Raw genomic sequence first — 54,673 nt, forward strand, 5'->3', positions numbered from 1 at the left:
ACGACGTCAAGGTCACCAAGGACATGCTCGATCTCGCCAGGCACATCGTCGAACAGAAAGCCGGCAACTTCGAGCYGGACAAGTTCGAGGACCAGTACGAAACCGCCCTGGTCGATCTCATCAACCAGAAGCGGGCCGGCAAGCCGATCGTGCCGAAGGATCGGCCCAAAGGCGAGAACGTCGTCGATTTGATGGACGCACTGCGCAAGAGCGTCGGCGGCGCCGCGGCCGAGACTAAGGCTCCTAAGAAGCCAGCCAAGAAAGCCAAGAAGGCGGCGGCCGGCCAGAAGGAGATGCTGATGCCCATCGCCGGCAAGAAGCCGGCGAAAGAAGCCGCCGCGAAGAAACCGGCAGCGGGGGCGCGGCGGAAGTCGGCGTGAAGTACCCGGTGACCCCGGACGGACGGTACTTCGTCGTCCGCGGCCGGCTTTGGCGGTTGGCCAACCCGGGCCTTGAAGAGGCGGAGCGATCGAAGCTGACGAAGCGGCTGATGGCGGCCAGGCGCGCGGTGCGGGATGCGAAGGCGGACGGGGATGCGGAGGCCGAAGCGGCGGCCCATCGCGCCGTGGACGATGCCAAGAGAGCGCTCGGCGAGCGAGGCCCGGTCTGGTGGGACGATGGTTCTCCCGACGTCAACCGCCACATGGCAAAGAACACGATCTACGTCGACTGGTATGCGAAGACAGGGCGGTCCCGCCCCGGAGGATCCTGAATGCCAAAAGCCGCCATCTTCGACGTCGACGGGACTCTTCTAGACTCGGTCGATCTCCACGCTCTCGCCTGGCACGAAGCCATGGTGGAGTTCGGTCACGACGTCAGCTTCGAGCAGGCGAGGAGCCAGATCGGCAAAGGCGGCGACAAGCTGATTCCGCACTTCCTCACGGCCGACGCTCAGCGCGACCACGGCAGCGAGATGGAGGAATGGCGCGGCAAGCGCTTCAAGAGCGAATACCTGCCGCTGGTGCGTCCCTTCTCCGCGGTCCCCAACCTGCTGAGGCGCGTACGCGATGCAGGGCTCCGCATCGCCGTCGCGTCCTCCGCCAAGAAGGATGAGCTCGCGAAGTACCTCGATATCGCYGGCATCGCAGACTTGGTCGACGTCACGACCAGTTCGGACGACGTGAAGGAATCCAAGCCGGCCCCCGACATCTTCGAGGTCGCTCTGGGCAAGCTCGAAATCGGAGGCGGAGACGCCGTTGCGATCGGCGACACCCCCTACGATGCCGAGGCGGCGGGCAAGGCCGGCATCCGGACGATCGGCGTGCTCTGCGGCGGGTTTACCGAAGCATCGCTGCGGCAGGCCGGATGCACCAAAGTCCGCCCCGGGCCGGCAACGCTGCTGGCCTGCTTCGCGGGTTCGCTCCTCGCAAAATAGACGCCCATGCCGCGAAAGCTGAAGACCTACCAGACCTCGCTCGGGTTCTACGATCTCGCGATCGCGGCGCCATCGATGAAGTTCGCGCTGGAAGCGTGGGGCGCCGGCAGCAACCTTTTCCATCAGGGACACGCGAAGGAGACCGACGAACCGGACGTCGTCGCCGCCACCATGGCGAAACCGGGCGTGGTGCTGAAGCGGCCGGCCGGATCGAGTGGACCGTTCGCCGAACATGCCGACCTGCCGGACCTGGAAGAAGGAGCCAAGCCGAAAAAGAGCCGCCGGCCGGAGCCGAAGCGACGAGCGGCTCCCAAGACCAGCGTCGAGGATTCGCGCAAGGCGGCCGCGCAGTTCGAGCGGGAGCAGCAGCGGCGCGATGCCGAGCGCCGCAGGGAAGAGGCGGTTCGGGAGAAGGAGCGGGCCAAGCGCGAGAAGGCGATCGCGAAAACGCAGGCGGCGCTGGACGCGGCGCAGCGTGAGCACGACGAACGGTCGGAAAATCTGGAAGCGGAGCGGCGCGACGTCGAGAAGCGCATCGAGGCCGAGGAGGCGCGATGGGAAGGCGAGCGGGAGAAGCTCAGGGACGCCCTGCACCGCGCCCGGGAATAGGCCGGCAACATCCGGTTAACCGTCTCGAATCCTCGGTCGAAATTTTTGCGTTGGCCCCTTGAAACTATTTGCGAGATTCGTAATTTTTCCGGCGTCGCCATGCGGCGATCGGGATGCCGTCAGGGTCCCGCAACTTGAGACGGGCACCGGTCGTGTCCGGTGCCGCCCAACCATTTTGCTCCTTGGAGGATCTGGCTATGCGCACTGTAGATTTTTCGCCCCTGTTCCGGTCGGCCATCGGCTTCGACCGCCTTTTCGACCTCGCGGAAGCCGCCCAGCGCGTGGGCGAGGAAAGCTATCCCCCCTACAACATCGAACGCCTCGACCAGAACCGCTTCCAGATTTCCGTCGCGCTCGCCGGCTTCAGGCCGGAAGAGGTCGATCTGACCGTCGAGCAGAACGTGCTGACGCTGGAGAGCCGCAAAAGCGACAAGGAAGAGCGGACCTTCCTGCATCGGGGCATCTCGGCCCGCAACTTCAAGCGCCAATTCACCCTAGCCGACCACGTCGAGGTCAAGGGCGCCAGCTTCGAGAACGGCCTGCTCGTCATCGACCTGCAGCGGGAGATTCCCGAGGCCAAGAAGCCGCGCCGCATCGCCATCGGCGGGGCAACCCCCAGCAACGTCACGCAGATCGAATCCAGGGCGGCCTGACCGGACACAGCTGCCAAGGATTGGATCGCCGGCCGCGCGGAAACTCCGCGCGGCTTCCCTCAACTCGTCTTCGAATGGAGCAAGCCATGCGGCCGACGACCGCTTTCGACGACAACATCATCGATCTCGACGCCGTCCTGCATCCCGGTACGGTATTCGAACATCCGCGAGACGTGGTCTCGCATCCCGCCCTCAGCCTATCCGAGAAGCGCGCCATCCTGGCGTCTTGGGCCTCTGACGCATCCGCCATCGCGTCCTGCCCTTCGCTGCGGGCGCCGGAAGGGCTGAAGGCGCCGGTGACGATCGACGAGATCCTGGAGGCGCTTTGCGCGCTGGACGGTGGTCCTCGCAATCCTCCGGGTGGCAAGCCGATGCGAATGCGATCCGTCGAGCGAGCCGCCGCCTAAAAAAATCGACGATTGCAGGCACCGAAATCGGCTGCACCGCCGCATCCTCGGTGCCTTGCTATCAGCGGCTCGACGGGCGAACGGGACCGGCTACAAGGCGATAGGTCGGCACCCACGCGGAATTCCAGGTCTCCATGGTGTCGCCGCACACCGAACACTCGAAGCTGTTCACCTCCCGGACTGCGGCCATCCCCCTCGGTCCTGCGATAGACCGCTCCGCATTTGCAGTGCCTGTGCTGGTCGGACATGTGGTCAGCCTATGCTTTCCGGCCTGCCTTGTGATGAAGTCGCTCGCAACTCGCTACGCGCGGGGCAGATCGATCTTGAACGTCGTGCCGCTTCCTTCCTTGGAGTCGACGGTGATGTCCCCGCCGTGGGCCTCCACGATCAGCTTCGCGATGTATAGGCCCAATCCGAGATGCGAGTGTTCGTCCATGTCCTGGACGTTGCCGCGCATCCAACTCTGAAAAATGGTCTTCTGGCTTTTCGCGGGGATCGGATCCCCGAAATTGTGGACGCTCACGCGCAGCGCGTCGGGATCGTCGCCGGAAATGGTCACCGTCACCGGACCGGACCCGTCGCTGTACTGGATCGCGTTGCCCATCAGGTTCGAAATGACCTGCCCCATTCGCGCCGCATCGAACATGCCGGTCGGATCGCCGTCGTGCGTGACCGTGAGAGGTTGTGCTTCGTGTATCGTTCGCATTTCTTCGGCGAGTGACCGACACAGCGCCGCCAGATCAGCCGGCGTTTTCTTGATGGGGATTTCAGTTCCGAAAGACGAACGGGTCAGATCGAAAAGATCGTCGAGAATGCGGGCAGCCCGGTCCGTCGTCCGGACTAGTTCCGAGACCATTTTCACGTGGTGAGGATCGGAGGACGTCTTCGTTCTCTCCATCCACTGCGCGGCCATGGAGGCGGCGCCGATCGGGTTCCGAAGATCATGGCCGAGAATCCCCAGAAACAGGTTCCTGGAGTTGGTGATGGTCTTCGTATAGTGCGCCACCGACTCCGTGACGGCCTGATCGATCGCTTCGTTGAACCGGGTCAGGTCCTCCAGATCGGTGCTGGCGAGGGTCTTGTTGTACGCCACCCACTGTTTGACGACGCTGGCTCGCAAGGCGCGATATTCCGCGACCATCTGATCGATGTCGAAGCCGTCGGCCAGACGCAAAGCCGCGTGGATTTCGGCGGCGCTGTTGCGTAGCGCTCCATCGCCGCTCTCGATGCCGTGCGATTTATCTACTTGCTCGGAGGATGTCTGCGGAGATTCCAGATCCGCGGCGACGAACCCCAGAATATCGACGATATGGTCCTTGAGGGCGAGCTTCGACATTCCGTCGCTCGCCGGCGTGCGCGTCTTCGCGAACGCGATCCATTCTTCGATGATGGCGGGCTGGTTCTGCCGAATGAAATCGGCCAAACGCTGATGTCGATCTTCGTTGCTCGAAGCGTTCACGCGGGGGTCGCCTTGATGTTTGAGTGTCCACCCACTCTAGCCAACTACCCGGTCTTGCGGCAACGGAACTTCCTTAAGTCGTCGCGCCCGTGAGGCGGTAGACGTCACCGGCTCTAAGGTTGAGCCGGCGGAACGTTTGCCACTGCTCGTCCGTCAATTCTTGTGCGGCCAACTCGGCTGTCCATCCCTCCGGCACGGCAGCCAGCACCAGGGTCAAGGCTTGGGAAGGTTTTGCCAAGGCGAGCCACAGTTGGGCGACGCACCGCCCGTCAAGGGATCGTCCGGCGACACTTCCACGATGGTAAACGAATTTCCGAAAGACTCGGCCATGCAGAACAACCTTGCATCGAGCCGCCGGTTTCAAGGCGGCCACTGCCGCGGGCCAGGCAAGGTCGCGGCCGATGCTCACCAACGTTTGCGCTTCCGCAGACGCCGGCAGGAGGCCGAAATACTAACGGGAGAAAAGCGGCGACGGAACCTATACCGGTGGATTCAGGTTCGCGGCGGCGGAACGGTTTCTCATCGCGGTCGTTGGCTATCTGATCCCCAGCCCAGAGGGTCTGACGGTCACCCGGCAACAGCCCCGATGATTGTGAAAGTTCGGCTCGTCGGGGAGATCCATGGATATTCGGAAAAGAAACAACGTGCACGTCACCGGTCAAGGTGATCGGCCGATGGTCTTCGCCCATGGTTTCGGCTGCGACCAGAATATGTGGCGCTTCGTGGCGCCCGAGTTCGAACAAGACTTCAATGTCGTGCTTTTCGACCAGGTCGGCGCCGGAGGTTCCGACCTATCGGCCTACGATAAGACCAAGTATTCGAGCTTGCACGGCTACGCCGACGACCTGGTCGAGATCGGACGGGATCTGGGTCTGAAACACGCGGTTTTCGTCGGTCATTCGGTCAGCGCCATGATCGGGCTTCTGGCCAGTTTGAAGGCTCCGGAGCTTTTCGGGCGGATGGTCTTGGTGGGCCCGTCCCCCAGATACATCGACGATGGCGAATACGTCGGTGGCTTCACCGAAAAGCAGATAGCGGAGCTGCTCGAGTTCCTGGAAGACAATCACATGGGCTGGTCCGCCGCCATGGCGCCTTCGATCATGGGCAACGCCGACCGTCCAGAACTCGGCGATGAATTGACGAACAGCTTCTGCCGCACCGACCCGGAAATCGCAAAGGCATTCGCGCGCGTGACCTTCACCTCCGATAACAGGAAGGACCTCTCGAAGGTTACGATCCCGACCCTCATTCTCCAGTGCAGCGAGGACATCATCGCGTCGGAAGCGGTAGGCGAATTCGTCAGAAGCCAGATCCCGGGAAGCGAGATCGTCTTTCTCAGAGCCACGGGACACTGTCCGAACCTGAGCGCGCCGGCGGAGGTCGTCTCGGCCATCAGGGCCTATGTCTGAATTCCGCCCCACCGACGAGTACAAGGATCTGTTCGAAAACGCCCCGTGCGGCTATCTCACGATGGGGCCTGACGGGCGCGTCTCGAAAGTCAATTCGACCCTGACGACGTGGACGGGTCTTGGAGCCGGCGTTTTCATCGGGCGGCGGCTCCACCAATTCCTCAACATGGCGGGTCGGATCTACTACGAAACGCACATCGCGCCGCTGCTGCGGATGCAGCGGTTCTTCAACGAATTCGCTCTGGATTTCGAGACCGTGGCCGGCGATCGGCTACCGGTGATCGCGAACGCCGTCGAACGCCGCGATGCCGATGGTGGGTTGTTGTTTACCGCGGTCGTGGTCATCAAGGCCACCGATCGCAGGCGGTACGAACGCGAATTGGTGGAATCGAGGTCGCAGCTGCAGAAGGGTCTCGCCACCGAGCGCGAGACCGCCGAACTGCGCGAGCAGTTCATCGCCGTGCTGGGACATGACCTGCGCAACCCGCTCGCGGCTATCAGCGCCGGTGCACGGATCCTGCAGCGCTCGGGCGCGCTGCAGGAGCACAAGCACCTCCGCGTTCTCGACATGATCAACACCACCGTCACTCGCATGTCAGACTTGATCGACGACGTGCTGGATTTCGCGCGTGGACGTCTCGGCAGCGGTATCGTGCTGAATCGCGACGCGACACAGCCGTTGGAGCCGATCCTCGAGCAGGTCGTCGACGAACTGCGCACTTCATCCCCGGACCGCATCATCGAGACGAGCTTCGCCATCACGGTGCCGGTGGATTGCGACCGCGCGCGCGTGGGGCAGCTCCTGTCCAATCTGGTCGGCAACGCGCTCACCCATGGAGCGCGTGATCGGCCCGTTCGCGTGGGAGCGGACACCGAAGACGGGGAATTGAAGCTGTGGGTGGCCAATGCCGGCGAGCCCATTGCTGCGGCTGCGATGGAACGGCTGTTCGAACCGTTCTTTCGCGGCGACGTCCGCGATAGCCGACAGGGTCTTGGACTAGGGCTGCACATCGCCTCGCAGATCGCGCAGGCCCACGGCGGGCGGATCGACGTGACGTCCACGACGGAAGAGACGCGGTTCGTCTTCAGGATGCCATTGACCCGGCTTGCGCCATGACGAAACGGCGTCAAAACCCACGACGGCCAACGCGTGCAGAACGCCCCGTTGTTCGATCGCTTGTCGGAAACGGAGGTCCGTTTTGACGCATCGTCAAAGTCCCGCGATCTTGATCGTCGAGGACGAATTCCTGATTCGGGAAGACGCCGCCGAGAGCATTGCGGAGGCCGGCTTCGAAGTCATCCAGGCGGGCAACGCCGACGAGGCCATTGCGGTCCTCGAGGCCCGCTCCGATATCCACGTCGTCTTTACCGATATCCAGATGCCTGGTTCGATGGACGGCTTGAAGCTCGCCCGCTTCGTTCGGGACCGTTGGCCGCCGATTAAGATCCTGGCCACCTCCGGCTTCGTGAAGGTTGGTCCCGGCGATCTGCCCGCCGGGGGCATGTTCCTGCCTAAGCCCTATCGGGGCGCCGATATGGTCGCGACGCTGCGCAAGCTGACCGGCTTCGGCTGATTTCCTAATACCGCAGCTAACGGCCGGCGGCTCCAGCAATTCGGAGCCGAACCTTTTCGGCGGACGGCGGCGTCTCCCGCGGGCATCCACGCCCGGTCCACGATCGGCGCCAACTCACTTCGAGCGAGGCATGACAGCTGGCCTGGCCGACATCGCCACGCTTCACGGATTGCGGCAGCACCGTCCCTTACGGGGAACCTAGCCTCGATTTCGGGCTTTTTCCCACATCCGCGGCGACCCTTAGCAGGACTCGCGGTTGCCGCCATTTGCGCCTGGAAACCATGAGTGGAGTCCTACACCTTGACTGACAAACGCCCTGCCACCGGCCTCGGCGCTCCTGAAAACACAACGGCGCCGGTATCATCCCCCGACTATCAGGCCGTGTTCGACGCGTCGCCTACGCCCCTGCTGGTGATCGCCCCGCCGGACTGGACCATCGTGGCGGCGAACGAAGCGAGGCTCAAGGCGACGGACACGACACGCGAGCAAAACCTGGGGCGGAAGCTTTTCGACGTCTTTCCGGACGATCCCAACCAACCCGAAGCGGACGGCGTCCGCAACCTCACTCGATCGCTGGAACGCGTGCTTGCCACCAAGAAGACCGACGTGATGCCGTTGCAGCGCTACGCCTTGAGTGACGCCACCGGCGTTTTCGTTGAGAGATGGTGGAATCCAATCAACACTCCTGTTTTCGGTGCTGATGGGGAGGTGGCGCTTGTCATCCACAGGGTCGAGGAAGTGACCGATCTGGTTCGCTTGCAGGGCGAGATGGCCGCCAATGACAGGGTGGCCCAACAACAGCAGGCCATTATCGATCAGCTTCGAAACACCGAAGCCGCGCTGCGGGCAAGCGAAACGCAGCTTCGCTCGTTGAACGCCGAACTCGAGCTTCAGGTTCTCGAGCGTTCGCACGTGCGCGGCCAAACATGGCGGCTCAGTCCGGAACTGCTGGGCGTAGCCGACCTTCATGGCGTTTTCACAAGCACGAATCCGGCCTGGAGCCGGACGCTCGGGTGGAGTGAAGGAGAGATCGGGCAACTCCCTTTCTTGGAGCTGGTCCACCCGGACGATCGCGAGGCGACGGCTTCCGCTCTGGAGACTTTAAGGCGGGGCGATGCTGTGCTTCGCATGGAGAACCGCTGCAGGACAAAGACGGGGGGATACTGCTGGATTTCGTGGATCGCCGTTCCCGAAGGCGATCAGATTTACTGCAGTGGCCGAGACGTGTCGGCATCTAAGGAACAACAGGCCCAACTTGCCGAGGCGCAGGAGGTGCTGCGCCAAAGCCAGAAGCTCGACGCCATGGGCCAACTGACTGGCGGAGTGGCGCACGATTTCAACAACCTGCTGACCCCGATCATCGGCGGCCTCGATATGCTGGTACGGCGGGAGGTGGGTAGCGACAGGGAGCGCCGTCTGATCCAAGGAGCGCTGCAGTCGGCGGAGCGGGCGAAGACCTTGGTTCAGCGGCTGCTGGCGTTTGCGCGGCGACAGCCTCTCCAGCCCACGGCCATCGACGTGAGGCGTCTTGTGAACGGCATGGCTGGCCTCATCGCCAGTACGTCGGGCCCGCGCATCGCGTTGCGGCTGGCGCTGTCGGATGATCTTCCGCCCGCCCTTGCCGATCTGAACCAACTTGAGATGGCGCTGCTCAACTTGGCCGTCAACGCGCGGGACGCCATGCCCGAAGGCGGGACCTTGACCATTTCGGCGGCCCGCGAGTCGGTGCGTCCAGGTCACCGCTCGAAGCTGCGTCAGGGCCACTACGTGCGGCTCTCCGTCGAGGATACCGGAAGCGGCATGGACGAGGCGACGCTTGCGCGCGCCATCGAACCGTTCTTTTCGACGAAGGGCATCGGAAAAGGCACGGGCCTCGGGCTTTCCATGGTGCACGGACTTGCGCTGCAACTGGATGGCGGGCTCACGATCACAAGTCGATTGGGCGAGGGGACGGTCGTGGACCTCTGGTTTCCCATCAGCTCCGTCATGGCCGGCGAGCAAGCCGGGTCTGTCCGCGGAGCCGCCGGTCGGGCAGGGTTGGGGACGGCGATGTTGGTCGACGACGAGGAGATGGTCCGCTTGAGTACCGCGGATATGCTGATGGATCTTGGCTACGACGTGGTTGAAGCATCCTCCGGCGAAGAGGCCCTCCGACTGATCGATGACGGACTTCGGCCGGATCTCGTCGTGACCGATCATCTCATGCCCGGCATCACGGGTGTTGAATTGGCCAAAGCTTTGCGCGCTCGCCGACCAAGCCTTCCATTGCTGATCATATCCGGCTACGCCGAGGAGGACGGGATGGACCCATCGTTTGCCCGATTGACGAAGCCATTTCGAAATTCGGAACTGACCGCAAGGCTCGCAGAGATGCCGGACTTTCTCGCGAGCAACGAGGGTAAGTAGCTTGCGGCTCCTTGAACGTGATCAGTTGAGCGTCGCCAACCGACCGCGGAGCTAACGGGAGAACGAATCGTTCACTGGTCGAAGAGTAGCCTCCGAACCAGCTTCCACGGGCCGCCGAGTAATTCCCAGACCAGCAGACCCGTGAGCGAACCGGGACGCGGCTCGAAGCCGTGTTCAAACGTTCGATGCAGCTGCCGCGCGGCGTCTGCGGTCGCCTTGTTCTGAATCGTGACATGCGGCCGCCAGGCCTGGCTGTCCTGCCGCGAGAATTCGCCGCCCATCCCGCCACATGCTGCGGCCCTCAACCGGTCGAGCTCTGGAGACCGGATCCGGACGGCAACACCAAAGCCCAGCAGGACGGGCTCCTCGAACAGGGGTACGGGGGCGGCGGAAAGCTCGATGGCGTCCAGGCGCCCTGTCTGCGCCGACGACAGACGGTGAAACAGCGTCAGGGGAGCCGGCAGCAGGTTCCGCTCCGGAGGAAAGTGTTCGCGACGGAGCCCGTCCAGCCAGGCGAAACTGGCGGCCTCCAACTCGGCTGTCAGGATGAACGTCCGATCCATGCGTAACCTGGTATCGCGATCGGTGCTGTTACAGCAATTTCCGTCCGGACATTCCGGGCACGTGTCGCCGACCGAATCGAGGACCTCGCGGACTTCCGCCACCGTCCGCCACGAAGGCCAGCCGGTGGACGTGACGTGCCAAATCGAAAGCGTGCTCCAGCGCGTGCGGATCGGCATGCTGCTCGTCGAACGGTGGCGGGGCGGCCCGGAGAGCGAAGCTCGACAAGCTCCGCTCTCCGGATCTTCCTTATCTGCCTTCCGGAGCCCAGGTGGTGCTGGCTCGATCAACTTGAAGCCCGGGGCGCCTTTCAGATCGTCCTTGGTTTCGTCCAAGGTCAACCTCTTCGCGGTCTTTACCGCCGTGAACGGCACGATCACGTCCTTTTCGCCTGCCCCCAGGAAGCCGCCGACGCCGATGACGAGGCCGATCTTGCCCGACTTGTCGACGAGAACGTCGTCGATGTCGCCGATCTTGCTCTCCTTCGGGTCGTAGACGGCCTGTTTATAGTAGTTCGTCACGGTCCAGCTTTCCGCCCGTGCCGCGGTCAGCACGGTCGTCGCCGCGAACGGCGGTGGTCGCCACGGTTGCCGCCAGCAGCGAGCCGATTGCGAACGATTTGTTCATGTCATGCTCCATGTGGGTTTGGCTGCATCCAACGGGATAAAAGTGGCAATTGGTTCCCCGCGCGGAACGAGGCCATGTGCTTCGCGGTTGAGGGCCCGGAGGGCACATGAGCCTTAAGCAACGCATCGAAAATCTGGGCGCCTACAAATCCTTGTTTCTGTTGGCGGTGCCGACGGCGACGGTCGAGCCCTTGAAACTGGTAGCGGTCGCCGTCGCTGGAAAGGGACACTGGGTCGCGGGGACGACCATGATCGCGTGCTGCTATCTGCTGAGCCTGGTCGTCGTCGAGCGTCTGTTCGGTATCGTCAAACCGAAGCTGTTGACCATTCCCTGGTTTGCCAGGCTCTGGAGAGCCGTTCTGTCCATACGAACATGGGCTGCCGCCTCGTTCCGTCGCTTGCGCGAAAGAGCGGGTTGACCCGCTTCGTCAATGCAGGTCGATCTCCACGGCGATCCGAACGAGGTCCGAATGATTTTTGGCGCCGAGCTTAGTCTTGAGGGTCGAGGTCGTGTTGGCAACCGTCTTGTAAGAGACGCCGAGTTCAGATGCCACTTCGGCGATCCGGTCGCCCCGACCCAGGAGCCTCAGGATCTCGAGTTCGCGCGCGCTCATCTGCGTTAGGGGGCTGGCCTTGACCGCCGCGTCGGCGAAGGTCGTGGCTTCGGCCAATCTGGGCGAGACGAAGCGTTCGCCCGCTGCGACCTTCCTGATCGCCTTCGCGAGGAGCCGCGGGTCGTCGCTCTTGGAGACATACCCCTGAATGCCCATTTCGACCGCGCGCATCACGAACGCCGGATCGTCGCTCACGCTTAGGATGACGATCTTGGCCGCCGGATCATCCCTGCGGATGCGCCGCGTCAACTCGAAGCCGGTGAGGTCGGGAAGCCTTACGTCCACGACCGTGACGTCGGGATGGTTGTATAGGTACGCCCGGTGGCCCGCCTTCGCGTCGGATGCCTCCAGGATCTCGATGGAGGGGTCCGACGTGAACAAGGCCCGGCAGCCGGTCACGACAACCGGATGGTCGTCGACGATCAGTACCCGCATGACGATCTGGTCCTCATTCGCACGTCGTTGCCTCCTCCAGTTGTGGAGAACGTCGCGAGCGCTGTATTGGTTTCGAAATAACCGAGCGTCGGTCGGACTGAGGAGCACGAAGTGCACAAGATGTGGAATGGTCTTTCCTTCCGGCAGAGGTTGTTGCTGCCGATCGCTCTGATGATCCTGAGCGCGCTGGTGTCCGGAGCGGTTGCGCTTCTCGTCTTCTCTCCCGATCAATTCGAGTACGAAAATGAACAGGAGTCCGGGTCTGCGCGCGCCGTAGCGAGAGCCCTCAATGGAGCTTTGGAAGCCTCGCGCAATCCGGAGCAGACGCTGGCCGCATTCGGCAAGGGGCTCGGGAATGCCGAGGCGATCCGATACCTTCCCGCTGGAACACGTGAGCCGGTGCCACCGTTGCGCGGGAAGGCAAGCAACGTGCCCGCTTGGTTCGTTTCCAACCTCACGATCCCCGACCTGGCGAAGAGCTATCCAGTCAACGTCGGCCCTGCACGCGCCGGCGACATCGCCTTTGTTCCGGACCTCTCCGCCGACATCTGGGAAAAGTGGATGGGCTTCGTCGCCATCCTGTCGACGGGCTCGTTGCCGATGCTCCTGGCCGCGTTCGGCGCTCACCTGATCGCCGGCAGGGCTATCGTTCCGATGGAACGTCTGGGTGCCGGCCTCGTCCGGCTGCGCGAGGGGGACTACGACACGGTTATCCCGCTCGTCGGCCCTCCTGAAGTCCGGAGATTCTGCCAGGAAGCGAATCGGCTTGCCGGGACCTTAAAGGACCTTAGTCGGGACAACCGTGACCTGCTGCGACGGCTCGTCTCGCTGCAGGACGACGAACGCCGTCGCTTGGCGCGCGAACTTCACGACGAGATGGGCCCGCTTCTGTTTGCCATCCGCGCTAACGCTGCCGCGATCTCTGACGAGGCGGGAGGCCTCAGCAGGCCCGTACAAGGCATCGTCGGCGCAGCAGAAGCCCTGCAGCAGGCCAACAAGCGGATTCTGCAGGGATTGAGCCCGCTCTATCTGGCAGAACTCGGGCTCCGCGAAAGTCTGGAGGCCCTATTGCGCGACGTCGGAAAGCAGGCCCCCGGCCTCCGCATCCGCTCACAGATCGAAGATCACCTTGACGCTCTCGACGATCTACTGTCGCAGACGGTGTATCGCGTGGTTCAGGAAGGGGTCACCAACGTGCTCCGCCATGCCGACGCGTCGACGATGGAGGTAGCGGCGAGAATCGAGGGCGATAAAGTGCTGATTGAAATCGCGGATGATGGGCGCAGAACGCCATATATCAAGTTAGGTCGCGGACTGACCGGCATGTCCGAACGCGTGCGTGCGCTCCACGGCAATCTCCAGTTGGCGCGCGAAGACGAGCGCACCATCGTGCGCTGCAGCCTCCCGATCCCTCACGACGCAGACGTTCGAGGGACCTAAACGGGAGCAGAACCGTCGGTTCATCGACCATTCAAGTCGCGCGGCCTAATCAGACCCCGCCACCGGGGACAACTGAAAGGTGGACCATGTCGGGAACTGACTTCGATCCCATCGCAATCGTGATCGATTGGTTGGACGCATGCCGCGAGCGCCGTCTCGAGGACTTGCTTGCGCTGTATGCAGATCAGGCGACGCTCGATTGCTGCACTGGAGAACGATTCGTCGGGCGGCTTGGTCTGCGTCGCTACTGGGCGGCCAAGCTGCGCGGCGCAACGTCGACTTCATTCGTGCTCGACGACGTCTATCCGGAGCAGGACTGCATTTGGCTCGACTATCGCGATTACGACGGTGCCGTTGTGAGCACGAAATTCTGGTTCGATGCTGCCGGCGGCATCGTCAGGACGCTCTGCACACCGATAGTACAGGACGGCCCAAGCTCCCAGGTGGCTTGACCATCGAACGGTCGCTCGTCGGGAAAAAGCGGCAAAATTCTATCTTGCTCAGGAACTTCGGTGACGGGTCAAGGTTCTCGCTGCGTCGCATCAAGCGGCAAGGAGAACATGATGAAGAAATTGCTGCTGATTACCGCCGCCGCTGCGCTGCTCTCGACCGGCGCTATGGCACAGTCCACCGTCGTCACGACCACGGGCACCGGACACACCGCTGCGGTGCAGATCGAGCCCGAGTATCGCACCAAGATCCGCTCCTACGTCACGGAGCATAAGATCAGGCCGATCGAGAGCCGCGAGAAGATCGTCGTCGGCGCGCCGGTCCCACGTGAAGTCGAACTCGAGGCGGTTCCCGCCGAGTGGGGTCCCTCGCTGACCAGGTACCGTTACGTTTACTCGGGCGAGCGCGTCATGCTTGTCGATCCGTCGACCCGGACCGTGGTCCAAGAGGTCGAATAGTTTCGCCGCGGCGGGCCCTGAAACGGGCCCGCCATCCGCCGACAAGCGAGCGGGGGTCCATGCCGATCATAAGATATTTCGTTTTCGTCGGCAGTGTGCTCGTCGCCCTGCTTTTTGCGATCGACCGGTACCTGCCGATGCCGCCCGAGACCGGGCATGCTTCCGATCCGGACAAGACAATCATCCGGATCCACTCGGCGCGTAGTCTTCCGGAAAAGATCGTGTTCGATACGCGGACACCGACTGTTGCGCCCGTCTTTGCAAGCGCAAATCTCATTCCCGAAGCGGTAGAACACGCCTCTGGGGATGTCCTTTTTGCAACGGCGGCAGCACCGGCCGCGGCCACAACGAAAAACGAGGCGCCGGTCCGCAAGCGTGCCGAGAACCCTCTGCGCAAAAAACCCGCGCCCAAGCCGGCGACGATCATGCCAGACCGGCGGCTGGCGTCGGAGCGGCGCGACTTCTTTGCAGGTAGCTGGTGGTGACCTGCAGCGCCTGCAAAGGGACGGGCCGCGTCCGTCTGGAGCGCGGCCTGTCGTCGTCGTGATTCACCAATGATGATGCCAGCGGTGCCGCACCACCGGATATCCGCCGCCGTAGTAGGCGTATGCCGGCCTTACGACCCGACGATACCGGTAGCCGTACGAAACTGGTGCCGAGTAGTAGGTCCTGGTGGCATAGCCTCCCCAGCGATAGGGCGCATCGTACCCATCGTCGTAGGCGTAGGGCCCGCCGTAATACCCGGCGCTGTAGTAGCCCGGGCCGCCGTAGTAGCCGTAGCCCGAGCCCCAGCCGTACGCCGAAGAGGCTACGCCGCCGATCACCGCACCCGCGATCAGTCCGCCTGCGATGCCCGGACCCCACCCGCCCCGCCAATGGGCTTCGGCGGGCGATGTCGTTGCGATCGAGCCGACGCCCAGAGCGCCGACCATGGCCGCCACCATTGCAATCTTCTTCATCGAGGTTCTCCTTTCCTAGCTACCCAGCGAACAACGGGAAAAAGCGGCAATGGTTGCCTCAGAAGAAGAGCTTTCACGTCAGGATGGCTCCTCGCCCGGGAGTTTGCCGAGAGAGATGAACAGGACTTAGACTTTGACGAATAAGCGGTGCCGTCCAACTCGATGTGACGCGTGGCGAGGAGCCGGGACGTGAACTTCCAGGTGACCRTGCTGAAGATCCTGGTGAGCTATCCCGGTGACTTCGCGACCATGGCCGACCTCAAGCGCGATATGGCGATCCTCGCCACCAGCGGCCGGGACTGGGCCGACCGCACCAAGCGCCTGGCGGCGCGCGTTCCCGAACTGGACATCTTCTCGCAAGCTTTGATCGAGCGACTCGACGGCGGCTGGCGCATTACCGGGAAAGGACGAGCCGTCCTCGCCCTCATGGAAGCCAGGCCTTCCGAAGCGGAGCCTTTCCATGGGGCAAGTGCACTTGAAGAGCCGCCAGCGGGCACCGGGCCCCGCCTTCCGCCCTCCGTACGTCTCGGTCGAACCAATCGACTTCAGCGTCGCCGCGCCGCCCGGGCGCGAGCCCGCGCCAAGGCTTCCTGACGAGCTCGGCGAGGCTTCGGCCGGGGCGTAGACAGCAAAACGGCCCGTCCGGTGCCGGACGGGCCGTTCGAGCGAGCGTATCGCTCGCTCAGTGCATGTGAACCAACCAATAGCCGGCGCCGCCGACGACGATGACGGCAGGCACGGCCCACAACAGCAATACGGGCATGATGTCCTCCTTCGGTTGTCCAAGTGAGTGTCCGTGGGCCGCTCGGGCCCTCGGGGCTTTACTGCTCGGTGCAGACCTTCGTGGTCTTCATGCCGCTCTCGGCTTCGGTCTTGGTCTTGTAGGTGCCGTTGTCGACGATGGTGGTGGTCGTCGAGGTGGGCTTGGTGTCCACGACCGTGCACTTCTTGGTGGTGGCATCGCGAACCACGTAGAACTCGGCGGCGCTGGCCGCCTGGGAGCCGAGGGCGAAGGCGGCGAGGGCGCCGCAGACGATCAGTTTTTTCATGTCCATTCCTCCAATGATTTTAAGCTACTTCGCAGTAGTAATCGCCAACCGAAATCGCGTCGGAAAGTTCCGGTTTTTCCCGATTGTGGATTCGCGTCAAAAATCCGAATTCTGACCACATCCTCTTCGCCCGCGCAGCATTTTGGCTCTAATCGTCGTGCCGATTGCCGGAATATCCCGAGTTGGAACTCAAGGCGGCAACCAAGGTTGTCTGGGCCTAACAATGAGGGAGTATCCCATGAACATGCGTCTATTGCTGGCCACTACGGCCGCGGTTGCGATCGCCACTTCCGCGTTCGCGCAATCGTCCCCCACCACCTCGAGCACGAATCCGCCGACGCAGCGTCAGCAGGATTCCAACACGACCCCGCCGCCATCGAGCACGACGTCGACCCAGTCGACGACCTCTTCAGGCAGCGCTCAGCCGGCCAACCCGTCGTCGAGCTCCGCTCAGACCCAGGCACCGGCTTCCAGCCAGAACGCATCCGGTCAGGGGGCCAACTCCGCCTCCGGCGCGAACACTGCACAAACGCCCTCTTCCGGTAGCCAGGCGCAGACCGGCCAGCCCGCGAACCAGGCGAACCCACCCTCCAGCCAGGCGCAGACCAACACGCCTTCGAACGGCAACGCGCAGACCACGAACCCGGCGTCAACCAGCAACCAGGGGCAATCGCCCACGGGCACCGGGACCACGAACACCGCCCAGCAGCCGAACAACCAGCAGAACGCGGCCGATCGCTCGTCGAGCACCAACGTAAACGCTTCGGTCAACATCAACGATCAGCAGCGCACGCGCATTAGCCAGTCGATCTCGCATCTCGATGTGCGGCCGGTCGATCGCGTGAACTTCTCGCTTTCCGTCGGGGTCGCGGTGCCGCGCGACGTGCGGCTCCAGCCGTTGCCGGCCGAGGTGGTCGAGGTCGTGCCCCAGTATCGAGGCTACAACTTCGTACTGGTGAAGGACGAGATCGTCATCGTCGAACCTTCGAGCTACCAGATCGTCGCGGTCCTCCCGTATTCCGGGCGCTCGACCGCCTCCGCGCCGGCGCGGACCGAACAGCGCAAGGTGACGTTCAGCGATCGCGATCGCGAAGTGATCCGGAAGCACGCCAAGGCCCGCCCTGTGGAGCGCGAGCGTCAGACGACGGGTAGTGCGGTGCGGACCGAGATCCGCAGAGGAGAGCGCGTGCCCGAGGGCGTGGAAGTCGAGTCCTTCCCCGAGGAGGTCTATCGCGATGCGCCGACCCTCCGCGAGTATCGGTACATCAACCGCGACAGCCACACCTACATCGTCGAGCCGCAGGAACGCCGCGTCATCGAAGAGATCGATTGATCCGGCTTGGCCGGCCGTGTCCCGCACGCTAGGTGAGGAACGATAGGCGCGCCAGCACGTCGAGTCTTCGCTCCCGGCATTGCCCCCACTAGTCGGGAGCGAAACCTGCCCCCACAGGTCGGCGACCTCGACCCATCGGTCGGGGTCGTTTGCCATCTGGCTTCTAACGAGTCCCGCCGCTTCACCCGACCTTCTTCGAGAATGAAAAGCCCTCCTCGAAGTCGGCATGATGCCAGGGCTCTCTTATGGGCGCGCATCGTTCTCGAAGGATTCAAGTGAGCCAACCCCGAATATCTTTCCTCGTCGTCGAGGACGAAGCCCTGATCCGCATGATGCTCGTGGACATGATCGAGGAGCTCGGCCACGTCGTCGTCGCCGAGGCCGGAAGCCTCGAGGATGCCGTGAGGGTCGCGTCCGATGCGGCGTTCGATATCGCGATCCTCGACATAAATTTGGGAGGCTCCAAGAGCACGCCTGTCGCCGAGGTCCTGGTGAAAAGAGCGTTGCCGTTCATCTTCGCCAGCGGCTACGGGGAGGACGGCTTGCCGGAGGACTTCAAGGATCGACCCATGCTCCGAAAACCGTTTCAACTGGACGCCCTCGATCGAGCGGTCCAGACCGTGCTCGAGAACTGAACGTGTCGGCCCGTCTAAGCCGGCGCGAGCGAGGGCCGGAGTCCGCGGCGGGATCCGCGATGGGTGCGAGGAAGGACGAAGTGGCACTGACCCGATTGAGCGCTCGCGCGCAGAACGCCGTGCGCGCTGCGTTGGCAGGTCGCCCCGCGACCTCCGAAAATCTCCGGTCACTGACGCAGCGCGACCTGTTTGCGATCTCTGGCGTCGGCCGGCGCACGCTGAAGGAGGTCGTCGGCTGGGCGGCGATGTCGGGCGTGCGACTTCCACGCGGGTAGCGCCGGTCGACACCGACCGTGGGGCGCCCTCCGCCCGATCGATGAGTTCGTTCTTTCGGTCGCGGGCCCGCTCCTCGTTCTGAGTGCCAATAAGAAAAAAGGCCCCGCTAGGGGGCCCTTTGCAAAGTCTGATTGACGAGAAAAAAATTAGGTGCGCTCAAAGCCAGCCCCGGGAATGAAAACTACTTCGGATACAAACCCCACGCCCGGACCAGCCTATGAGAGCAGCGGTTTGTTTCAGGATTATTTCGTCGAAATGAGAATCGTTGTTCCTGGCACGGAACAAGAGCGTCGAAGGCCAATGTCGCGTGCCATGATGAACGTGGAAAAAATACTTTGGCATAGCAGTTCTCACATGCCGCTTGTGGAGGTCGGAGAGACGGCCCCGGTTGGGGGGCTTTGGGGCAAGTAGACCGGGGCCGCTCCGCCAGCATCGGCGGCGATGCTTGGCAGGTTAACAATTGGCCTGCGAGGCCGGTGGTTCCAAGTGGTTCGACGCAACCGTAGATTCGTGGTCGGCCGCTCGCAGGTATGCGATGCTCGCAATATTTTCGCGTCTCGGAGGGAAGCCGATGCGCCTTGCATTGCCTTATCTGGGGATCGGTCTCTGTGCGTCGCTGGCGGCGTGGCTATCGGTGCTGTTGCTTTACTGACGCGGAAACAGGTCGATGCCTTGCGCCAGTATCCACACATAGGTATCGCTTTCGTGCAGCTCGAGCCAGCCGCGGTCGAGAGCGAACTCGAGGCCGGCACCGACCTCGCTGCTTTTGCCTTGAGCGTGAACAGGAATGGCGCGTTGATCTTCTCGATATGAATTCGCCCGTCCTGAACCGGCGCGACACCGGTCGCTAACTCCACCAGTTTGCGGACCGCGGCTTTCTGGATTGGCGTAGGGACGGGTCTCAGCGAGTCTCATGTAGCAGCTTGATCCTCTTTCGCCCCACGCGCCACGATTCTCAGTGTGCCGTCCGGGAGCGGTCGCTGCAGCTTCAGGGCTTCCTCCGCTGGAGCGGTCATCCAGATCTCGACCTCTTCCGGCGTGGTCAGGATCACGGGCATCGCCTTCGGGTGGATGGCGAAGACTTCCGTGTTCGCCTCCGTCGTCAGGAACGCGTAAAGGTCGTTGTTGGTCTCGCCCTCCTTGATCTTCCGGACCGACGTCCAGTTGGCCCAGATGCCGGCGAAGCACGCGAGGGGACGGCTCTCGTCGAGCGCGAACCAGATGTCACCGCCCTCGGCCTTGTTGAACTCGCTGAAGCTGTTGAACGGCACCACGCAACGGTTTTCGACGCCGAGCCATCGCGTCCAGTGCTTGCTTTTCACGTTGCGGATGTTGGTGGTTCCGGAATCCGGCTCCATCCGGAGCAATTCCTTGAAGTCGACCGTCTTGCCCTTGGCTTGCAGCTTCTCGGCGCGCTTCTTGGTCGCGTCCATCAGTGCCTTCGACGACGACGGCATGCCCCAGCGCGCGGTCGCGAGTTCACGCCCCTCCGCGCCGCTGCGGACGATCGGCGCCTTGTAGTCGGGGAAGACGCCGGGCATCGGCGCGAGGTTGCCGACGTACCGGTTGACGACCCGGAACAGCGCGCTGATCGCAGCCTGGTTGGTCGTAATCGAGTAGAGGTTGCACATCGTCAGGTCTCCGTAGCGGCCTGGCGAGGGCGCTGCGCCAACTGTAACAGCGAGGCTGCGGGCCGGCGACCAGCCTTGGCGCACTTAGTGCAGCGAAGGCGGCTGGCCAGGTCATGAACGAACGTGGTCGGCGGATGGCGCAGCGCGGCTAGGTCAACGTCGCGCTTGGTCCGGCAGCGCGAACATTCGATCTCAAGCCACGCGTAGCCGCCGTTGATCGCCTGGTCGATCGTCGGCGACGGGTCGATCGGTTTGCCGTCGGCCCACATCCGCTCGTTCCAGGATTCGCAAAGCAACTTGTCGGCCGTCCGGATCAGTTCCTCGCCCTTCGCTCGCGCCTCGGCGGCCTGCGCGGAGAGAATCGTCGTCATGGCTCGCGCGCGACCGAGCTCCTTGCCGAGCGCCTTTCGGTCGCCTCCGGAGAGCGGTGTCGGATGGTGCTTTGGTGCCATGGGCCGCCCGCAGGCTAGACGGCGTACGACGGCCAGCAGCCGTCTTCTTCGTGACGGCCGGTCCGCTGCGTGCACGTGTTGTCCAGCAGGCGCTGGCCGACGTCGCGCCACCTCGCGTCCGGACCGTACAACCGGACGGCGTCGACCTTCTGAATCTCGATGGTACGGCCGCAGCGGCGGCAGCTCACCCTCAGCAGATGCTTGGGGATTTGGTCCAGGCGCAGCGAGCGGCCGGATGCGCTGGGCCCCGGACTTGTGCTGTCGGCGCAAGGATCGTTCAGAAGCTCCTGCCAGTATTCGGGCGGCAGGTCGTCATTTGGAGCCAGTCCGCGCGCAGGAGGCGCACTCCTGCCAGGAGGGCCAAAAGACGCGCCAACGACAAGGCACGGACCGCGCGCAGGCGCGCGGCCGCGGTGCCGGATGCGGGTCCGGCTCCAGGTCCGGCTCCACGTCATGGCCCCTCGGCGGGCGCGCCGATCCCGGCCACGGTCGTTATGCTCCGGCCCGCCAGGCCCGCCGCAGGCGATGCGAGGCCAGCCGCAGGCATGGAGGTGACCGCCGGCGATGCCGCCGCCGCTCCGCTCCCGGGGCGGCGTGCCGCGGCCACCCGCCCATCGTCCTGAGGACCCTCTAACGTTCCGACACCGATGCCGACGGCGCGCCCGGCCCCTTCTCGCCGAGGTGCGTGGTCGCGGAGCGCGGCGGTTCGGGGCTGCCGGTCCGCGCCCGTTCGCAGCCGCACCGCAGCCGCGTACGCCTTCCGTTCCGCGAAGATTCGCGGAATCCCCGGGGATTCCGCGATGGTTGCTCCTTCCGTCCGGCAAGGGGGAGATCAGGAGAAGCTGACCCCAAGGGTTATGGCCAGCCGCCAAGGCCCGCGCGCCTGAACCACGCGCAGCACCCGATTTGAGACCGAGAGATCGTTTCCGCCGACGAGAGCGCGTGCCGTTAAGGCCGGCTTGCAACCCATCGCGGAGATCGCCCTCTAAGAACTGATCGCGGGACTAGGCGGGGGCCTTCAGAAGCCGAGAGAGAGAAGCTCAGAGAGGCGCTGCGCCTCGCGCGGGAACAAATCGGCAGGGATTAGCATAATGGAACTGACGCTAAGCTAGGGGCGAACTGACGAAATGGCATCTTCGACGGTAAGAAGCACCCCCGACTTCCTGGCGGGAGGCGGGCGTATGGGCGAACTGATGCGAGCCCATGACTGGTCGCAGACGCTGTTTGGAGATCCTGCGACCTGGCCGCAGAGCCTTCGGTCGGCCGTCAGCATCTGTCTTGGGACAAGCTTTCCCATAGCGCTCTACTGGGGACAGGAGCTCGCACTCCTCTACAACGACGCGTGGAGCCCGATCCCGGGCGACAAGCATCCTTGGGCGCTCGGAAAGCCCGGCCGTGAAGTCTGGCCCGAAATCTGGACCGAGATCGGTCCGCTCTATGAAAAGGTGCAGCAGACCGGTGAGGGCGTCTGGCAAGAAGACCAACTGTTGCCGATGCGCCGCTACGGCTACACCGAAGAGTGCTACTTCAATTTCACATTCAGTCCGGTGCGGGGCGAAGACGGAGGGGTAGACGGCATCTTCAACGCCGTCGTCGAGACGACTTTCCGGGTGATCGGCGAACGCCGCGAGCGCACGCTGCGCGAGCTCGCCGAGCGCATGTCGACCGCCCGCTCCGAAGAGGAGGTATTCGCGGTCGCCGTGGAGATGTTCGCGGTGAAATCGGCCGACGTTCCTTTTGCTCTCCTCTACAAGCTTGATACGGCAAGCGACTTCGCGACGTTGGTTGGTCGCGCCGGACTCTCCGCTGACGGCGCGGCCAGCCCGGAACGGATCGACGTCCGAGAGACCAAGTCGGCGTGGCCCACGGCCTCCGTCCAGGAAGGCCGAAGCGAAGTCGTCGAAGGACTTGCGTCGAAGTTCGATCACCCTCTTCCCGGCGGACCATGGCCGGAGCCGACGGACCGGGCCTTGATAGTACCCATCATGGCACCGCTTCACGATCGCAGCGTTTCCGGTTTTCTCGTCGCGGGGGTGAGTCCGCGGCGCGATCTCGACGCGGACTACCGCGCCTTCATCGAGCGGGCGGCCAGTCACATCGCCACGGCGTTGATCAACGTGCGTGCCTTCGAGCAAGAGCGGAAGCGCGCAGAGGCGTTGGCTGAAATCGACCGCGCCAAGACCGCATTTTTCTCCAACGTCAGCCACGAATTCCGCACGCCCCTCACGCTGATGCTCGGACCTCTCGAAGAGGCCCTTGCAGATGCCGCCATACCGCAAACGGCGCGTGTCCAACTCAATCTAGCCCACCGCAACAGCAGACGATTGTTGCGCCTGGTGAACAGCCTGCTGGATTTCTCGCGCATCGAGGCCGGACGGGCCTCCGCCAGATATCAGCCAACCGACCTCGCAACGTTCAGTCTCGACATCGCCTCGAGCTTTCGTTCCGCGATGGAAAAGGCCGGCCTCGTCCTCAAGCTCGAATGCCCGCCCCTACCGCAACCCGTCTACATCGACAGGGAGATGTGGGAGAAGGTCCTCCTCAATCTTCTTTCCAACGCTTTCAAGTTCACGCTCGGTGGATTCGTCTCAGTGACCGTGAGGCCGGGTAGCGACGGTCGCGCGGCCTGCATCGAGGTCCAAGACAGCGGCATCGGAATCCCCGCCGACGAACTTCCGCGGCTGTTCGAACGCTTTCATCGCGTCGAAGGCGCGCAAGGCCGAAGCTTTGAGGGAAGCGGGATCGGACTCGCTCTTGTGCGGGATCTCGTCAAGCTTCACGGCGGCTCTATCGCGGTGAGCAGCGAACCCGGTCGCGGCACGACCTTTGCTGTCTCGCTTCCTTTCGGCAAGGCCCATCTGCCATCCGAGCTGGTGGACGACGACGCCCCCGTAAGCGCATCCCCGAACGCGACGAGAGCCTATGAGTATGCCGACGAAATGGCGCGTTTGCTGTCGGGGGACGGAGAAGGCCTGCTACCTTCCGCGGACCTTTCCCGCGAGGACGCGCGGCGCGTGGACGGCGGCGGAAGCGGCCATGGCAAGAAGATCGTCCTGGCCGACGACAACACCGACATGAGGAACTACCTGCGGCGGCTTCTCGAAGCTGAAGGCTATGCCGTGACGCCTGCTGCGGACGGCGAGGATGCCTACGCCGCAATCGAGAGGTCGCGTCCGGACTTGGTCCTAAGCGACGTCATGATGCCGAAGCTCGACGGGTTCGGCCTGCTTTCCCGCCTTCGCGCGGACGCTCTGCTCACCGACCTGCCGGTCCTACTGTTGTCGGCGCGTGCGGGCGGCGAGGCCCAGGTCGAAGGGCTCGAGGCGGGAGCCGACGACTATCTCGCGAAGCCTTTTGCGGCCCGAGAGCTCCTGGCCCGCGTCAATTCGAACATCCGCATGGCGGAGATCCGAAAGCAGCTTCAAGACAAGTTGAAGGCGCTCAATGCCGATCTGGAGCGCCGCGTCGTCGCAGAGGTGGCGGAGCGCATGAAGATAGAGGAGGCCCTGCGTCAGGCCCAGAAGATGGAAGCCGTCGGGCAGCTGACGGGCGGCGTGGCCCACGACTTCAACAACCTTCTCACCATCATCGTCGGCGGCCTCGACACCATTCGCCGGGCCAAGCCCGAAGATCACGCGCGCATCAAACGTGCGGCCGACATGGCCTTACAGGGCGCGCAGCGGGCTGCTGGTCTGACAGGGCGTCTGCTCCAGTTCTCCCGCCGACAGCCGCTGGCGCCAAAGCCTCTCGATCTCAACGTCCTCGTCGGCGACATGGCGGAACTCCTGCATCGCACGCTGGGCGAAGAAATTGAACTTGAGGGAGTGCTGGCTCCGCGCCTCTGGCCTATCGAAGCCGATAGCAATCAGCTCGAGAGCGCTATCCTGAACCTCGCCGTCAACGCACGCGACGCCATGCCGGACGGCGGCAAGCTCACGATCGAAACCGCGAACACGTATCTCGACGAACGATACGTCGAAAACACAGCTGAAGTTGTCCCCGGACAGTACGTCTTGATCAGCGTCAGCGACTCCGGTTCGGGCATCGCTAAAGAGGATCTGAGCCGCGTCTTCGAGCCTTTCTACACCACCAAGGAAGTCGGTCGCGGCACGGGGCTGGGTCTCAGCATGGTCTACGGCTTCGTAAAGCAATCCGGCGGACACGTTACGATCTACAGTGAGGTCGGCGAAGGAACGGCCGTCAAAATGTATTTTCCCCGCTTCCATGGCGCCGATGTGCCGGAAGAGACTGCGGAGGCGCAAGCGCCCGGCGGCAGCGACGGTGAAGTCGTTCTGGTGGTCGAGGACAACGTGGATGTGCTGCTCGCGTGCGTGACGTCCTCGACAAGCACTAGTCGCTCGCCCAAAGCCGGCGTTGTGGGCACAGATCGGCCCGGACTGAATGCGCGTCTTGATAGCGCACCGGTAGCGGCGGGCTCCAGATCGGGCCTGAGAGGTCGCTTGAAACTTTTCCCTCGCTTCCAAATTCTTTCGGCGTCGTCATACGACGATCGGGATGCCGTCAGGGTCCCGCCACTTAAGACGGGCACCGGTCGTGTCCGGTGCCGCTCGTAACCATTTTGCTCCCAGGAGGATCTGGCTATGCGCACTGTTGATTTTTCGCCCCTTTTCCGGTCAGCCATCGGCTTCGACCGTCTTTTCGACCTTGCCGAAGCGGCCCAGCGCGCGGGCGAGGAGACCTATCCCTCCTACAAATCGAGCGGCTCGACGAGAACCGCTTCCAGATCTCGGTGGCGCTCGCCGGCTTCACTCCGGGGGAGGTTGCGCTGACGGTTGAGCAGAACGTCCTGACGCTCGAAGGCCACAAGAGCGAGAAGGAAGGCAAGACCTTCATGCATCGCGGCATCTCGGCTCGCAACTTCAAGCGCCAGTTCACCCTCGCCGACCACGTCGAGGTCAAGGGCGCCAGCTTCGAGAACGGCTTGCTGGTCATCGACCTGCAGCGGGAGATCCCCGAGGCGATGAAGCCGCGGCGCATCGCGATCAACGGTGCCGTGCCCAGCAACGTCACGCAGATCGAATCTAAGGCGGCCTGAGGCCTTCCTGAAGACAGCGACCAAGCCGCGCGGACCTTCCCGCGCGGCGCCCCTTCAATTCGTCTTGGAATGGAGCAAGCCATGCGGCCGACGACCGCCTTTTATGACAACGTTGTCGATCTCAACGCCATCATCCATCCCGGCACGGTCTTCGAACATCCGCGGGACGTGGTCTCCCATCCTGCCCTCAGCCTGTCCGAGAAACGCGCGATCCTGGCCTCTTGGGCATCGGGCGCTTCGGCGATCGCGTCATGCCCCGCTCTGCGGGCGCCCGAGGGCCTGAAGGCTCCAGTGACTATCGACGAGATCCTCGAAGCGCTCTGTGCGCTTGTCGAAGGACCGAGAAATCCGCCTGGCGGCAAGCCCATGCGTCCGCGACCGGTTGATCGCATAGCGGCCTAGGAAGGGGACGATGCAGGCAATCGACGGGCGACCAGTTCGAGCGGAGCCGCGCCCGCAACCTGCGACGGCAGGTCGACGAGTGGAAGACCAGGCGCTCGCCGGCAAGGACGCATTTGGCCGGCGGCGTCTTGGTCGAACGGCGTGGCGGTCTTCGTCGAAGTCCAGAACGCCTTCGCCTCAAACGAGCTTGACACGACCCGCTGGCGGAATACTTTTCGAGCGGGAAGCATTCCTGCTCTCGGACATGGAAGGAAATTCTTACGTCTGGAGTGACGATGATGCTCGACGCTGATCTCGCCCGCATTCGCGCCCACCGCAACAACATCCACCGCTATCGTCGGTTGCTCCTAACCAATCTTTCCGAGTTGGAGCGCCAGTTCATCGAACGACGTCTGGCCGAAGAGCTGAGCTCGCTGGCCGCGCTCACTGCCGAGACTTTTCCAATCGCGTTTTCGCATTCCCAGGGAAGCCAGGCGGCCGCCAGCCTGGCGGCAGAGCCATGAGCGATCTTCGCGACGTGCTCATCCGCGGCAGCGAGAAGATCATCGACTACTGCCGGCTATTTCTCGCCGCTCGACGAGTGAAAGCAAGCGCGCACTATTACGCCAAGATCGAGCGAGAACAGCGTCTGTTGGACGAACATCAGGGTCGGTCGGAGCGCCTGGCCGTGTAGCGGCTGGCGCTCCTTGCCGGCGACTGCCAATGCAGCCGAGGTATGCGACTAAGAGCCGTTATTGAGTTCCCCACTTCACTGCCGTAGGCATGTCACATGGAGTCCTGGTCCCCATCCGGCTTGCCCACCGCCCCCCAGCTTCAATGGGGCAGTCATCTGGCGCATTTTTTCGCATCGGGCGACGAGCTGCACGATCTTCTCATTCCCTATTTCAAGGCCGGTCTCGAGAACAACGAGCGGTGCCTTTGGGTAACCGGCGAGGCCTTCGACGCGGAGCGGGCCCGCTCGTCCCTGCGTGCCGCGGTGCCGGACCTCGACGGTCGGGAGCGTGCCGGCCAAATCGAAATCGTCGATGGCGACGAGTGGTACGCGGCCGGACAGAAGATAGAGCCCCAAGAACTCGTCAACGGCCTCCTGCAGCGCGAACAGGATGCGCTCGCGCTCGGCTATGACGGCCTGAGAACTAACGGCAATTGCGCGTGGGCGCGAGAGCAATGGGCCGACTTTCTGAACTATGAGACGCTTGTGCAGAGCGCCGTGCGCGGGCGGCGCATGATCTGCCTTTGCAGCTACTGCACGGAAGAACTTCGAAACGGCGCGCAACTGGAGGTGATGGAACGTCATGACTTGACGGTGCCAAGCTTGCCACGGGCCCTACGGCAGCACGGTGCGAACGGGGCGGCCATCCTCGTCGATGGGTTGAGAGCTGTACCACAAGCTCCTGAAGTTCAGCGTCTGCGGGACGAGCTGGCGCGGCAGAAGCGCGTCTTCGACTTGGCGATGACGGCCTCCGACATGGGAACATGGCGCTATACGCTTGCCGACAACATCTGCGTCTACGACGAGAACGCGCAGCGCCTCTACGGGCTGACCGAAGCGCGTTTTCTCCATGACGACGAGGGAGTGAAATCCAAATTTCATCCCGACGATCTAGAGCTCATGTGGGCGCGGGTCGCGAAGGCGCTCGATCTTGAGAGCGATGGCCGCTACGACGTCGAGTATCGGGTCAAGCAGTTCGACGGAAGCTGGCGATGGCTGAGTGCGTGGGGTCTTGTCGAATTCGAAGGCGAAGGCTCCGACCGAAAGCCGACGGCAATCGCCGGCGCAAGCAGGGATCTGACGCAGAGGAAACAGGCAGAGGAACAGCAGCGGCTTCTTCTGGACGAACTGAACCACCGCGTCAAAAACACTTTGGCGACGGTCCAGGCGATCACCACGCAGACCCTGCGGACGGCGCGCGATCTTCCCTCGGCGAGGGAGGCCGTGGAGCGGCGCATCCATTCGATGGCGCGAGCTCACGACCTTCTGACGTCCCGTTCCTGGAAGGGCGCCAACATGACCGATGTCGTCGCGCGCGCCCTTGAGGCCTTTACGCCCACCCAAGTACAGGTTTCCGGAGAATCCGTCGAGCTTTCATCGAGGCACACACTTGCTCTGTCGCTGGCGCTACATGAGCTCGCCACGAACGCGACGAAGTACGGCGCTCTGTCGTGCTCGGGCGGGTCGGTGAATTTGGCGTGGTCGGTCCGGGATGGAAAGCTTCGCATCGACTGGAAAGAAAACGGCGGGCCGCCCGTGACCCCTCCAACCCAGCAGGGATTCGGCACTCGATTGCTGGAGGTCCTGCTTTCACGCGACCTCGGCGGAAGCATGAAGCTCCAATACAACGTGGCCGGCGTGCGCTGCAGCGTCGTGGTTGCGCTCTGACCGCCGGTCGGTCCGGACAGGAGCTTGTCCCGGGAACGAACAGCAACCGACAGCACTCGCTTTCTGGTCTTAGCCGCCTTTTTGGCAGACCTCGAACGCGAGGTGCGTGAGCTGCGTCGGCTGCTGGCCGGCCATCACGCGCCACTCCCGCTCCAGCTTCAGGTTCTCCTCCTGGCAAAGGATCTTGGCCTCTTCCAGGTCGGTGGTGCCAAGACTGAACTTGATCTCGGCGGGCATTCCGAACCTGCGATACTTCGCCGGAACGCGGCGTCGAAACCAGTAGACCTTCGAACGCGGATTCTTCCAAGGACCGATCACGACAAGTCTCACGGTGACCACTCCTGTGTACCACCGGGACTTTTCGGAAAGAGTGGGACTCGTCGCCGGCGACAGGAAGGAGCCAATCCTACCAGTGAAGCCCCGCGCTTACGCACGCGAAATAGCTTTCGATTAGCGACAATCTATGTAAAATTGGGGTCACCTCGGGGGCTACACCCTGGGGCTACACCAGAGCTTCTGATTTGCAGTAAGACCTTGTTTTACGGGGCTTTCTCGAAGCCGTTTTATTATGGCGGAGAGGGAGGGATTCGAACCCCCGATAGGCTTGCACCTATGCCGCATTTCGAGTGCGGTGCATTCAACCACTCTGCCACCTCTCCTGAAGGCGCCAAGTAAGGAGCAGGGCCCCTGTGGTTGGGGGCGTTAATAGGCGAGGATGGCGGGCCAGACAAGGCGCGAAAGGGGAAAATCCGCTGCCTCTTTCAGCCCCCACCCCGGAGCCGTCTCCGGTCCGATGAATCCGAACGGGGCTCCAGCTTCTTGTTTTGACGCGTTTTATTGACGCGAACCGGGTCTACTTCGCTCGAAAGCGCTCTCATCGCCGGGAGGAACTGCCGTGGAGCATCTGACGATCAACGCCAATGGCGCCGATTTCCACCTGGTCCGCGCTGGGCGAGGCAAACCGCTGCTTTTGCTGCATGGTTGGCCGGAATTCTGGCTGACCTGGGAGCCGGTGATATCAAGGCTTTCGGACCGGTTCATGCTGATCGCGCCCGATCTGCGCGGCTTCGGCGACAGCGACAAGCCGGACGGGCCTTTTGGGCCGGACGGCGGACATGCTGGCGCTGATGGACGGGCTCGGCATCGAGCGATTCGCCGTGGTCGGCCACGATGTCGGCGGCGCCGTGATGCAGCCTTTGGCCCGGCAGGCGCCCGAGCGGCTCGCGGGGCTGTTTTTCTTCGACTTCGTCTATCCCGGCATCGGGCCGCGCATGGCGGCGCCTGATCGACTCAACCACATCTGGTATCAGTCTTTCCATCAGATGGAGATAGCCGAGCGGCTCGTCGGCGCGAGCCGCGAGAGCTGCCGGCTCTATATCGGTCACTTCCTCAAGGGTTGGGCGCATCGGAAGAGCGCCTTCGACGATGTTCTCGACGCTTTCGCCGACAATTTCTTCAGAGAAGGCAACCTCGCCGGCGGCTTTGCGCATTATCGCGCCTCGCATGCCGGACGGGTTGCGATGATGAAGGGCGAAGCCCCGCAGCTGGCACCGATCAACGTGCCGACCCGCGTGCGCTGGGCCGAGCACGATCCGCTGTTTCCCTATGCCTGGACCGATCGTCTCGGCGAGACGTTTGGCGATCTCGATCTTGCGATGTTTCCGGGCGTCGGCCACTTCCCGCATCGGGAAGATCCGGATCGCGCGGCCGCGGAGATCGCGGCGTTTTTTCAGCGGATCGGCTGGAGCTGAAGACAGGGGTGGGACCGCCAGACGCGGTAAACACTGGCGGTCCCGTGCCGCTCATTGAAATACTGGCTGGGAAGGGCGGCTTCGCCGGCCAGGGTGAGGCGACGATTCGACCCTAGCGAGTGTCCTGTGCGCCGCAACGCAATCCGGTCCTTAACCTAACCAGTCAAGGTTACTCCTTGTCCGCCTTACTCTTTTTCTTGCCGTTCTCAGTAGAATCCCGGTCTTTTCCGTTGCCGTTCTCCTTGCGGCGGTTGGTGAAGCGCGCATTGCCGAGCCCGGTGCCGATGGTGAGCACGCCCCAGCGATCGACATCCTGCATGAACGGCACCTCGGAGAGGCCCTGAACCACGCCGTCATTGTGCATCAGGATCGCGGTGTCGTGCTCGCCGATCTCGGGGATGCCCTCGATCAGGCTCGCCGGCAGGTTGAACTTGCTGCTCTCCCAATTGCCCGGCAGGTTTTGGGCGCCCTTCTCGATCGAGCCGTCCTCGTTGATCACGCCGGGACAGGCGATGCCGATGAAGGGCGCGAGCTTGAAGCCGTCTTTCTCAGCCTCGGTGATCAGCCCCTTCAGCATCTTGATGAGCCGCTTCACCGCACCCTCGCGGGTCGGCTCGTCATCGGCATGACGCCACAGCTCGGATTTCACGACCTTGGCCTTCGAGAGGTCCTTGGCCTTCTTCCAGCCGGTCTCCACCAGGCCGCAGCGGATGTTGGTGCCGCCGATGTCGACGGCGAGGATGCTGTCATGGGCCTCGAAGATCCAGGACGGCGCCAGATGCAACGCGCCGATCAATCCGGCTTCATCGGGATGGGCGCGGATCGGCACCATGTCGATCTTGAAATCCTCGGCCTTGAGGATGATCCCGGTGCGCGCGATCGCAAGCTCCCCGAGCCGTGAATCGCGGAAGCCGCCGCCGACGACGATGCGCTCGGTCTTGGCCCAGGCCTTGCTCTTGAGGAAGCGACGGGTGACGTAAGCGAGCTCCTGGGCAAAGTCCTCGATGGCGCTATGCACCACGGCCCAGGCCTCGGTGTCATCGCCGATCAGGATGGCGTCCAGCGTCTTCTTGCTGATCTCATCCGATGGCTCCTTGCCGAACGGGTCCTCGCCGGACTTGCGCAGCGGCTTGCGCCAGCGCTCGAGGATGTCGCGAAACGCGCCCTTGCTGGCGCGGTCGCCGAGGAAACCGTCCTCGTCCTTCATCTCGATGTTGAAGCTGTCGATATCCACCGACGGCAGCCGCGCCGCGCCGTGGGCGGCGATGCCCGTCGTCGTCTTGACCAGTTCGTCCGTTGCCATGAAAGCCCTGCCCGATCGCGAAAATCCAGTGGGACAACAAACGGGAACCCGTTTGGTTGCGTTGCCCATGGCACAGTTCTGGCCACGTCCGGGGATACATGGTATATTGTTCACCCTCAGATTGCGGGGGAGGTGGATCGAATGGGAATCGCCTTCGACCTGGCCACCGTCAACTGGTTGGCCCATCTGCTTCAGCCTGGCGGACACATTCCCCGGCGTGCCGCGCCTGATGAGCACGAATCGCTGGAAATGTTCCTAAGCCAATTGCCGGAGCGTTTTGTCTCCTCTCGCGGCAACGAGGACAAGGTGCGCCGGGTCGCTGAGGCGGCACGTGAGCAATTGAGCCGGATTCCCTACGGGCAGGAGATTCCCCTTCAACTCCTCGAGTCGCTGCAGCAACTGCTTTCGCACTATCCCTGGATCAGCATGATCGTGCCATCGATGAAGAATGTGGAGCTGGATCGTTTTCTGGCCTCTCGAGAATTTCTTCACGATCTCGTCCATGAGGTGAAGTGGCAAGACGACGGCCTGATCATGCAGCCCCGGGATCTCGACGATCACCCGCAAGCGCTGCTGGACGTCTTCCCCCCATTTCAGACTGCGTTGAACGCAATGACGCGGTGGCCCGGGCTGCTGTTCTGGAGACCCAACAAGGATTCCGTGTTTCTGCCCTTTGCAGGCAAGACGCCGGCTGCTGTCCGCGAATGCGCGGGATGGGCGTTGTCCAACCTCAAGATTTCCAGGTTTCGCGGATTAAAGACATTCGAGGCCGAATATTTCAGGAGATTTCCAGAGGCCAGAGCTACTGCAGCATCAACCACGACGCTGCTGCATATCAGCGACCTTCACATCGGAAGCACCGAGGCAGCGACGAGCTTGCCCCGCCTGCAACAACTGTTGCGGAATCAAATCCACGAGATACCGAATGGGCAAAAGGTCGTTTTGGTCATCAGCGGCGATCTGATCGACGATCCCAAAGACGAGTACTACAATTCGGCGCGACAGTTCCTCGACACAGCGCAAAACCTCACGGAGGAACCACCGATCCTCGTTTTGGGCAACCACGACGTCCGAACAGATGGCTATCTGAGCGAAAACCTGAGAAACGCGATCAAGCTCCCGACAAATCGCGTGCGATGGTTCGATGATCGGCCTCTTGGTCTGGTCTGCTTCAATTCAGTGGCCGGCGGCCGTCTGGCCGCGGGCAAGATTGGGCCGGAGCAATTTGCCGACGTTGGCAACGAAATCGACCACAAGCGCGATTGGCGGGATCACACGCTGGTTGGCGTACTCCATCATCATCCGCTCCCGGTCGATAATCCCGCCTGGTATGCAAGGCCGTTCTACGAGCGGATACTGGGACGATTTTTCGAGAAGACCGACCAGCTTGAGGACGCCACCGATTTCGTGGACTTCGTCCGCCAGCGTCGATTTGCCGCCGTGCTTCACGGGCACAAGCATATCCCTCGCGTTGCGTCGATACCGGGACCACCTCCGATCGCGGTTTTGGGATGCGGAAGTTCCGTCGGAAAGGTCCCGACCAATGATGGGAGGATCTTCCTGTCCATCAACCGCATCGACGTCAATCACCAGACCGGGTCCTTGTCGTGCCGGCTGATGGCCGAGCGCACCCTGGGGGCGGGCATGAGCCAATGGGACCGATGGGAGAGCCACGAGATCCTCCATGCGCAGGCCCTGTAACCTCCTGGATTGCGGGTGAATTGCCCTAAACTCTTCGGTTTTCGGCGCTTTTCCTTGACTCTCCGCGTCCGGCGGCTATAAGTCCCGCAACCGGCGCGGGGCGTTTCTCGCGCTGTTTGTTTTTGCGTGGGTTTTCAAAGGGATAACTCCCGCCCGCACAAAACGCGCATAAACCCATAGCGACTGACAAAAAGCCGGCCCGGACGATTCTCGTCGCGAGGCCGGGATTTGAACACGGAGAAAAAACGATGTTCGCAGTCATCAAAACCGGCGGCAAGCAATACCGCGTCGTGCCGGATGATGTTCTCGAAGTAGGCAAGATCGAAGGCGAAGTCGGCTCGATCATACAGCTGAATGAAGTGCTGGTGCTCGGCGGTGACACGCCGGTCCTGGGCGTCCCGACGGTCGCAGGCGCGTCCGTTGCGGTCGAGGTGCTCGACCACAAGCGCGGGCCGAAGGTCATCGCGTTCAAGAAGCGCCGCCGCAAGAATTCGCGCCGCAAGCGCGGCTATCGCGACGAGATCACGGTCCTCCGTATCTCCGAGATCCTGACAGACGGCGCCAAGCCCACCAAGGGCCCGCGTCCGAAGCGGGAGAAGGTCGCCAAGGAAGCGACCACCGAAGAAGCCGCCGCATAATTTGATCACGCGCAATCACGAATTGATGCGTGAGAAATTGTGAAATGATTCCGTCAAGGAATTGATCTAGAAATACGCAGGATTTTGGAGACGAGCCATGGCTCACAAAAAAGCAGGCGGATCATCGCGCAACGGTCGCGATTCGAAGGGCAAGCGCCTCGGCATCAAGGCGTTCGGCGGCGAAGTCGTGATTCCCGGCAACATCATTGCGCGTCAGCGCGGCACCACCTGGCATCCCGGCCTTAATGTCGGCATGGGCACGGACCACACTCTGTTCGCCAAGATCGAGGGTCGCGTCACGTTCCAAGCCAAAGCCAACGGCCGCACATTCGTATCGGTACTCCCGATCGCCGAGGCGGCTGAATAGACGGTGGACCAAATTTGGAGTCCGCCGGGTCCTTGACCGAACCGGCGGAGTCCACAAGACGGCTCCAGGGGAGGCAGGGAAACCGGCCTCCCCTTTCGTTTGACTTGCTCACTTTTCACTTAGTGACTTTGACGGAGCCGGACATGTTGCAGGATTTCTCGAGCGTGACCTTGCGGGAGGCGAGACCGAGCGTCGTCGCCACCGAGCGGCTGACGTTGCGGCGCCCGACTCTCGCCGACGTCAGGACCATCGCCCACCTCGCCAACGACCGCCGTGTCGCGGAAAACACCCGTCGCCTTCCACACCCCTATTCGCAGGACGACGCCGTCGAATTCGTCCGCGCCACCGCCGCGCTCGGCAGCGAGACCGTGTTCCTGATCGAGCACGACACCGGGCCGGTCGGCATGGTCGGCATCGACCGCTCCACGCCCGACAATGCCGAGCTCGGCTACTGGCTCGGCGTCGAGCATTGGGGCCAGGGCTTTGCCACCGAGGCCGCGCGCGGCGCGATCGATTTCTTCTTCGAGGAGTTCGAGGACGATCATCTCTATGCGGGTGCGCGCGTCACCAATCCGGCCTCGCGCAACGTGCTGGAGAAGTGCGGCTTCCAGTGGAGCGGCGTCCAGCTGCATCGCTTCCTCGCGCTGGGCTCGTCCACGCCGGTCGATTGCTTCCGCCTGTCACGCGGCGTGTGGTCGTCGCTGAAGAACTGGAGCAGTGCGCGACGGATGCGGTAGGGCGCGCGGCCACATACACTGCTGTCGTCCCGCGGCGCGACAAAGTCGCGAGCCCGGGACCCATAACCCCAGGGAGAAGTGTGGGACAAAGCTCCCACTCCCAGTTATCGCAAAACGACGTCCTGTGGGTATGGGTCCCGGGCTCGCGCTTCGCGCGCCCCGGGACGACGGTGTGGCTGCAGCTACGCTGGCGGATTCACCTCGTTGCTCGGGCGGCCGAGATCGCGTTCGCGCAAGTAGATGTAGAACCCAGCGCCGATGATGATGGCGGCGCCGATGATGGTGGCAATCGACGGCACGTCGCCGAACACGACGAAGCCGAAGATCACGGCCCAGACGATCATCGAATATTGATATGGCACCACGACGCTCGCCGGTGCCAGCTTGAGCGAGCGGTTGACGCAGAACAGCGCCGTCACCGAGACGCACCCCGCCAGCGCGAAGATCGCGAGGCTGCCCGGTGTCGGCGGCACCCAGTGGAATGCCGACAGCACGGCACCCAGCGAGAACGTGCCGATGAATTGCGACGACGCCATCACGATATCGGGCGTCTTGCGCAGGCTGCGCGTGATCAGCATCAGGGTCGCAAACGACAGACTGCCGCCGAGCGCGATCAGCGCCGGCAGGCTGACCGTCTGGGCCGACGGCCGCAACGCGATCAGCACGCCGCAGAAGCCGATCAGGATCGCCGTCCAGCGCCGCCAGCCGACCTTCTCGCCCAGAAAGATCGCCGACATCGCGGTGACGAAGATGGGGCCCGCGAGATAATAGGTGATGACGTCGGCGAGCGGCAGATAGACCGTCGCGAGGAAGAAAGCGGCCACTTCCAGCGTCGACAGCACGACGCGAAACAGCTGCAGGCGCGGCCGCTCCAGATGCAGGAACTGGTGGCGCTGCCGCCAGACCAGCGGCGACAGCAGCAGCAGCGCGGCGCAGGCGCGCAGGAACAAGAGCTGCCCCACTGAATAGGTCCCGACGAGGAACTTGCCCATGGCGTCGCCGAACGAGAACATGAAGATCGACAGCACCATCAGCGCAATGCCGGCAAGGCGTGCGGAGCGGTCGTCATAGGCGGAGAGATTCTTGAAGAAGGGCATTGGCGCCGTTTTAATCACGTGGGCGCGCCGGACAAGCCCGCATCTGCTGATTGAACGGATTGTCGCACTATTCGCGGCGCGATAGCGATAGACGCCTCCCGAACCAGAGAGCATGGACATGACCGAATTCGACCCGACGCGGCATCGCATGATCCCCGCGCAACGCTGGTTTGAGGATTTCGTGGTCGGCGAGCGCTTCGTGCTGCCGAGCCGCACCCAGACCTCGGCGGTGTTCGCCGCCTTCCAGACCGCGAGCGGCGACACCCATCCCGTGCATTACGACGTGGAATATTGCCGCAGCCGCGGCATGCCGCATCTGCTCGCCCACGGCTTCCAGACCTTGATCCACACGGCGCCCGGCGCGGGCCTGTTTCCGTTCATGGTCGAGGACTCCCTGGTCGGCTTCCTCGAGCAATCGAGCCGGTTCCTCAAACCGGTGTTCGCCGACGACACCATCTATCCCGCGCTCGAGGTCACGGAGCTGGTGCCAGGTCGCACGACCGGCGCGGTGACGCTCAAAAGCACCGTATTCAACCAGCGCAAGGAGCTGGTGCTGGAGGGGATGCAGAAATTCCTGATCCGGAGACGGCCTGCGGGTTAAGCACGGGGCCAAATTCGCAGGATTTCGGCCGATTCAGGGATAAGTCCGGGTTGCCGCGCGGGACCGCCTGCCCTACCTATGGCCCATGAAATTCCTCGACGAAGCAAAGGTCTATATCCGCTCCGGTGACGGCGGGAACGGCTGCGTGGCGTTCCGCCGCGAGAAGTTCATCGAATTCGGCGGTCCTTCCGGCGGCAATGGCGGCCGCGGCGGCAACGTGGTCCTCGAGGTCGCCGACGGCCTCAACACGCTGATCGACTACCGCTACCAGCAGCATTTCAAGGCCCAGAAGGGCGAGAACGGCTCGGGCTCGGACCGTCATGGCGCAAACGGCAAGGCGATCGTGCTGAAGGTCCCCGTGGGCACGCAGATCTTCGACGAGGACCGCGAGACCCTGATCCACGACTTCACTGATGTCGGCGAGAAGTTCGTGCTGGCCGAGGGCGGCAATGGCGGCTTCGGCAACGCGCATTTCAAGTCCTCGACCAACCGCGCACCACGCAACGCCAATCCCGGCCAGCCCGGCGAGGAGCGCTGGATCTGGCTGCGACTGAAACTGATCGCGGATGCCGGACTGGTCGGCCTGCCCAATGCCGGCAAATCGACCTTCCTTTCCAAGGTCAGCGCGGCGAAGCCGAAGATCGCCGACTATCCCTTCACCACGCTGCATCCGCAACTCGGCGTCGTGAATTCCGACGGCCGCGAATTCGTGCTGGCGGACATTCCCGGTCTGATCGAAGGCGCGCATGAAGGCGCCGGCCTCGGCGACCGCTTCCTCGGCCATGTCGAGCGCTGCCGCGTGCTGCTGCATCTCGTCGATGCGACCTGCGAGCATGCCGGCAAGGCCTACAAGACGGTTCGCAACGAGCTCAATGCCTATGGCGGCCTGCTCACCGACAAGATCGAGATCGTCGCGCTGAACAAGATCGACGCGGTCGAGCCGGACGAGTTGAAGAAGCAGAAGGACCGGCTGAAACGCGCCGCCAAGAAGACACCGCTGCTGCTCTCCGGCATCACCGGCGACGGCGTGAAGGAAGCGTTGCGCGCGCTTGTCGAAGTGATCGGCGAGGCCCCGGTATCGGCCAAGGCGAAGAGCGCGGCCGAAGCGGAGCCGTGGTCGGCGTAATCCGACGCGCTCAAGCGGCCCGCTTGTCTTCGCTGGCGCGATAGCGCAGCATTAAAAGATCAAGAAACGGCAGGGGCGAAGCATGGCGCGCGCGAAGAACGTTCTCTGGATCATGTGCGACCAGCTTCGCTACGACTATCTCGGCTGCACCGGCCATCCCACGCTGAAAACGCCCAACATCGACGCCATGGCCAAGCGTGGCGTGCTCTTCAGCAAGGCGTATGTGCAGTCGCCGATCTGCGGCCCGTCGCGGATGTCGTTCTACACCGGGCGCTACATGCGCTCGCACGGCTCGCACTGGAACGGCTGGCCGCTGCGCGTCGGCGAGCCCACGCTCGGCGACCACCTCAAAAAGATCGGCGTGCGCAACGTGCTGGTCGGCAAGACCCACATGGCGCCCGATCTCGAGGGCATGAAGGCGCTTGGCATTCCGCCGGAATCGATGATCGGCGTGCACGTCGCCGAATGCGGGTTCGAGCCTTATGAGCGTGACGACGGCCTGCATCCGACGGGACGGCCGCGCCCGAAATACGATGAGTACCTGCGCAGCCAGGGATTCGAGGCGCCCAATCCCTGGGAGCATTGGGCGAATTCAGGCGCAGCGGACGACGGCTCCCTGCAGAACGGCTGGCTGCTGGTGCATGCCGACAAGGCCGCGCGCGTGCCGGACGAGCATTCCGAAACGCCCTACATGACGCGGCGCGCGATGGACTTCATCAGCGAGGCCGAGACCGACGGCAGGCCGTGGTGCCTGCACCTGTCCTACATCAAGCCGCACTGGCCCTATATCGCGCCCGAGCCCTATGCGAGCATGTATTCGACCGATGACATGATCCCGGCGATCCGCTCCGAGCGCGAACGCCAGAATCCGCATCCGGTGTTCGGCGCCTACATGGACATGCGCTACTCCCGCAACATGGCGCGCGACGAGGCTCGCGAGAAGGTGATCCCGACCTATATGGGCCTGATCACCCAGATCGACGACCAGATGGGCGTGCTGATGAAGTTTTTGGAGGCGCGCGGCCTGCTGGACACCACCATGATCGTGTTCACGTCCGATCATGGCGACTATCTCGGCGATCACTGGATGGGCGAGAAGGATCTGTTCCACGAACAGTCGGCGAAGATTCCGTTGATCATCATCGATCCGTCGAAGGAAGCCGACGCCATGCGTGGCACCCGCAGCGACGCGCTCGTGGAAGGCATCGATCTCGCGCCGACCTTCGTCGATTATTTCGGCGGCAAGGTGCCGGGCCACATCCTCGAAGGGCGCTCGCTGCTGCCGCTGCTGCGCGGCGAGAGGCCGTCCGACTGGCGCACGGTCGCGTTCTCCGAATACGACTACGCCATGCAGGATGTGCGGCTGAAGCTGAACCAGCCGATCGAGCGCTGCCGCCTGTTCATGGTGTTCGACGGCCGCTGGAAATACATCCACGCCTCCGGCTTCCGTCCGATGCTGTACGATCTCGAAGCCGATCCGGACGAGTTTCTGGATCGCGGCGACGATCCGGAGTGTGCCGGCATCATCGCTCGCCTTCAGGCCGAGCTGTTCGACTGGGCGCTGCATCCCAACGACCACATCACCACGCCGCGCGAGAAGATCGCGAACTATGCCGACAACCAGCTCCAGGTGAAGGGCGGGATCCTGATCGGTGTCTGGGACGAAGCCGAGCTCGCGTCGATCAAGGACGGGATCGCGCAACGCGCGAAGCTCTAAAACCCCTCATGGTGAGGAGGCGCGACAGCGCCGTCTCGAACCATGCAGGCCCCGCTGCTACAGCCGGGCCTTTCATCCTTCGAGATGCCGCTCCGCGGCTCCTCAGGATGAGGGGATAGAGTAGCGCGCGGCGTTCAATTCTCGATCTTGTACCCCGTCGCCTTCACGATCGGCTGCCAGAACGCCGTGTTCGCGGCGAGCTCCTTGGTCAGCCCATCCGCATTGCTGCCGACCGGGATCAGCCCGATCGCGGTGAGCTTCTCATTCACCTCGGGCCTGGCGAGCGCAGCGCTTGCGGCTGCGCCGAGCTTGCTGGCGAAGTCCGGCGGGCTGCCGGCGGGGAGCCACATGCCGTACCAGGCGTCCGCGACGAGATCGATGCCGCTCTCCTTCAGTGTCGGCACCTCGGGTGCGAAGGGCGAACGCTCCGCGCTCGCGACCGCGATGATCTTCACGCCCTTGGCGCGGTGCTGCGGCAGCGCATCGGCCAATGTCACGATGCCGAACGACAGATGGCCGCCGATGAGATCGTTGAGGATAGGCGCGCTCCCGCGATAGGGCACGCGGGTCAAGGGAATGCCGAGATCCTTCTCGAGCTTGGAGCCCATGAAATGCGGAATGGTGCCGTTGCTCGGCACCCCGAACGACGTCTTGTCCGGATGCGCCTTCAGCCACGCCACGAATGACTTGAAATCGGCAGCGTCAATCGCCGGGCCGATCACGACTGCGAATTCGAACCGCGCCAACAGCGACACCGGCATGAAATCCTTCGCCGTGTCGAAGCTCGGCGTCGTCTCCACCATCGGCAGCAGGTACATGGTCGGCCCGGTCGTCACCAGCACCATGCTGCCGTCGGCACTCGCGCCCTTCACCGCCTTGATACCGATCTGGCCGTCGCCGCCGGTACGGTTCTCGACGACGATGGTCCGTTGCAGCGCCGGCGCCATCTCCTGCGCGATCAGCCGGCACAGCGTGTCGCCGCCCGCTCCCGCCGCGAACGGGAAGATCATCTTTGTCAGCCCGGCCTGCGCTTGCGATCCGCCCGCCTGCGCCAACAGCGGCAACCCGAGACATCCGGCGATGAAGTTGCGGCGATCCATCGGTTTCCTCTTTGAGCCCATTATGGTTGGCGACAATTAGAGCCAGGCGAGCGTCCCGGACAAGCGCCGTTTACCATTTCGGCCGCCTTGCGCCGGCCATCGTCCTGCTGCAAAAGCAGGCCTTAACCGGCGCCGCCTGTCGCTCCGCCGTTTCCGATGCAGAGCAGTCCGTCACACGCGCCAACACATACACACATGCCCAGCCCCGAACTCAGTCAATTCCGCCGCATCGTCGTCAAGGTCGGCTCCGCCCTGCTGGTCGATTCCGACAAGGGCGAGGTGCGCGCCTCCTGGCTCGCCGCGCTCGCCGACGACATGGCCAAGCTGCATCGCGAGGGCCGCGACGTGCTCGTCGTCTCCTCCGGGTCGATCGCGCTCGGCCGCAGCCGGCTGAAATTGCCGCGTGGCCCGCTGAAGTTGGAGGAGAGCCAGGCGGCCGCCGCCGTCGGCCAGATCGCGCTAGCGCGGATCTGGTCAGAGGTGCTCGGCGCCCACGGCATCGGCGCGGGGCAGATCCTGGTCACGCTCCAGGACACCGAGGAGCGCCGCCGCTATCTCAATGCGCGCTCCACCATCGGCAAGCTGCTGGAATGGCGCGCGATCCCCGTCATCAACGAGAATGACACGGTCGCCACCAACGAGATCCGCTACGGCGACAATGATCGCCTCGCCGCGCGCGTCGCCACCATGGCGAGCGCCGATTTGCTGGTGCTGCTGTCCGACATCGACGGGCTCTACGATGCCCCGCCGAAGAACAATCCGAACGCAAAACTCATTCCCGTGGTCGACAGCATCTCCTCGGAGATCGAGGCCGTGGCAGGCGACGCCGAGTCCGAGCTGTCGCGCGGCGGCATGCGCACCAAGGTCGAGGCAGCCAAGATCGCGACCACAGGCGGCACGCATATGCTGATCGCCTCGGGCAAGATCGAGCATCCCCTGCAGGCGATCGCCGACGGCGGCCGCTGCACCTGGTTCCTGACGCCGGCCAACCCCATCACCTCGCGCAAGCGGTGGATTGCGGGCACGCTGGAGCCGAAAGGCACGCTGACCATCGATGCCGGCGCCGTGACGGCGCTGCGTGCCGGCGCCAGCCTGCTGCCGGCCGGCGTGATCAAGGTGGAAGGCCAGTTCGCCCGCGGCGATGCGGTGATCGTGCGCGGTCCTGATACCAGCGAGGTCGGCCGCGGCCTGATCGCCTACGATGCCGAGGTCGCCGAACGGATCAAGGGCCGCTCCTCCCCGGACGTGATGGCCATCCTCGGCATCAGCGGGAGGTCCGAGATGATCCACCGCGACGATCTGGTGGTGCGTGGGTAAGGACGAGCAAGTCCGCCAACTATTGCATGTCGTCAGAGCCGATATCCTGGCGGCCGTGCATCACGCGGACGATCTCGACTCCATCGGGCAGCGGGACATAGAAGATCACGTAATTGCCAACGGGGAAGCTGCGCAGGCTGTCGCGCAATTCTCGCCGTTCGCGGCCAGCCAAGGGATTTTCCACGAGCATCTCGAAAATCTCGCCGATGCGCGCGATCTGCTTGTCGGCCGCCCGAACGCTGTCCGACGCGATGAAATCCCAGATCGAATCTAGATCTTGGTCGGCTTGTGGGGCCTTGCGGAATCTATTCGCCACGTTTGCGCGCGGCCAGTCGCTGCCGTCCCCGCGCCTTGATGTCGTTCATCCATTCCTGGACATCGACCTCTTCCATTGGTCCGCTGTCAAACCCCTTCTGGATTTCCTCCCGCAGCGCCTCCAGCTTGACCCTGCGCCGCTCTTCACGCTCCTCGACTAGGCGAAGGCCTTCGCGCATGACCTCGCTCGCGGTGGCATAGCGGCCGCTCTCGACCAGATCGTCGATCAGGTCCTCGAAATGCTTTCCAATGCTGTAGCTGCTCGCCATGGAACGGCTCCGTTATCAAGTAATGATATTTATTGATATTTGAGCGCCTCGCAAGGATCCGTCCGGCCTCGGGGGCAACCAGGCCATTGGCCGACCGGGCGGCGCGAACCGGGCCCCAGCCATACCCTCCCGACCCTTCGCAGACGCGGGATTTCCGTGCTAGGACACTGCCTTAGCAGAAGGTTGAACTCTCCATGGCCGCCCCCCTCAAAGCCGTCGACGGCAATGCCGATCTCCAGGCGCTGATGTCCGATCTCGCCGCCCGTGCCCGCGCTGCCGCGCGCGTGCTGGCGCTGGCGCCGCCGGAGCAGAAGAACCGGGCGCTCGAGGCCATGGAGCGGGCGATCCGCGCGAACTCTGCCGCGATCCTTGCCGCCAATGCCGAGGACGTCGCGGATGCCCGGGCCTCGGGCACCATGATCGCCTCCTTCATCGACCGCCTGACACTGACACCTGCGCGCGTCGAGTCGATGGCCGAGGGCATCGGTATCGTGCGCGGCATCGCCGATCCGATCGGCATCGTCACCGAGAGCTGGCAGCGGCCGAACGGCATGACCATCGAGCGCGTGCGCGTTCCGCTCGGCGTCGTCGGCGTGATCTTCGAGAGCCGGCCGAACGTTGCGGCGGATGCCGGCGTGCTGTGCCTGAAATCCGGCAATGCCGTGATCCTGCGCGGCGGCTCCGACAGTTTTCGTTCGTGCCGCGCGATCCATGAATGTCTCGTCCAGGGCCTGCGTGACGCCGGGCTCCCCGAAGCGGCGATCACGCTGGTGCCGACGCGCGACCGCGCGGCGGTCGGCATGATGCTGTCAGGGCTGGACGGCGCCATCGACGTGATCGTTCCGCGCGGAGGCAAGAGCCTCGTCGCGCGCGTCGAGCAGGAGGCCCGCGTGCCCGTGTTCGCGCATCTCGAAGGCGTCAACCACGTCTATATCGATGCCAGCGCCGACCTCGCCATGGCGAAGTCGATCGTGCTCAACGCCAAGATGCGCCGCACCGGCGTCTGCGGCGCGGCCGAGACGCTGCTGGTCGATCGCGCCGCCGCCGCCAAAAACCTGAAGCCGCTGGTCGAGATGCTGATCGAGGCCGGCTGCGAAGTGCGCGGCGACGACGCCGTGCAGAAGACCGATGCGCGCGTCAAGGCTGCCAGCGAAGACGATTGGGACACTGAATATCTTGACGCGATCATCGCGGCGAAGGTGGTGGACGGTGTCGACGGCGCGATCGCGCATATCCAGAACCACGGCTCGCATCACACCGACGCGATCGTGAGCGCGGATGAGGCTGCTGCGAGGAAATTCCTGAGCGAGGTCGATTCCGCGATCGTGCTGCACAATGCCTCAACGCAGTTCGCCRATGGCGGCGAGTTCGGTTTCGGCGCCGAGATCGGCATCGCCACCGGCCGATTCCACGCCCGTGGTCCGGTTGGCGCCGAGCAGCTCACGAGCTTCAAATATCGCGTCCACGGCACAGGTCAGACGCGGCCGTAAGTCATGTCGCGAGGCGTGGGGCATTGAGTAACAATTTCGTCGCGCCACGTTTCTTCGCGCAGGCCATTCCGCCCTACACCGAAGGCATGCGCGTCGGCCTGCTCGGCGGCTCGTTCAATCCGCCGCACGAGGCCCATCGCGCCATCAGCCAGTTCACGCTGAAACGCCTCCGACTCGACCGCGTGTGGTGGCTGGTGACGCCGGGCAATCCACTGAAGGAGAACGGCACGCTGCATGAGCTCGGCGCGCGCATGCAGGCCGCGCGCGACGTCGCCGACGATCCCAGGATCGAGGTGAGCTGTCTCGAATCCGTCATTCGTACCCGCTATACTATCGACACGATCAACACCTTGCGCCGCCGCCTCAGCGGCCTGCGCTTTGTCTGGATCATGGGCGCCGACAATCTCGCTCAATTCCATCGTTGGCAGCACTGGCGGCGCATCGCCGACCAGGTGCCGATTGCGGTCATCGATCGCCCGCCGCAGAGTTTTCGCGCCCTCGCCTCGCCCGCTGCCCAGGCCCTTGCACGCTACCGCGTGCCCGAGACGGACGCGGCATTGCTTCCGGATCGGCCGGCGCCGGCCTGGGTCTTTCTGACGGGGTTGAAACTGAACCTGTCCTCGACCGGCTTGCGGAACCCGGACGGGAGCTGGAAAGGTCCGAAGTGAGACGGAGTGTGTGGACGTTGTGGGGATTTCGGACTCTCTGGCATATTGAAACCCTTAACCCCACATGATGTAGTGTAACCAGTGAGCGTCGGATTCGGCGTTCGCGATACAGTGAAAGGAATGGTCCCTGACCACATCTGTATTGTCCAAGTCTGTTTTACCCAAGGTAGCGAAACCGGCGCGTAAAACATCGACCAAAGCTGCGGCCTTGAAGGCGCAACCCGACGCCGACAAGACGCTGAGCCTGATCCTCTCCCGCCTCGACGACATGAAGGCGGAAGAGACGGTCACCATCGACCTTCGCGGCAAATCGGCGTACTCCGACTACATGATCGTTACCACCGGCCGGGTGAACCGGCATGTCGGCGCGATCGCGGACAACGTCGCCAAAGGCCTCAAGGAAAACGGCATCAGGAACATCCACGTCGAGGGCTTGCCCAATTGCGACTGGGTGCTGATCGATTCCGGCGATGTGATCGTGCACGTGTTCAGACCCGAGGTCCGCGAGTTCTACAATCTCGAGAGATTGTACACCCAGGGCCCTGGGGCGGCGAAGGCGATCTAGGCTCATCGAGCCGATTTCGAATCGGCTGACGCGCATGCTAGCGTCGTGCGCGCGCATATTGCGCGCGGTCTTGAAACACGACCTGAAGATATCATGCGCGTTGCGGTCATTGCGGTGGGCCGGCTGAAGCAGGGCCCCGAACGGGAGCTTGCCGACCGCTATTTCGAGCGGTTCGACGAAGCCGGCCGCAAGCTCGGATTCCGCGAGCTCAGCATCCACGAAATCCCCGAAAGCCGCGCGCGCGACACCGCGACTCGGATGGCCGAAGAGGCCGCGGCGATCGGTGCTCATATCCCGGAAAAATCGATCCTGGTGGCGATGGACGAGCGCGGCCAGAATCTCGACTCCACCGTATTCGCACGGCACCTCGGGCGCTGGCGCGACGAGGGTGCCGGACATACTATCTTCGTGATCGGAGGGGCGGACGGACTTTCGCCCGAATTGCGCCGTAAGGCCAAGCTCGCGATCGCGTTCGGCTCTGCGACCTGGCCGCACCAAATGGTCCGCGTCATGCTTCTGGAACAGCTTTATCGGGCCGCCACCATTCTGGCCGGCCACCCCTATCACCGCGCGTGATGCGCGCACAACGAGCACCTTTGCGTAAAGCGATGCGAGCGCCGATCCTCAACCTGCTGCTGATCGCCRGCGTCACGGGCGCAAGCCTCGCGCAAGCTCAGACGCAAGGTCAGACAATTGCGCCCGCGCCACAGACGGCGGCTGTCTCGCCCGATGCAATCAAGCAGCGCGAGCAGGAGCTCGAGGCCGCCCGCGCGAGGCAGAAGAGCGCCGAGGAAGCGCAGGCCAAGCTCAAGGCCGAGATCACCTCGCTCGGCCAGGACCGCACCCAGCTCAATCAGCAGCTGATCGATACCGCAGCCAATGTGCGGACCGTCGAGACCAAGATCGACGAAGCCGAAGCGCGGCTGCGCTCGCTCAACGGCCGCGAGCAGCAGATGCGCACCTCGCTGGAGTCGCGCCGCGCCGACATCGTCGAGGTGCTGGCGGCCCTGCAGCGCGCCGGCCGGCGCACGCCGCCGGCGCTGTTGGTGCGGCCAGAAGATGCGCTGCAATCACTGCGCACCGCCATGCTGCTCGGCGCCGTGGTGCCGGAATTGCGCGGCCGCGCCGAGAAGCTCGCGGGCGACCTCGGCGAGCTCGTGGCCTTGCGCAAGAACATCGCCGCCGAACGCGACCAGCTTGCCATCGACCGCGACAAGGTCCGCAACGACCAGACCCGGCTTACCGCCCTGGTCGACGAGCGGCAGCGCCAGCAGGCGTCGCGTGAAAAGGATCTCGACGCCGAGAACTCGCGCGCCATCGCGCTCTCCAGGCAGGTCGGCGATCTCCAGGGGCTGATCACCAAGATGGAGCAGGATCTGCAGAGCGCCGCCAAGGCCGCCGAGAAGGCGGCCGAGGCCGCCAAGCAGGCCGAGGCCAAGGCGGCCGCCAGTGCCAAGCCCGGTCCGGGCACTTTCAAGGACCGGTCCCGGACCACCCCGGCGATCGCCTTCGCCGCGGCCAAGGGGCTCCTGCCACTGCCGGTTAACGGTAACAAGATCAGGGATTTTGGCGGTTCCGATGGGGTCGGCGGTGTCCAGAAGGGCATTTCGCTGGCAACCAGGCCCGGCTCCCAGGTCACGACGCCGTGTGATGGCTGGGTTGTCTATTCCGGCCCGTTCCGCAGCTATGGACAACTCTTGATCCTCAACGCCGGGGGCGGGTATCATGTCCTGATCGCCGGGATGGAGCGCATTTCGGTTAACATCGGTCAGTTTGTGCTCACGGGGGAACCGGTCGCGACCATGGGGTCGACCTCTCAAGTCGCCTCCATTCTCGCCACGAACGCGAGTCAACCTGTGCTGTATGTCGAGTTCCGTAAGGACGGCACTCCAATCGATCCAGGCCCATGGTGGGCCGCAAATGAAGGCGAGAAGGTTCGCGGATGATGCGCAAGACTTCAGTTATCCTCCTCAGCGCGGCCACCGGTGCTGCGCTGACGCTGTTCGTGACCCAGCCGCGCGCGGTCTTCATGGGCTCCAGCGCGCGAGCCGCAACTGCAGACACCTATCGCCAGCTCAATCTGTTCGGCGATGTGTTCGAGCGCGTGCGCTCGGACTATGTCGAGAAGCCCGATGACACGAAGCTGATCGAATCCGCCATCAGCGGCATGCTCACCGGCCTCGATCCGCATTCGAGCTACATGGACGCCAAGAGCTTCCGCGACATGCAGGTGCAGACCCGCGGTGAGTTCGGCGGCCTCGGCATCGAAGTCACGATGGAGGACGGCCTGATCAAGGTGGTCTCGCCGATCGACGACACCCCCGCTTCGCGCGCCGGCGTCATGGCCAACGACATCATCACCAATCTCGACGACGAAGCCGTGCAGGGCCTGACCCTGAACCAGGCGGTCGAGAAGATGCGCGGTCCGGTCAACACCAAGATCAAGCTCAAGATCATCCGCAAGGGCCAGGACAATCCGATCGACGTCACCCTGGTGCGCGACAACATTCGCGTCCGCTCGGTGCGCGCGCGCATCGAGGCCGACGACATCGCCTATATCCGCATCACCACCTTCAACGAGCAGACCACCGAAGGCCTGAAGCGCGAGGTCGCCAACCTCTCGAATCAGATCGGCGACAAGCTCAAGGGCTACATCATCGACCTCCGCAACAACCCGGGCGGCCTGCTCGAGGAAGCGGTCACCGTCTCCGACTCGTTCCTGGAGAAGGGCGAGATCGTCTCGACCCGTGGCCGCAATGCCGAGGAGACCCAGCGCCGCACCGCGCATGCGGGCGACCTCACCAAGGGCAAGCCTGTCATCGTGCTGGTCAATGGCGGTTCCGCTTCGGCATCGGAAATCGTCGCCGGCGCGCTGCAGGACCACAAGCGCGCGACCATCGTCGGCACGCGCTCGTTCGGCAAGGGCTCGGTGCAGACGATCATTCCGCTCGGCTCTGGCAACGGCGCGCTGCGCCTGACCACGGCGCGCTACTACACGCCGTCGGGCAAGTCGATCCAGGCCAAGGGCATCGTGCCCGACATCGAAGTGCTCCAGGACGTGCCGGACGAGCTGAAGTCGCGCACCGACACCAAGGGCGAGGCTTCGCTGCGCGGCCATCTCAAGAACGACGGCGACGAGAAGACCGGCTCGCAGTCCTACGTCCCGCCGGACGCCAAGGACGACAAGGCGCTCAAGCTCGCGGACGATCTGCTCCACGGCATCAAGAACAGCGCCTCCGCGGCGCCGACGCCGGGCGACAACAAGGCCACGACCGACAAGCCCAAAGCGGCGAACTAAGTCGGCGCGTCATCTCATCTCTCGAAAAGGGCGGCTCCGGGAGCCGCCCTTTTTGCTTGGGGCTCCTGCTACCCCCGGCCTATCCCGGCCTGCCGCCGCTTGACCTCGGCGTGGTATCGTCGGCGGGAGTGATTCGGGATCTCGCATGACTGAAACGGCCGATGATCTGAGCGCCCCGCTCGGACAGGACAAGCCGCGCCGGAAACGGCGGCTGCGGCTGCCGTTCACAGCCATGCAGGCCCTCGCGGTCATGCTCGGCCTGTTCCTGGTCGCCTTCGCCGGCTTCGCCGTCTTCAACAAGGATCCGCTCGGCGGCGAGCCGATGACGCGAATTGCGATCCGCGAGCCCAGGGCCACCGACGAGAAGCCGGCCGCCGCGAGCCCTGGCCAGGAGAGCAAGCCGGAGAGCAAGCACGAGGCCAAGGAGGCGCCGAAGCAGGCGGGCGAGCAGAAGACCGTCACCATGATCGACGGTTCCACCGGCACGCGCCACGACGTGGTGATCGGTGGCGGCGATGCCGCCGACAAAGGCGACGCGGCGGCCGCCTCCGCCCCACCGCCCGTCATGACCGGGATCGACCCAAAACTGCTGGAAAAATCGCGCTACGGCATGATCCCCGTGACGGCCGAGGGCGCGAAGCCGTTCAACGTCTACGCGGCGGATGCCGACCGCGCCAAGGCGGCGAAGATGCCCGTGGTCGCGATCCTGATCGGCGGCCTCGGCGTCGGCGCGGCCAAGACCACCGACGCGATCATGCGGCTGCCGCCGGCGGTGACGCTGGCCTTCACGCCCTATGGTGCCGACCCCGGCAAGCTCGCCGAGCGGGCCCGCGCCCAGCGCCACGAGATCTTCCTCCAGATCCCGATGGAGCCCTACGACTTCCCGGACAACGACCCGGGCCCGCAGACGCTGCTGACCTCGCTCACCACCGACCAGAACATGGACCGCCTGTACTGGCACCTGAGCCGGATGCAGGGCTATGCCGGCCTCACCAATTTCATGGGCGCCCGCTTCGTGGCGACCGACGCCGCGATGCAGCCGATCATCCGCGAGGCGGCCAAGCGCGGCCTCGGCTTCTTCGACGACGGCTCCTCGCCGCGCAGCATCGCGCCCCAGGCCGCGGGCAGCCAGGCGATGCCGTTCGGCAAGGGCGATATCGCGATCGACGTGGTGCCGACCCCGGCAGAGATCGACCGCGCCCTGAACAAGCTCGAATCAATGGCGCGCGAGCGCGGCGTCGCAATCGGCACCGCCTCCGCCCTGCCGGTCTCGATCGAGCGCATCAGCAGCTGGACCAAGACATTGAGCGACCGTGGTATCCTTTTGGTGCCGTTGACAACCGCGATGCTGAAATCAAAATCTAGCTAAATCAACGGATTGGTATGTTACGGGCCCTCGGGACCGGCATACCCACCAAAAGCACGCGAGAGGTCTGGCGGAATGGCACGTTACGAGGATCTGCCCTACCGTACCTGCGTCGGTGTGATGCTGATCAACATGAAGGGTCTGGTGTTCATCGGCCGCCGCGCCGGTGGCATCGAGCATGTCGACGACGCCCATGTCTGGCAGATGCCGCAGGGCGGCGTCGATCCCGGTGAGGACACCTGGGATGCCGCCAAGCGTGAGCTCTATGAGGAGACCAGCGTGCGCTCGGTCGAGCGGCTCGGCGAGGTCCCGGACTGGCTCGTCTACGACATCCCGCGCACGGTTGCCGGGCGCGCCTGGAAGGGCCGCTATCGCGGCCAGCGCCAGAAATGGTTCGCGGTCCGGTTCACCGGCAAGGACAGCGAGATCAATGTCGAGAAACCCGGCGGCGGCCACAAGGCCGAGTTCGTGAGCTGGCGCTGGGAGCCGATGAAGAACCTGACCGGTTTGATCATCCCGTTCAAGCGCCCGGTCTATGAGCGCGTGGTGAAGGAATTTTCCGCGCTGGCGGATGAATAAATCAAATCGTCATCCCGGGTTCGGTGCTAATGCATCGCCGGAATGACGATGAAAGACGCGCGCGTGACCAATCAAAAACCCTACCGTCCCAACGTGGGGATCGCCCTCTTCAATGCCGATGGCCGCGTGCTGATCGGCCACCGCTTCAAGGGCGACGGCCCCGAGATCATCCTGCCGGGCCTCGACTGGCAGATGCCGCAAGGTGGTGTCGATGAGGGCGAGAACCTGCGCGATGCGGCGCTGCGCGAACTTTGGGAAGAGACCAGCGTCAAGAGTGCGGACTATCTCGGCGAGACAGACTGGCTGACTTACGAGTTCCCGCCCTATGACGGGCCGCAGACGCACCGGCTGGCGAAGTTCCGCGGGCAGCGCCAGAAATGGTTCGCGCTGCGCTTCACCGGTCGCGATGACGAGATCGATCCGCTGACGCCGCGCAACGAACAGCCCGCGGAGTTCGACGCCTGGCGCTGGGAGCGGCTCGACCGCGTCACCGAGTTCGTGGTGCCGTTCCGTCGCGACGTCTACCGCGCGGTCGCGCAGCAGTTTGCGCCCTTCGCAAACTAAAACCGCGAAAACAACCCCATGCACAGTAGCCGGCGATTGCAGGCGCGGTGGGCGGTGGTCGTTGCGAAGTTTTTGAAGCGTCGGAGAGAATCGGCCGCACGGCGCAATCGTCGTGCCGGCCTATGTCCAGCAAGCTCTAATTGGTCGGTCCGACCGTGAACGGGCCGATCGCGATGACGTGGCAATCGCTGTCGCGCTTGGCGCAGTCGGCGAGCGCGGAATTGACGGCGGTCTGCTCGTCCGCGGCCTTCAGGCCGAGGCCCGGCCGGCCCGCGGTCCCGACCGCGACTGCGTTCCAGCCCATGCCATCGGCGAGCTTGCGCACGACCTCGGCGCGCGCGTCGGCGGCGATCGAGGCGTTGGAAGCGGCATGGAAGAAGCCGGTGATCCTAAGCAGGGTCGGGATCGGCACGACGAAATTGTCGTCGACCGCGACGATCAGACAGGCCATGCCGGCGATGGCGCCGCACGATTCCAGCGAACGCCGCGCCGAATCGTCGACGGATGACGCGCCCAGCACCATGAAATATTGACCGCCCGGCCCGAGCGCGATCGCGCGGGATTTCGCCGCCGGCACGAACATGTTCTCGAGCCGGACTTTTGCCGGATCGCGCACCATAGGAAAATCTTTCGGCACGAAGGCCCGCTCGGTCATGGCGTCGTGGCGCACCCAGGGCTGCGGCGGCATCGGCGGCTTGCCGTGCGTGTAGACGACGTCGTTGCCGACCGCATAGAGCTCGCAGCGCCGCGGCGATTGCGCGGCATCGGCGCGCTTCTGGCATTGCTCGAGCGCCATGTTGCGCGCGGCTTCCTCGGTCGGCTGGTTCAACGCCGCGCCTGTGAAGCCGCCGATATTGAGCGCGAAGGCCTTGTAGTCGCCGGAGGCGGAATAGTCGCCGGCCAGATAGTTGCGGATGCGCTCGTTGATGAAGGGCACGCTGTCGACGGCAAGCTTGCCTGACAGCGGCGCGGCGGATGGCGAGGGCGCAGGCATCGGCGCCATCGCAGCGCCGGCTGGGCTCATCGGAGCCATCGGCGCCTTTGCCATCTGGGTCGGCATCGGGCTCGGCGCCACGGCATCTGCCGGCGCTGCGCTCGGCGTCGCGGCCGGCGCGGCCGCGGCGGTGACCGCCTGCTTGAGCTTGGTGTTGTAGAGGAAGCCGGTGACAAGGATGGCGACGACCGAGACGACGGCGACCACCAGCGGCCACATCCACACCGGTGCCGCGGCCAGCTTGGAGGCGGGCTTCTTCACTTTCGGCGTGGCGTAAGTGCCGTCCTCGCGCCGCATCGCCACCATGTAGGCGTGCACCGGCGTCGGGATGTTCTTGACCTCCTGCGCGCCGATGTCGGCGAACTGCACCGACAGCTTGTTGGCGACCTGCTCGTGCACGGCGCGGGAGACGCAGATGCCGCCGACCTCGGCGAGGCCTTCGAGCCGGGCGGCGATATTGACGCCGTCACCGAGCAGATCGCCGTTGCGCTCGACCACGTCACCGATGGTGATGCCGATGCGGAACGACATCTGCCGGCTCGGCGGATAGGCCATGTTGCGGGTTCGCAGGGATTCCTGGATGTCGATCGCGCAGCGCACCGCATCGACCGCGCTCGGAAATTCCGCGAGCACGGCGTCGCCCGCCGTGTTGAAGATGCGTCCGTTGGCTTTCGCGATGAAGTCGTCGATGACCTCGCGATAGGAGGCGAGACGCCGCAGCGTCTCCTCTTCGTCTTCCGCGACCAGTCTTGAGTAACCGGCAATATCGGCTGCGAAAATCGCTGCGATCTTGCGTTTCATCTGCTGCCAGCCCCGAAACAAATTCGCGGGCGCAGAATGCCGCTATCGGCGGCGCGGTGCAACAAAGTTTCAGCGCCCGCCACTTCCGTGACGAGCGCTGAACCTGTTCAGGAATTTGTAGCTTGAGCCCCGGAGCAGTGCACCGGGGCTTAGTGCATAGCCGTGCTGTTGAGCTGCTGCTGGATGCTCTTGAAGTGGTCGAGCCGCTCGATGGCCTGATCGAGCTCGCCGCCTTCGTGCTCCTTCAGGCCGTCTTCCATCTCGGAGATGGTCGCGGCGAACTGGGCACGGTCGAGTTCGTCGAGCGACGTCGCGACGTCGGCGAGCACGGTGAGGCCCTTCTCGGAGACTTCGGCGATACCGCCGAGCACGATGATCTTCACGTGCCTGCCGCCCGTGGTCACGGTGAGGATGCCGGGCCGGATCGCAGCCACGACCGGCGCATGTCCCGCCAGCACGCCGAAGTCACCCTCGACGCCGGGGATATCGACCTGATCGACCTGACCCGAGAATGCGAGCTTTTCCGGCGAGACGAGATCGAAGTGGATGGTGGCCATTGGAAACCTGCGAATGGTGAGTAGCGAACGCGCGAGTGGCGAGCAGCGAATGGCGAATAGATTCTACTCGCCATTCGCTATTCGCCAGCTTAGGCGGCTTCCGCCGCCAGCTTCTTGCCCTTCTCGACTGCCTCTTCGATGGTGCCGACCATGTAGAAGGCTGCTTCCGGCAGGTGGTCATACTTGCCTTCGCAGAGGCCGCGGAAGCCCTTGATGGTGTCCGCGAGGTCGACGAACTTGCCGGGCGAGCCGGTGAAGATTTCGGCGACGTGGAACGGCTGCGACAGGAAGCGCTSGATCTTGCGGGCGCGGGCCACCGTCAGCTTGTCCTCTTCCGAAAGCTCGTCCATGCCGAGAATGGCGATGATGTCTTGGAGCGACTTGTAGCGCTGCAGCACCTGCTGGACCTGACGCGCGGTGTCGTAGTGCTCTTGGCCGACGACGAGCGGCGAGAGCATGCGCGAGGTCGAGTCGAGCGGGTCCACCGCGGGGTAGATGCCCTTTTCCGAGATCGCGCGGTTCAACACCGTGGTCGCGTCCAGATGCGCGAACGAGGTCGCGGGCGCCGGGTCGGTCAAGTCGTCGGCCGGAACGTAGATGGCCTGCACCGAGGTGATCGAGCCCTTCTGCGTGGTGGTGATGCGCTCCTGGAGCGCGCCCATGTCGGTGGCGAGCGTCGGCTGATARCCCACMGCCGAAGGAATACGGCCGAGMAGMGCCGACACTTCCGARCCRGCCTGSGTGAAGCGGAAGATGTTGTCSACGAAGAACAGMACGTCCTGACCCTGGTCGCGGAAGTGCTCGGCGACGGTGAGACCGGTGAGGCCGACGCGGGCGCGGGCGCCCGGCGGCTCGTTCATCTGGCCGARCACCAGCGCGCACTTGGATTTCACGCTCGGATCCGGATTGTGCGGATCGGCGTTGACCTTGGACTCGATGAACTCGTGATAGAGGTCGTTGCCTTCGCGGGTACGCTCGCCGACGCCGGCGAACACGGAGTAACCACCGTGCGCCTTCGCGACGTTGTTGATCAGCTCCTGAATCAGCACGGTCTTGCCGACGCCGGCGCCGCCGAACAGGCCGATCTTGCCGCCCTTCGCATA

The 54,673-nt window shown here is 63.8% G+C and carries 60 protein-coding genes, 1 tRNA gene and 3 pseudogenes (1 of these 64 cut by a window edge); 43 read left to right on the forward strand and 21 right to left on the reverse strand.

Features of this window, described 5'->3' with window-relative positions; genetic code table 11:
- The 6 genes and pseudogenes from AB4Z51_RS34510 to AB4Z51_RS34535 form a co-directional block, all read left to right on the forward strand.
- Positions 1-380: pseudogene (locus tag AB4Z51_RS34510) on the forward strand (Ku protein); the annotation flags it as partial.
- Complete coding sequence (locus AB4Z51_RS34515; RefSeq protein ID WP_441498885.1) at positions 377-712, forward strand: hypothetical protein; 336 nt, start codon at positions 377-379, stop codon at positions 710-712. The pseudogene AB4Z51_RS34510 and the gene AB4Z51_RS34515, both read left to right, overlap by 4 nt.
- A complete protein-coding gene (locus AB4Z51_RS34520; RefSeq protein ID WP_441498886.1) occupies positions 713-1,375 on the forward strand; it encodes an HAD family hydrolase in 663 nt (220 codons plus the stop codon).
- A 6-nt stretch (positions 1,376-1,381) separates the two neighbouring features.
- Positions 1,382-1,984 (forward strand): cell envelope biogenesis protein TolA, encoded by a 603-nt coding sequence (locus tag AB4Z51_RS34525; protein ID WP_441498887.1) that lies wholly within the window; start codon positions 1,382-1,384, stop codon positions 1,982-1,984.
- A 197-nt stretch (positions 1,985-2,181) separates the two neighbouring features.
- Positions 2,182-2,637: an Hsp20 family protein gene (locus AB4Z51_RS34530; protein WP_441498920.1), complete on the forward strand. Its 456-nt coding sequence runs from the start codon at positions 2,182-2,184 to the stop codon at positions 2,635-2,637.
- 86 nt (positions 2,638-2,723) lie between these two features.
- Positions 2,724-3,044 carry a hypothetical protein gene (locus AB4Z51_RS34535; RefSeq protein ID WP_441498888.1) on the forward strand — a complete coding sequence of 107 codons (321 nt, stop codon included), beginning with the start codon at positions 2,724-2,726 and terminating at the stop codon, positions 3,042-3,044.
- A 61-nt stretch (positions 3,045-3,105) separates the two neighbouring features.
- Here the strand turns inward: AB4Z51_RS34535 and AB4Z51_RS34540 are convergent, their stop codons facing one another.
- On the reverse strand, positions 3,106-3,234 hold the full coding sequence (locus tag AB4Z51_RS34540) for a hypothetical protein (protein ID WP_441498889.1): 129 nt from the start codon (positions 3,232-3,234) through the stop codon (positions 3,106-3,108).
- A 111-nt stretch (positions 3,235-3,345) separates the two neighbouring features.
- Positions 3,346-4,503 (reverse strand): ATP-binding protein, encoded by a 1,158-nt coding sequence (locus AB4Z51_RS34545; protein WP_441498890.1) that lies wholly within the window; start codon positions 4,501-4,503, stop codon positions 3,346-3,348.
- Between the two features lie 620 nt (positions 4,504-5,123).
- Here AB4Z51_RS34545 and AB4Z51_RS34550 point away from each other — a divergent pair.
- The 4 genes from AB4Z51_RS34550 to AB4Z51_RS34565 all read left to right on the forward strand — a co-directional run bounded on the left by AB4Z51_RS34550 (position 5,124) and on the right by AB4Z51_RS34565 (position 9,892).
- Positions 5,124-5,912, forward strand: coding sequence for an alpha/beta fold hydrolase (locus AB4Z51_RS34550; protein WP_441498891.1), 789 nt, complete (start codon positions 5,124-5,126; stop codon positions 5,910-5,912).
- Positions 5,905-7,029: an ATP-binding protein gene (locus AB4Z51_RS34555; protein ID WP_441498892.1), complete on the forward strand. Its 1,125-nt coding sequence runs from the start codon at positions 5,905-5,907 to the stop codon at positions 7,027-7,029. Before AB4Z51_RS34550 ends, AB4Z51_RS34555 begins: the two co-directional genes overlap by 8 nt.
- A gap of 109 nt (positions 7,030-7,138) precedes the next feature.
- Positions 7,139-7,486 (forward strand): response regulator, encoded by a 348-nt coding sequence (locus AB4Z51_RS34560; RefSeq protein WP_441498893.1) that lies wholly within the window; start codon positions 7,139-7,141, stop codon positions 7,484-7,486.
- Positions 7,487-7,771: 285 nt separating this feature from the next.
- Complete coding sequence (locus tag AB4Z51_RS34565; RefSeq protein ID WP_441498894.1) at positions 7,772-9,892, forward strand: ATP-binding protein; 2,121 nt, start codon at positions 7,772-7,774, stop codon at positions 9,890-9,892.
- Positions 9,893-9,963: 71 nt separating this feature from the next.
- Here AB4Z51_RS34565 and AB4Z51_RS34570 read toward each other — a convergent pair whose 3' ends face one another.
- The gene (locus AB4Z51_RS34570; RefSeq protein WP_441498895.1) at positions 9,964-10,974 is read right to left on the reverse strand and encodes a 2'-5' RNA ligase family protein; all 1,011 of its coding nucleotides are present in this window, start codon (positions 10,972-10,974) and stop codon (positions 9,964-9,966) included.
- Positions 10,958-11,080, reverse strand: a complete 123-nt coding sequence (locus AB4Z51_RS34575) for a hypothetical protein (protein WP_441498896.1) — start codon at positions 11,078-11,080, stop codon at positions 10,958-10,960. Before AB4Z51_RS34575 ends, AB4Z51_RS34570 begins: the two co-directional genes overlap by 17 nt.
- A gap of 106 nt (positions 11,081-11,186) precedes the next feature.
- Here AB4Z51_RS34575 and AB4Z51_RS34580 point away from each other — a divergent pair, with 106 nt between their 5' ends.
- The gene (locus AB4Z51_RS34580) at positions 11,187-11,498 is read left to right on the forward strand and encodes a hypothetical protein (protein ID WP_441498897.1); all 312 of its coding nucleotides are present in this window, start codon (positions 11,187-11,189) and stop codon (positions 11,496-11,498) included.
- A gap of 9 nt (positions 11,499-11,507) precedes the next feature.
- On the opposite strand, the gene AB4Z51_RS34585 is transcribed toward AB4Z51_RS34580, so the two are convergent.
- Complete coding sequence (locus AB4Z51_RS34585; RefSeq protein WP_441498898.1) at positions 11,508-12,128, reverse strand: response regulator transcription factor; 621 nt, start codon at positions 12,126-12,128, stop codon at positions 11,508-11,510.
- Positions 12,129-12,248: 120 nt separating this feature from the next.
- Between AB4Z51_RS34585 and AB4Z51_RS34590 the strand changes: the two genes are divergently transcribed.
- The 4 genes from AB4Z51_RS34590 (at position 12,249) to AB4Z51_RS34605 (ending at position 14,961) form a co-directional block, all read left to right on the forward strand.
- A complete protein-coding gene (locus AB4Z51_RS34590; protein WP_441498921.1) occupies positions 12,249-13,568 on the forward strand; it encodes a histidine kinase in 1,320 nt (439 codons plus the stop codon).
- Positions 13,569-13,654: 86 nt separating this feature from the next.
- Positions 13,655-14,020 (forward strand): nuclear transport factor 2 family protein, encoded by a 366-nt coding sequence (locus tag AB4Z51_RS34595; RefSeq protein ID WP_441498899.1) that lies wholly within the window; start codon positions 13,655-13,657, stop codon positions 14,018-14,020.
- Between the two features lie 111 nt (positions 14,021-14,131).
- Complete coding sequence (locus AB4Z51_RS34600; RefSeq protein WP_441498900.1) at positions 14,132-14,476, forward strand: DUF1236 domain-containing protein; 345 nt, start codon at positions 14,132-14,134, stop codon at positions 14,474-14,476.
- Positions 14,477-14,535: 59 nt separating this feature from the next.
- Positions 14,536-14,961, forward strand: coding sequence for a hypothetical protein (locus AB4Z51_RS34605; RefSeq protein ID WP_441498901.1), 426 nt, complete (start codon positions 14,536-14,538; stop codon positions 14,959-14,961).
- 63 nt (positions 14,962-15,024) lie between these two features.
- On the opposite strand, the gene AB4Z51_RS34610 is transcribed toward AB4Z51_RS34605, so the two are convergent.
- Positions 15,025-15,435 (reverse strand): hypothetical protein, encoded by a 411-nt coding sequence (locus AB4Z51_RS34610; protein ID WP_441498902.1) that lies wholly within the window; start codon positions 15,433-15,435, stop codon positions 15,025-15,027.
- Between the two features lie 189 nt (positions 15,436-15,624).
- Between AB4Z51_RS34610 and AB4Z51_RS34615 the strand changes: the two genes are divergently transcribed.
- A complete protein-coding gene (locus AB4Z51_RS34615) occupies positions 15,625-16,029 on the forward strand; it encodes a hypothetical protein (RefSeq protein ID WP_441498903.1) in 405 nt (134 codons plus the stop codon).
- 227 nt (positions 16,030-16,256) lie between these two features.
- Here AB4Z51_RS34615 and AB4Z51_RS34620 read toward each other — a convergent pair whose 3' ends face one another.
- Positions 16,257-16,484, reverse strand: a complete 228-nt coding sequence (locus tag AB4Z51_RS34620; protein WP_441498904.1) for a hypothetical protein — start codon at positions 16,482-16,484, stop codon at positions 16,257-16,259.
- A 238-nt stretch (positions 16,485-16,722) separates the two neighbouring features.
- Between AB4Z51_RS34620 and AB4Z51_RS34625 the strand changes: the two genes are divergently transcribed.
- The 3 genes from AB4Z51_RS34625 to AB4Z51_RS34635 all read left to right on the forward strand — a co-directional run bounded on the left by AB4Z51_RS34625 (position 16,723) and on the right by AB4Z51_RS34635 (position 18,727).
- Positions 16,723-17,817 (forward strand): DUF1236 domain-containing protein, encoded by a 1,095-nt coding sequence (locus tag AB4Z51_RS34625; RefSeq protein WP_441498905.1) that lies wholly within the window; start codon positions 16,723-16,725, stop codon positions 17,815-17,817.
- 275 nt (positions 17,818-18,092) lie between these two features.
- Positions 18,093-18,452 (forward strand): response regulator, encoded by a 360-nt coding sequence (locus tag AB4Z51_RS34630; RefSeq protein ID WP_441498906.1) that lies wholly within the window; start codon positions 18,093-18,095, stop codon positions 18,450-18,452.
- A 59-nt stretch (positions 18,453-18,511) separates the two neighbouring features.
- A complete protein-coding gene (locus AB4Z51_RS34635; RefSeq protein ID WP_441498907.1) occupies positions 18,512-18,727 on the forward strand; it encodes a hypothetical protein in 216 nt (71 codons plus the stop codon).
- 646 nt (positions 18,728-19,373) lie between these two features.
- Here the strand turns inward: AB4Z51_RS34635 and AB4Z51_RS34640 are convergent.
- From AB4Z51_RS34640 to AB4Z51_RS34655, 4 genes are read right to left on the reverse strand one after another with little or no spacing between them, the layout of a single operon-like run.
- On the reverse strand, positions 19,374-19,643 hold the full coding sequence (locus AB4Z51_RS34640) for a hypothetical protein (RefSeq protein WP_441498908.1): 270 nt from the start codon (positions 19,641-19,643) through the stop codon (positions 19,374-19,376).
- Entirely contained in the window at positions 19,640-20,359 is a 720-nt protein-coding gene (locus tag AB4Z51_RS34645; RefSeq protein WP_441498909.1) for an SOS response-associated peptidase, read from the reverse strand. The genes AB4Z51_RS34640 and AB4Z51_RS34645 overlap by 4 nt, the downstream gene beginning before the upstream one ends.
- A 2-nt stretch (positions 20,360-20,361) precedes the next feature.
- Positions 20,362-20,811 (reverse strand): hypothetical protein, encoded by a 450-nt coding sequence (locus AB4Z51_RS34650; RefSeq protein WP_441498910.1) that lies wholly within the window; start codon positions 20,809-20,811, stop codon positions 20,362-20,364.
- Between the two features lie 14 nt (positions 20,812-20,825).
- Entirely contained in the window at positions 20,826-21,137 is a 312-nt protein-coding gene (locus AB4Z51_RS34655; RefSeq protein ID WP_441498922.1) for a hypothetical protein, read from the reverse strand.
- A gap of 855 nt (positions 21,138-21,992) precedes the next feature.
- Here AB4Z51_RS34655 and AB4Z51_RS34660 point away from each other — a divergent pair.
- The 6 genes and pseudogenes from AB4Z51_RS34660 to AB4Z51_RS34685 all read left to right on the forward strand — a co-directional run bounded on the left by AB4Z51_RS34660 (position 21,993) and on the right by AB4Z51_RS34685 (position 28,649).
- Entirely contained in the window at positions 21,993-25,385 is a 3,393-nt protein-coding gene (locus tag AB4Z51_RS34660) for an ATP-binding protein (RefSeq protein WP_441498911.1), read from the forward strand.
- Positions 25,386-25,412: 27 nt separating this feature from the next.
- Positions 25,413-25,867: pseudogene (locus AB4Z51_RS34665) on the forward strand (Hsp20 family protein).
- An 81-nt stretch (positions 25,868-25,948) separates the two neighbouring features.
- Positions 25,949-26,269, forward strand: a complete 321-nt coding sequence (locus AB4Z51_RS34670; protein ID WP_441498912.1) for a hypothetical protein — start codon at positions 25,949-25,951, stop codon at positions 26,267-26,269.
- A 275-nt stretch (positions 26,270-26,544) separates the two neighbouring features.
- A complete protein-coding gene (locus AB4Z51_RS34675; RefSeq protein WP_441498913.1) occupies positions 26,545-26,772 on the forward strand; it encodes a hypothetical protein in 228 nt (75 codons plus the stop codon).
- Positions 26,769-26,942: a hypothetical protein gene (locus AB4Z51_RS34680; RefSeq protein ID WP_441498914.1), complete on the forward strand. Its 174-nt coding sequence runs from the start codon at positions 26,769-26,771 to the stop codon at positions 26,940-26,942. Before AB4Z51_RS34675 ends, AB4Z51_RS34680 begins: the two co-directional genes overlap by 4 nt.
- Before the next feature lie 96 nt (positions 26,943-27,038).
- Positions 27,039-28,649 carry a sensor histidine kinase gene (locus tag AB4Z51_RS34685; protein WP_441498915.1) on the forward strand — a complete coding sequence of 537 codons (1,611 nt, stop codon included), beginning with the start codon at positions 27,039-27,041 and terminating at the stop codon, positions 28,647-28,649.
- Positions 28,650-28,718: 69 nt separating this feature from the next.
- Here AB4Z51_RS34685 and AB4Z51_RS34690 read toward each other — a convergent pair whose 3' ends face one another.
- Positions 28,719-28,988 (reverse strand): DUF6538 domain-containing protein, encoded by a 270-nt coding sequence (locus AB4Z51_RS34690; RefSeq protein ID WP_441498916.1) that lies wholly within the window; start codon positions 28,986-28,988, stop codon positions 28,719-28,721.
- Between the two features lie 230 nt (positions 28,989-29,218).
- A tRNA-Ser gene (locus tag AB4Z51_RS34695) sits at positions 29,219-29,308 on the reverse strand.
- 236 nt (positions 29,309-29,544) lie between these two features.
- Here AB4Z51_RS34695 and AB4Z51_RS34700 point away from each other — a divergent pair.
- A pseudogene (locus AB4Z51_RS34700) lies at positions 29,545-30,400 on the forward strand (alpha/beta fold hydrolase).
- Positions 30,401-30,569: 169 nt separating this feature from the next.
- Here AB4Z51_RS34700 and AB4Z51_RS34705 read toward each other — a convergent pair.
- Positions 30,570-31,703: an ROK family protein gene (locus AB4Z51_RS34705; protein ID WP_135215815.1), complete on the reverse strand. Its 1,134-nt coding sequence runs from the start codon at positions 31,701-31,703 to the stop codon at positions 30,570-30,572.
- Between the two features lie 141 nt (positions 31,704-31,844).
- Here AB4Z51_RS34705 and AB4Z51_RS34710 point away from each other — a divergent pair, with 141 nt between their 5' ends.
- The 4 genes from AB4Z51_RS34710 to AB4Z51_RS34725 all read left to right on the forward strand — a co-directional run bounded on the left by AB4Z51_RS34710 (position 31,845) and on the right by AB4Z51_RS34725 (position 35,146).
- Positions 31,845-33,404 carry a metallophosphoesterase family protein gene (locus tag AB4Z51_RS34710; protein ID WP_354079799.1) on the forward strand — a complete coding sequence of 520 codons (1,560 nt, stop codon included), beginning with the start codon at positions 31,845-31,847 and terminating at the stop codon, positions 33,402-33,404.
- 248 nt (positions 33,405-33,652) lie between these two features.
- The gene (rplU, locus tag AB4Z51_RS34715; RefSeq protein WP_063980440.1) at positions 33,653-34,042 is read left to right on the forward strand and encodes a 50S ribosomal protein L21; all 390 of its coding nucleotides are present in this window, start codon (positions 33,653-33,655) and stop codon (positions 34,040-34,042) included.
- 97 nt (positions 34,043-34,139) lie between these two features.
- Complete coding sequence (rpmA, locus tag AB4Z51_RS34720; RefSeq protein ID WP_011083253.1) at positions 34,140-34,409, forward strand: 50S ribosomal protein L27; 270 nt, start codon at positions 34,140-34,142, stop codon at positions 34,407-34,409.
- Positions 34,410-34,552: 143 nt separating this feature from the next.
- On the forward strand, positions 34,553-35,146 hold the full coding sequence (locus tag AB4Z51_RS34725) for a GNAT family N-acetyltransferase (protein WP_028149983.1): 594 nt from the start codon (positions 34,553-34,555) through the stop codon (positions 35,144-35,146).
- 182 nt (positions 35,147-35,328) lie between these two features.
- On the opposite strand, the gene AB4Z51_RS34730 is transcribed toward AB4Z51_RS34725, so the two are convergent.
- Positions 35,329-36,243 carry a DMT family transporter gene (locus AB4Z51_RS34730; RefSeq protein ID WP_041960617.1) on the reverse strand — a complete coding sequence of 305 codons (915 nt, stop codon included), beginning with the start codon at positions 36,241-36,243 and terminating at the stop codon, positions 35,329-35,331.
- Positions 36,244-36,361: 118 nt separating this feature from the next.
- Here AB4Z51_RS34730 and AB4Z51_RS34735 point away from each other — a divergent pair, with 118 nt between their 5' ends.
- From AB4Z51_RS34735 to AB4Z51_RS34745, 3 genes are all read left to right on the forward strand, one after another.
- Positions 36,362-36,844: a MaoC family dehydratase gene (locus AB4Z51_RS34735; RefSeq protein WP_085399717.1), complete on the forward strand. Its 483-nt coding sequence runs from the start codon at positions 36,362-36,364 to the stop codon at positions 36,842-36,844.
- Between the two features lie 85 nt (positions 36,845-36,929).
- Positions 36,930-37,970, forward strand: coding sequence for a GTPase ObgE (obgE, locus tag AB4Z51_RS34740; protein ID WP_085399699.1), 1,041 nt, complete (start codon positions 36,930-36,932; stop codon positions 37,968-37,970).
- An 82-nt stretch (positions 37,971-38,052) separates the two neighbouring features.
- A complete protein-coding gene (locus AB4Z51_RS34745) occupies positions 38,053-39,687 on the forward strand; it encodes an alkaline phosphatase family protein (protein WP_354079804.1) in 1,635 nt (544 codons plus the stop codon).
- A gap of 134 nt (positions 39,688-39,821) precedes the next feature.
- On the opposite strand, the gene AB4Z51_RS34750 is transcribed toward AB4Z51_RS34745, so the two are convergent.
- Positions 39,822-40,787 carry a Bug family tripartite tricarboxylate transporter substrate binding protein gene (locus tag AB4Z51_RS34750; protein WP_085399700.1) on the reverse strand — a complete coding sequence of 322 codons (966 nt, stop codon included), beginning with the start codon at positions 40,785-40,787 and terminating at the stop codon, positions 39,822-39,824.
- A gap of 195 nt (positions 40,788-40,982) precedes the next feature.
- On the opposite strand from AB4Z51_RS34750, the gene proB reads away from it, so the two are divergent.
- Complete coding sequence (gene proB, locus AB4Z51_RS34755) at positions 40,983-42,104, forward strand: glutamate 5-kinase (RefSeq protein WP_441498917.1); 1,122 nt, start codon at positions 40,983-40,985, stop codon at positions 42,102-42,104.
- Between the two features lie 19 nt (positions 42,105-42,123).
- Here proB and AB4Z51_RS34760 read toward each other — a convergent pair whose 3' ends face one another.
- Positions 42,124-42,420, reverse strand: coding sequence for a type II toxin-antitoxin system RelE/ParE family toxin (locus tag AB4Z51_RS34760; protein ID WP_063980434.1), 297 nt, complete (start codon positions 42,418-42,420; stop codon positions 42,124-42,126).
- Positions 42,410-42,688, reverse strand: coding sequence for a type II toxin-antitoxin system ParD family antitoxin (locus AB4Z51_RS34765; protein WP_063980433.1), 279 nt, complete (start codon positions 42,686-42,688; stop codon positions 42,410-42,412). The genes AB4Z51_RS34760 and AB4Z51_RS34765 overlap by 11 nt, the downstream gene beginning before the upstream one ends.
- 194 nt (positions 42,689-42,882) lie before the next feature.
- Here AB4Z51_RS34765 and AB4Z51_RS34770 point away from each other — a divergent pair, with 194 nt between their 5' ends.
- The 9 genes from AB4Z51_RS34770 to AB4Z51_RS34810 all read left to right on the forward strand — a co-directional run bounded on the left by AB4Z51_RS34770 (position 42,883) and on the right by AB4Z51_RS34810 (position 51,218).
- A complete protein-coding gene (locus AB4Z51_RS34770) occupies positions 42,883-44,178 on the forward strand; it encodes a glutamate-5-semialdehyde dehydrogenase (protein WP_441498918.1) in 1,296 nt (431 codons plus the stop codon).
- A gap of 23 nt (positions 44,179-44,201) precedes the next feature.
- A complete protein-coding gene (locus tag AB4Z51_RS34775) occupies positions 44,202-44,846 on the forward strand; it encodes a nicotinate-nucleotide adenylyltransferase (protein WP_085399703.1) in 645 nt (214 codons plus the stop codon).
- 208 nt (positions 44,847-45,054) lie between these two features.
- Positions 45,055-45,411 carry a ribosome silencing factor gene (gene rsfS, locus AB4Z51_RS34780; RefSeq protein ID WP_014490594.1) on the forward strand — a complete coding sequence of 119 codons (357 nt, stop codon included), beginning with the start codon at positions 45,055-45,057 and terminating at the stop codon, positions 45,409-45,411.
- 93 nt (positions 45,412-45,504) lie between these two features.
- Entirely contained in the window at positions 45,505-45,987 is a 483-nt protein-coding gene (gene rlmH / locus AB4Z51_RS34785; protein ID WP_135215820.1) for a 23S rRNA (pseudouridine(1915)-N(3))-methyltransferase RlmH, read from the forward strand.
- A gap of 32 nt (positions 45,988-46,019) precedes the next feature.
- Positions 46,020-47,357 (forward strand): murein hydrolase activator EnvC family protein, encoded by a 1,338-nt coding sequence (locus tag AB4Z51_RS34790; protein ID WP_441498923.1) that lies wholly within the window; start codon positions 46,020-46,022, stop codon positions 47,355-47,357.
- Positions 47,354-48,709, forward strand: a complete 1,356-nt coding sequence (locus AB4Z51_RS34795) for a S41 family peptidase (RefSeq protein WP_014490597.1) — start codon at positions 47,354-47,356, stop codon at positions 48,707-48,709. Before AB4Z51_RS34790 ends, AB4Z51_RS34795 begins: the two co-directional genes overlap by 4 nt.
- A gap of 145 nt (positions 48,710-48,854) precedes the next feature.
- Positions 48,855-50,078 carry a divergent polysaccharide deacetylase family protein gene (locus tag AB4Z51_RS34800; protein ID WP_085399706.1) on the forward strand — a complete coding sequence of 408 codons (1,224 nt, stop codon included), beginning with the start codon at positions 48,855-48,857 and terminating at the stop codon, positions 50,076-50,078.
- A 72-nt stretch (positions 50,079-50,150) separates the two neighbouring features.
- Positions 50,151-50,654, forward strand: coding sequence for an RNA pyrophosphohydrolase (locus tag AB4Z51_RS34805; RefSeq protein ID WP_063980427.1), 504 nt, complete (start codon positions 50,151-50,153; stop codon positions 50,652-50,654).
- 63 nt (positions 50,655-50,717) lie between these two features.
- The gene (locus AB4Z51_RS34810; protein WP_063985996.1) at positions 50,718-51,218 is read left to right on the forward strand and encodes an RNA pyrophosphohydrolase; all 501 of its coding nucleotides are present in this window, start codon (positions 50,718-50,720) and stop codon (positions 51,216-51,218) included.
- Positions 51,219-51,354: 136 nt separating this feature from the next.
- Here AB4Z51_RS34810 and AB4Z51_RS34815 read toward each other — a convergent pair whose 3' ends face one another.
- From AB4Z51_RS34815 to atpD, 3 genes are all read right to left on the reverse strand, one after another.
- Entirely contained in the window at positions 51,355-53,013 is a 1,659-nt protein-coding gene (locus AB4Z51_RS34815; protein WP_085399707.1) for an adenylate/guanylate cyclase domain-containing protein, read from the reverse strand.
- Between the two features lie 149 nt (positions 53,014-53,162).
- Complete coding sequence (locus AB4Z51_RS34820) at positions 53,163-53,570, reverse strand: F0F1 ATP synthase subunit epsilon (RefSeq protein ID WP_071908637.1); 408 nt, start codon at positions 53,568-53,570, stop codon at positions 53,163-53,165.
- An 89-nt stretch (positions 53,571-53,659) separates the two neighbouring features.
- A protein-coding gene (gene atpD / locus AB4Z51_RS34825) for a F0F1 ATP synthase subunit beta (protein WP_441498919.1) crosses the window boundary here: on the reverse strand, positions 53,660-54,673 show its 3' portion. It continues 429 nt past the right edge of the window; the window shows 1,014 of its 1,443 coding nt (coding positions 430-1,443); its start codon lies beyond the right edge, outside the window; it ends in the stop codon at positions 53,660-53,662.

Origin of the sequence: Bradyrhizobium sp. 2TAF36, from assembly GCF_052114925.1 — a bacterium.
Lineage (GTDB): Bacteria > Pseudomonadota > Alphaproteobacteria > Rhizobiales > Xanthobacteraceae > Bradyrhizobium > Bradyrhizobium barranii.

What these genes read in the sequence shown, in the direction of transcription:
- AB4Z51_RS34525 (WP_441498887.1), top strand. Translation starts at nt 1,382, where the DNA reads ATGCCGCGAAAGCTGAAGACCTACCAGACCTCGCTCGGGTTCTACGAT.
- AB4Z51_RS34530 (WP_441498920.1), top strand. Translation starts at nt 2,182, where the DNA reads ATGCGCACTGTAGATTTTTCGCCCCTGTTCCGGTCGGCCATCGGCTTC.
- AB4Z51_RS34535 (WP_441498888.1), top strand. Translation starts at nt 2,724, where the DNA reads ATGCGGCCGACGACCGCTTTCGACGACAACATCATCGATCTCGACGCC.
- AB4Z51_RS34540 (WP_441498889.1), bottom strand. Translation starts at nt 3,234, where the DNA reads ATGGCCGCAGTCCGGGAGGTGAACAGCTTCGAGTGTTCGGTGTGCGGC.
- AB4Z51_RS34550 (WP_441498891.1), top strand. Translation starts at nt 5,124, where the DNA reads ATGGATATTCGGAAAAGAAACAACGTGCACGTCACCGGTCAAGGTGAT.
- AB4Z51_RS34555 (WP_441498892.1), top strand. Translation starts at nt 5,905, where the DNA reads ATGTCTGAATTCCGCCCCACCGACGAGTACAAGGATCTGTTCGAAAAC.
- AB4Z51_RS34575 (WP_441498896.1), bottom strand. Translation starts at nt 11,080, where the DNA reads ATGAACAAATCGTTCGCAATCGGCTCGCTGCTGGCGGCAACCGTGGCG.
- AB4Z51_RS34580 (WP_441498897.1), top strand. Translation starts at nt 11,187, where the DNA reads ATGAGCCTTAAGCAACGCATCGAAAATCTGGGCGCCTACAAATCCTTG.
- AB4Z51_RS34585 (WP_441498898.1), bottom strand. Translation starts at nt 12,128, where the DNA reads ATGCGGGTACTGATCGTCGACGACCATCCGGTTGTCGTGACCGGCTGC.
- AB4Z51_RS34590 (WP_441498921.1), top strand. Translation starts at nt 12,249, where the DNA reads ATGTGGAATGGTCTTTCCTTCCGGCAGAGGTTGTTGCTGCCGATCGCT.
- AB4Z51_RS34595 (WP_441498899.1), top strand. Translation starts at nt 13,655, where the DNA reads ATGTCGGGAACTGACTTCGATCCCATCGCAATCGTGATCGATTGGTTG.
- AB4Z51_RS34600 (WP_441498900.1), top strand. Translation starts at nt 14,132, where the DNA reads ATGAAGAAATTGCTGCTGATTACCGCCGCCGCTGCGCTGCTCTCGACC.
- AB4Z51_RS34605 (WP_441498901.1), top strand. Translation starts at nt 14,536, where the DNA reads ATGCCGATCATAAGATATTTCGTTTTCGTCGGCAGTGTGCTCGTCGCC.
- AB4Z51_RS34610 (WP_441498902.1), bottom strand. Translation starts at nt 15,435, where the DNA reads ATGAAGAAGATTGCAATGGTGGCGGCCATGGTCGGCGCTCTGGGCGTC.
- AB4Z51_RS34620 (WP_441498904.1), bottom strand. Translation starts at nt 16,484, where the DNA reads ATGAAAAAACTGATCGTCTGCGGCGCCCTCGCCGCCTTCGCCCTCGGC.
- AB4Z51_RS34625 (WP_441498905.1), top strand. Translation starts at nt 16,723, where the DNA reads ATGAACATGCGTCTATTGCTGGCCACTACGGCCGCGGTTGCGATCGCC.
- AB4Z51_RS34635 (WP_441498907.1), top strand. Translation starts at nt 18,512, where the DNA reads ATGGGTGCGAGGAAGGACGAAGTGGCACTGACCCGATTGAGCGCTCGC.
- AB4Z51_RS34640 (WP_441498908.1), bottom strand. Translation starts at nt 19,643, where the DNA reads ATGAGACTCGCTGAGACCCGTCCCTACGCCAATCCAGAAAGCCGCGGT.
- AB4Z51_RS34645 (WP_441498909.1), bottom strand. Translation starts at nt 20,359, where the DNA reads ATGTGCAACCTCTACTCGATTACGACCAACCAGGCTGCGATCAGCGCG.
- AB4Z51_RS34650 (WP_441498910.1), bottom strand. Translation starts at nt 20,811, where the DNA reads ATGGCACCAAAGCACCATCCGACACCGCTCTCCGGAGGCGACCGAAAG.
- AB4Z51_RS34660 (WP_441498911.1), top strand. Translation starts at nt 21,993, where the DNA reads ATGGGCGAACTGATGCGAGCCCATGACTGGTCGCAGACGCTGTTTGGA.
- AB4Z51_RS34670 (WP_441498912.1), top strand. Translation starts at nt 25,949, where the DNA reads ATGCGGCCGACGACCGCCTTTTATGACAACGTTGTCGATCTCAACGCC.
- AB4Z51_RS34675 (WP_441498913.1), top strand. Translation starts at nt 26,545, where the DNA reads ATGATGCTCGACGCTGATCTCGCCCGCATTCGCGCCCACCGCAACAAC.
- AB4Z51_RS34680 (WP_441498914.1), top strand. Translation starts at nt 26,769, where the DNA reads ATGAGCGATCTTCGCGACGTGCTCATCCGCGGCAGCGAGAAGATCATC.
- AB4Z51_RS34685 (WP_441498915.1), top strand. Translation starts at nt 27,039, where the DNA reads ATGGAGTCCTGGTCCCCATCCGGCTTGCCCACCGCCCCCCAGCTTCAA.
- AB4Z51_RS34705 (WP_135215815.1), bottom strand. Translation starts at nt 31,703, where the DNA reads ATGGCAACGGACGAACTGGTCAAGACGACGACGGGCATCGCCGCCCAC.
- AB4Z51_RS34710 (WP_354079799.1), top strand. Translation starts at nt 31,845, where the DNA reads ATGGGAATCGCCTTCGACCTGGCCACCGTCAACTGGTTGGCCCATCTG.
- rplU (WP_063980440.1), top strand. Translation starts at nt 33,653, where the DNA reads ATGTTCGCAGTCATCAAAACCGGCGGCAAGCAATACCGCGTCGTGCCG.
- rpmA (WP_011083253.1), top strand. Translation starts at nt 34,140, where the DNA reads ATGGCTCACAAAAAAGCAGGCGGATCATCGCGCAACGGTCGCGATTCG.
- AB4Z51_RS34725 (WP_028149983.1), top strand. Translation starts at nt 34,553, where the DNA reads ATGTTGCAGGATTTCTCGAGCGTGACCTTGCGGGAGGCGAGACCGAGC.
- AB4Z51_RS34730 (WP_041960617.1), bottom strand. Translation starts at nt 36,243, where the DNA reads ATGCCCTTCTTCAAGAATCTCTCCGCCTATGACGACCGCTCCGCACGC.
- AB4Z51_RS34735 (WP_085399717.1), top strand. Translation starts at nt 36,362, where the DNA reads ATGACCGAATTCGACCCGACGCGGCATCGCATGATCCCCGCGCAACGC.
- obgE (WP_085399699.1), top strand. Translation starts at nt 36,930, where the DNA reads ATGAAATTCCTCGACGAAGCAAAGGTCTATATCCGCTCCGGTGACGGC.
- AB4Z51_RS34745 (WP_354079804.1), top strand. Translation starts at nt 38,053, where the DNA reads ATGGCGCGCGCGAAGAACGTTCTCTGGATCATGTGCGACCAGCTTCGC.
- AB4Z51_RS34750 (WP_085399700.1), bottom strand. Translation starts at nt 40,787, where the DNA reads ATGGATCGCCGCAACTTCATCGCCGGATGTCTCGGGTTGCCGCTGTTG.
- proB (WP_441498917.1), top strand. Translation starts at nt 40,983, where the DNA reads ATGCCCAGCCCCGAACTCAGTCAATTCCGCCGCATCGTCGTCAAGGTC.
- AB4Z51_RS34765 (WP_063980433.1), bottom strand. Translation starts at nt 42,688, where the DNA reads ATGGCGAGCAGCTACAGCATTGGAAAGCATTTCGAGGACCTGATCGAC.
- rlmH (WP_135215820.1), top strand. Translation starts at nt 45,505, where the DNA reads ATGCGCGTTGCGGTCATTGCGGTGGGCCGGCTGAAGCAGGGCCCCGAA.
- AB4Z51_RS34795 (WP_014490597.1), top strand. Translation starts at nt 47,354, where the DNA reads ATGATGCGCAAGACTTCAGTTATCCTCCTCAGCGCGGCCACCGGTGCT.
- AB4Z51_RS34800 (WP_085399706.1), top strand. Translation starts at nt 48,855, where the DNA reads ATGACTGAAACGGCCGATGATCTGAGCGCCCCGCTCGGACAGGACAAG.
- AB4Z51_RS34805 (WP_063980427.1), top strand. Translation starts at nt 50,151, where the DNA reads ATGGCACGTTACGAGGATCTGCCCTACCGTACCTGCGTCGGTGTGATG.
- AB4Z51_RS34815 (WP_085399707.1), bottom strand. Translation starts at nt 53,013, where the DNA reads ATGAAACGCAAGATCGCAGCGATTTTCGCAGCCGATATTGCCGGTTAC.
- AB4Z51_RS34820 (WP_071908637.1), bottom strand. Translation starts at nt 53,570, where the DNA reads ATGGCCACCATCCACTTCGATCTCGTCTCGCCGGAAAAGCTCGCATTC.